The 57,671-nt window shown below is 56.7% G+C and carries 48 protein-coding genes (2 of these 48 cut by a window edge); 22 read left to right on the top strand and 26 right to left on the bottom strand.

What is annotated here, in order from left to right:
• On the bottom strand, window positions 1-1,203 hold the 5' portion of the coding sequence (locus tag HNQ59_RS12490; protein ID WP_184039809.1) for a protein adenylyltransferase SelO. Its footprint begins 264 nt before the window's first position; the window shows 1,203 of its 1,467 coding nt (coding positions 1-1,203); its start codon is at window positions 1,201-1,203; its stop codon lies beyond the left edge, outside the window.
• 83 nt (window positions 1,204-1,286) lie between these two features.
• Here HNQ59_RS12490 and HNQ59_RS12495 point away from each other — a divergent pair, with 83 nt between their 5' ends.
• The 3 genes from HNQ59_RS12495 (at window position 1,287) to HNQ59_RS12505 (ending at window position 4,192) form a co-directional block, all read left to right on the top strand.
• Window positions 1,287-2,135, top strand: coding sequence for a sulfurtransferase (locus HNQ59_RS12495; protein ID WP_184039811.1), 849 nt, complete (start codon window positions 1,287-1,289; stop codon window positions 2,133-2,135).
• Between the two features lie 109 nt (window positions 2,136-2,244).
• Window positions 2,245-3,828, top strand: a complete 1,584-nt coding sequence (locus HNQ59_RS12500) for an alpha-amylase family glycosyl hydrolase (RefSeq protein ID WP_184039813.1) — start codon at window positions 2,245-2,247, stop codon at window positions 3,826-3,828.
• A 52-nt stretch (window positions 3,829-3,880) separates the two neighbouring features.
• The gene (locus tag HNQ59_RS12505; protein ID WP_184039815.1) at window positions 3,881-4,192 is read left to right on the top strand and encodes a hypothetical protein; all 312 of its coding nucleotides are present in this window, start codon (window positions 3,881-3,883) and stop codon (window positions 4,190-4,192) included.
• A gap of 8 nt (window positions 4,193-4,200) precedes the next feature.
• On the opposite strand, the gene HNQ59_RS12510 is transcribed toward HNQ59_RS12505, so the two are convergent.
• Window positions 4,201-4,644, bottom strand: a complete 444-nt coding sequence (locus HNQ59_RS12510) for a c-type cytochrome (protein ID WP_184039817.1) — start codon at window positions 4,642-4,644, stop codon at window positions 4,201-4,203.
• Window positions 4,645-4,995: 351 nt separating this feature from the next.
• Here HNQ59_RS12510 and HNQ59_RS12515 point away from each other — a divergent pair, with 351 nt between their 5' ends.
• Window positions 4,996-5,898 carry a LysR family transcriptional regulator gene (locus tag HNQ59_RS12515; protein WP_184039820.1) on the top strand — a complete coding sequence of 301 codons (903 nt, stop codon included), beginning with the start codon at window positions 4,996-4,998 and terminating at the stop codon, window positions 5,896-5,898.
• A 5-nt stretch (window positions 5,899-5,903) separates the two neighbouring features.
• Here the strand turns inward: HNQ59_RS12515 and HNQ59_RS12520 are convergent, their stop codons facing one another.
• Both HNQ59_RS12520 and HNQ59_RS12525 read right to left on the bottom strand, forming a co-directional pair.
• Window positions 5,904-6,572, bottom strand: a complete 669-nt coding sequence (locus HNQ59_RS12520) for a CBS domain-containing protein (protein WP_184039833.1) — start codon at window positions 6,570-6,572, stop codon at window positions 5,904-5,906.
• 134 nt (window positions 6,573-6,706) lie between these two features.
• Entirely contained in the window at window positions 6,707-9,070 is a 2,364-nt protein-coding gene (locus HNQ59_RS12525; RefSeq protein WP_184039836.1) for a DNA translocase FtsK, read from the bottom strand.
• 254 nt (window positions 9,071-9,324) lie between these two features.
• On the opposite strand from HNQ59_RS12525, the gene HNQ59_RS12530 reads away from it, so the two are divergent.
• Complete coding sequence (locus HNQ59_RS12530) at window positions 9,325-10,227, top strand: acyltransferase (RefSeq protein ID WP_184039839.1); 903 nt, start codon at window positions 9,325-9,327, stop codon at window positions 10,225-10,227.
• A 29-nt stretch (window positions 10,228-10,256) separates the two neighbouring features.
• Here HNQ59_RS12530 and HNQ59_RS12535 read toward each other — a convergent pair whose 3' ends face one another.
• Window positions 10,257-10,523 carry a PhaM family polyhydroxyalkanoate granule multifunctional regulatory protein gene (locus HNQ59_RS12535; RefSeq protein ID WP_184039842.1) on the bottom strand — a complete coding sequence of 89 codons (267 nt, stop codon included), beginning with the start codon at window positions 10,521-10,523 and terminating at the stop codon, window positions 10,257-10,259.
• Window positions 10,524-10,805: 282 nt separating this feature from the next.
• Here HNQ59_RS12535 and HNQ59_RS12540 point away from each other — a divergent pair, with 282 nt between their 5' ends.
• Window positions 10,806-11,549 (top strand): substrate-binding periplasmic protein, encoded by a 744-nt coding sequence (locus HNQ59_RS12540; protein ID WP_184039844.1) that lies wholly within the window; start codon window positions 10,806-10,808, stop codon window positions 11,547-11,549.
• Window positions 11,550-11,864: 315 nt separating this feature from the next.
• Window positions 11,865-12,431 carry a hypothetical protein gene (locus HNQ59_RS12545; RefSeq protein ID WP_184039846.1) on the top strand — a complete coding sequence of 189 codons (567 nt, stop codon included), beginning with the start codon at window positions 11,865-11,867 and terminating at the stop codon, window positions 12,429-12,431.
• Window positions 12,432-12,609: 178 nt separating this feature from the next.
• Here HNQ59_RS12545 and HNQ59_RS12550 read toward each other — a convergent pair whose 3' ends face one another.
• The 5 genes from HNQ59_RS12550 to HNQ59_RS12570 all read right to left on the bottom strand — a co-directional run bounded on the left by HNQ59_RS12550 (window position 12,610) and on the right by HNQ59_RS12570 (window position 17,950).
• Window positions 12,610-12,981, bottom strand: a complete 372-nt coding sequence (locus HNQ59_RS12550; RefSeq protein ID WP_184039849.1) for a hypothetical protein — start codon at window positions 12,979-12,981, stop codon at window positions 12,610-12,612.
• Between the two features lie 190 nt (window positions 12,982-13,171).
• Entirely contained in the window at window positions 13,172-14,506 is a 1,335-nt protein-coding gene (aptA, locus tag HNQ59_RS12555) for an omega-aminotransferase AptA (protein ID WP_184039852.1), read from the bottom strand.
• 221 nt (window positions 14,507-14,727) lie between these two features.
• A complete protein-coding gene (locus tag HNQ59_RS12560) occupies window positions 14,728-15,096 on the bottom strand; it encodes a VOC family protein (protein ID WP_184039855.1) in 369 nt (122 codons plus the stop codon).
• Between the two features lie 125 nt (window positions 15,097-15,221).
• Window positions 15,222-16,841: a methyl-accepting chemotaxis protein gene (locus tag HNQ59_RS12565; protein ID WP_184039858.1), complete on the bottom strand. Its 1,620-nt coding sequence runs from the start codon at window positions 16,839-16,841 to the stop codon at window positions 15,222-15,224.
• Between the two features lie 395 nt (window positions 16,842-17,236).
• A complete protein-coding gene (locus tag HNQ59_RS12570; protein ID WP_184039861.1) occupies window positions 17,237-17,950 on the bottom strand; it encodes a type 1 glutamine amidotransferase in 714 nt (237 codons plus the stop codon).
• 194 nt (window positions 17,951-18,144) lie between these two features.
• On the opposite strand from HNQ59_RS12570, the gene HNQ59_RS12575 reads away from it, so the two are divergent.
• From HNQ59_RS12575 to gabT, 3 genes are all read left to right on the top strand, one after another.
• Window positions 18,145-19,533, top strand: a complete 1,389-nt coding sequence (locus tag HNQ59_RS12575; RefSeq protein WP_425491389.1) for an aspartate aminotransferase family protein — start codon at window positions 18,145-18,147, stop codon at window positions 19,531-19,533.
• A 22-nt stretch (window positions 19,534-19,555) separates the two neighbouring features.
• A complete protein-coding gene (gabD, locus tag HNQ59_RS12580) occupies window positions 19,556-21,013 on the top strand; it encodes an NADP-dependent succinate-semialdehyde dehydrogenase (RefSeq protein WP_184039864.1) in 1,458 nt (485 codons plus the stop codon).
• A gap of 173 nt (window positions 21,014-21,186) precedes the next feature.
• Entirely contained in the window at window positions 21,187-22,470 is a 1,284-nt protein-coding gene (gene gabT, locus HNQ59_RS12585; protein ID WP_184039867.1) for a 4-aminobutyrate--2-oxoglutarate transaminase, read from the top strand.
• A gap of 54 nt (window positions 22,471-22,524) precedes the next feature.
• Here gabT and HNQ59_RS12590 read toward each other — a convergent pair whose 3' ends face one another.
• Both HNQ59_RS12590 and HNQ59_RS19675 read right to left on the bottom strand, forming a co-directional pair.
• On the bottom strand, window positions 22,525-23,085 hold the full coding sequence (locus HNQ59_RS12590) for a hydrolase (protein WP_184039870.1): 561 nt from the start codon (window positions 23,083-23,085) through the stop codon (window positions 22,525-22,527).
• Window positions 23,086-23,154: 69 nt separating this feature from the next.
• Complete coding sequence (locus tag HNQ59_RS19675; protein ID WP_184039873.1) at window positions 23,155-24,297, bottom strand: HD domain-containing phosphohydrolase; 1,143 nt, start codon at window positions 24,295-24,297, stop codon at window positions 23,155-23,157.
• A gap of 231 nt (window positions 24,298-24,528) precedes the next feature.
• On the opposite strand from HNQ59_RS19675, the gene HNQ59_RS12600 reads away from it, so the two are divergent.
• From HNQ59_RS12600 to HNQ59_RS12610, 3 genes are read left to right on the top strand one after another with little or no spacing between them, the layout of a single operon-like run.
• The gene (locus HNQ59_RS12600) at window positions 24,529-26,547 is read left to right on the top strand and encodes a ribonucleoside triphosphate reductase (RefSeq protein ID WP_184039876.1); all 2,019 of its coding nucleotides are present in this window, start codon (window positions 24,529-24,531) and stop codon (window positions 26,545-26,547) included.
• 19 nt (window positions 26,548-26,566) lie between these two features.
• Complete coding sequence (gene nrdD, locus HNQ59_RS19845) at window positions 26,567-26,746, top strand: anaerobic ribonucleoside-triphosphate reductase (RefSeq protein WP_184039879.1); 180 nt, start codon at window positions 26,567-26,569, stop codon at window positions 26,744-26,746.
• Entirely contained in the window at window positions 26,743-27,390 is a 648-nt protein-coding gene (locus HNQ59_RS12610; RefSeq protein WP_184039882.1) for an anaerobic ribonucleoside-triphosphate reductase activating protein, read from the top strand. Before nrdD ends, HNQ59_RS12610 begins: the two co-directional genes overlap by 4 nt.
• Before the next feature lie 202 nt (window positions 27,391-27,592).
• Here HNQ59_RS12610 and HNQ59_RS12615 read toward each other — a convergent pair whose 3' ends face one another.
• Window positions 27,593-28,402 carry a hypothetical protein gene (locus tag HNQ59_RS12615; protein WP_184039885.1) on the bottom strand — a complete coding sequence of 270 codons (810 nt, stop codon included), beginning with the start codon at window positions 28,400-28,402 and terminating at the stop codon, window positions 27,593-27,595.
• A gap of 1,358 nt (window positions 28,403-29,760) precedes the next feature.
• Between HNQ59_RS12615 and HNQ59_RS12620 the strand changes: the two genes are divergently transcribed.
• Window positions 29,761-31,323 carry a DUF6345 domain-containing protein gene (locus HNQ59_RS12620; RefSeq protein ID WP_184039888.1) on the top strand — a complete coding sequence of 521 codons (1,563 nt, stop codon included), beginning with the start codon at window positions 29,761-29,763 and terminating at the stop codon, window positions 31,321-31,323.
• A gap of 410 nt (window positions 31,324-31,733) precedes the next feature.
• On the opposite strand, the gene HNQ59_RS12625 is transcribed toward HNQ59_RS12620, so the two are convergent.
• Genes HNQ59_RS12625 through HNQ59_RS12640 form a run of 4 tightly spaced genes read right to left on the bottom strand, consistent with a single transcriptional unit; the run spans window position 31,734 to window position 35,909 of the window.
• A complete protein-coding gene (locus HNQ59_RS12625; protein WP_343074264.1) occupies window positions 31,734-32,750 on the bottom strand; it encodes a CapA family protein in 1,017 nt (338 codons plus the stop codon).
• A gap of 5 nt (window positions 32,751-32,755) precedes the next feature.
• Window positions 32,756-33,169: a hypothetical protein gene (locus tag HNQ59_RS12630; protein ID WP_343074266.1), complete on the bottom strand. Its 414-nt coding sequence runs from the start codon at window positions 33,167-33,169 to the stop codon at window positions 32,756-32,758.
• Complete coding sequence (locus tag HNQ59_RS12635) at window positions 33,166-33,636, bottom strand: cyanophycin metabolism-associated DUF1854 family protein (RefSeq protein ID WP_184039891.1); 471 nt, start codon at window positions 33,634-33,636, stop codon at window positions 33,166-33,168. Before HNQ59_RS12635 ends, HNQ59_RS12630 begins: the two co-directional genes overlap by 4 nt.
• Before the next feature lie 2 nt (window positions 33,637-33,638).
• Window positions 33,639-35,909: a cyanophycin metabolism-associated ABC transporter gene (locus tag HNQ59_RS12640; protein WP_184039894.1), complete on the bottom strand. Its 2,271-nt coding sequence runs from the start codon at window positions 35,907-35,909 to the stop codon at window positions 33,639-33,641.
• A 351-nt stretch (window positions 35,910-36,260) separates the two neighbouring features.
• Here HNQ59_RS12640 and HNQ59_RS12645 point away from each other — a divergent pair, with 351 nt between their 5' ends.
• The 3 genes from HNQ59_RS12645 to HNQ59_RS19850 are packed head-to-tail and all read left to right on the top strand — an operon-like array spanning window position 36,261 to window position 41,509.
• On the top strand, window positions 36,261-38,459 hold the full coding sequence (locus tag HNQ59_RS12645; RefSeq protein ID WP_184039897.1) for a cyanophycin synthetase: 2,199 nt from the start codon (window positions 36,261-36,263) through the stop codon (window positions 38,457-38,459).
• Window positions 38,460-38,501: 42 nt separating this feature from the next.
• Window positions 38,502-41,072: a cyanophycin synthetase gene (gene cphA, locus HNQ59_RS12650; protein WP_184039900.1), complete on the top strand. Its 2,571-nt coding sequence runs from the start codon at window positions 38,502-38,504 to the stop codon at window positions 41,070-41,072.
• A 44-nt stretch (window positions 41,073-41,116) separates the two neighbouring features.
• Window positions 41,117-41,509 (top strand): Lar family restriction alleviation protein, encoded by a 393-nt coding sequence (locus tag HNQ59_RS19850; protein ID WP_184039903.1) that lies wholly within the window; start codon window positions 41,117-41,119, stop codon window positions 41,507-41,509.
• A 208-nt stretch (window positions 41,510-41,717) separates the two neighbouring features.
• Here HNQ59_RS19850 and HNQ59_RS12660 read toward each other — a convergent pair whose 3' ends face one another.
• Together HNQ59_RS12660 and HNQ59_RS12665 are read right to left on the bottom strand one after the other, a co-directional pair.
• Window positions 41,718-42,248, bottom strand: coding sequence for an ankyrin repeat domain-containing protein (locus HNQ59_RS12660; protein WP_184039906.1), 531 nt, complete (start codon window positions 42,246-42,248; stop codon window positions 41,718-41,720).
• A 4-nt stretch (window positions 42,249-42,252) separates the two neighbouring features.
• Window positions 42,253-42,651 (bottom strand): hypothetical protein, encoded by a 399-nt coding sequence (locus HNQ59_RS12665; protein ID WP_184039909.1) that lies wholly within the window; start codon window positions 42,649-42,651, stop codon window positions 42,253-42,255.
• Between the two features lie 655 nt (window positions 42,652-43,306).
• On the opposite strand from HNQ59_RS12665, the gene HNQ59_RS12670 reads away from it, so the two are divergent.
• Window positions 43,307-44,326 carry a magnesium transporter CorA family protein gene (locus tag HNQ59_RS12670; protein WP_184039912.1) on the top strand — a complete coding sequence of 340 codons (1,020 nt, stop codon included), beginning with the start codon at window positions 43,307-43,309 and terminating at the stop codon, window positions 44,324-44,326.
• Between the two features lie 61 nt (window positions 44,327-44,387).
• On the opposite strand, the gene HNQ59_RS12675 is transcribed toward HNQ59_RS12670, so the two are convergent.
• The 7 genes from HNQ59_RS12675 to HNQ59_RS12705 form a co-directional block, all read right to left on the bottom strand.
• Window positions 44,388-45,209 (bottom strand): hypothetical protein, encoded by an 822-nt coding sequence (locus HNQ59_RS12675; RefSeq protein WP_184039915.1) that lies wholly within the window; start codon window positions 45,207-45,209, stop codon window positions 44,388-44,390.
• Between the two features lie 99 nt (window positions 45,210-45,308).
• Window positions 45,309-46,409, bottom strand: coding sequence for an HBL/NHE enterotoxin family protein (locus tag HNQ59_RS12680; protein WP_184039918.1), 1,101 nt, complete (start codon window positions 46,407-46,409; stop codon window positions 45,309-45,311).
• Window positions 46,410-46,483: 74 nt separating this feature from the next.
• A complete protein-coding gene (locus HNQ59_RS12685) occupies window positions 46,484-47,602 on the bottom strand; it encodes a hypothetical protein (protein WP_184039921.1) in 1,119 nt (372 codons plus the stop codon).
• 556 nt (window positions 47,603-48,158) lie between these two features.
• Window positions 48,159-48,896, bottom strand: coding sequence for an SDR family NAD(P)-dependent oxidoreductase (locus HNQ59_RS12690; RefSeq protein WP_184039924.1), 738 nt, complete (start codon window positions 48,894-48,896; stop codon window positions 48,159-48,161).
• 286 nt (window positions 48,897-49,182) lie between these two features.
• Window positions 49,183-51,807 (bottom strand): PEP/pyruvate-binding domain-containing protein, encoded by a 2,625-nt coding sequence (locus tag HNQ59_RS12695; protein ID WP_184039927.1) that lies wholly within the window; start codon window positions 51,805-51,807, stop codon window positions 49,183-49,185.
• Between the two features lie 2 nt (window positions 51,808-51,809).
• Window positions 51,810-52,409: a TetR/AcrR family transcriptional regulator gene (locus HNQ59_RS12700; RefSeq protein WP_184039930.1), complete on the bottom strand. Its 600-nt coding sequence runs from the start codon at window positions 52,407-52,409 to the stop codon at window positions 51,810-51,812.
• A 122-nt stretch (window positions 52,410-52,531) separates the two neighbouring features.
• Window positions 52,532-53,485 carry an MBL fold metallo-hydrolase gene (locus HNQ59_RS12705; protein WP_184039933.1) on the bottom strand — a complete coding sequence of 318 codons (954 nt, stop codon included), beginning with the start codon at window positions 53,483-53,485 and terminating at the stop codon, window positions 52,532-52,534.
• Between the two features lie 372 nt (window positions 53,486-53,857).
• Here HNQ59_RS12705 and HNQ59_RS12710 point away from each other — a divergent pair, with 372 nt between their 5' ends.
• From HNQ59_RS12710 to HNQ59_RS12725, 4 genes are all read left to right on the top strand, one after another.
• Window positions 53,858-55,651: an acyl-CoA dehydrogenase C-terminal domain-containing protein gene (locus HNQ59_RS12710; protein ID WP_184039936.1), complete on the top strand. Its 1,794-nt coding sequence runs from the start codon at window positions 53,858-53,860 to the stop codon at window positions 55,649-55,651.
• A gap of 370 nt (window positions 55,652-56,021) precedes the next feature.
• On the top strand, window positions 56,022-56,951 hold the full coding sequence (locus HNQ59_RS12715; RefSeq protein ID WP_184039939.1) for an exopolyphosphatase: 930 nt from the start codon (window positions 56,022-56,024) through the stop codon (window positions 56,949-56,951).
• A 95-nt stretch (window positions 56,952-57,046) separates the two neighbouring features.
• Window positions 57,047-57,388: an FKBP-type peptidyl-prolyl cis-trans isomerase gene (locus HNQ59_RS12720; RefSeq protein ID WP_184039942.1), complete on the top strand. Its 342-nt coding sequence runs from the start codon at window positions 57,047-57,049 to the stop codon at window positions 57,386-57,388.
• A 219-nt stretch (window positions 57,389-57,607) separates the two neighbouring features.
• Window positions 57,608-57,671 carry the beginning of a hypothetical protein gene (locus tag HNQ59_RS12725; protein WP_184039947.1) on the top strand. 605 nt of this gene lie beyond the right edge of the window, so only the first 64 of its 669 coding nucleotides appear in the window; its start codon is at window positions 57,608-57,610; its stop codon lies off the right edge, out of view.

The following is a 57,671-nucleotide window of genomic DNA, read 5'->3' on the forward strand; positions in this document are numbered from 1 at the left end:
TGCCAGCCAGGCATCCATGGCGGGGCGATCCAGGCATTCATCACGCACAGCCTGTTGTGGCTGGGCCGTATCCACCTCACTCAACAGGCGGAAGCAGCGGGTGTAGTCTACTTGGTTGGTTTGCATGAGGGTCAGGAGCTCGACAAGCAATGCTTCATCCCCCGCCTGCCAATGGGCAAGGCCCAGTTTGCGTTGCATACGTGCGAGATAGGCTGCTTCATATTGTGGCTGGAAGCTTTGCAGCGCGGCAATGGCCTCGTCTTTGTCCAGTAAGGTGATCAGTGCCTGGGCAAGACAATGCAGGTTCCACAGGGCAACGGCGGGCTGCTGGTCATAGGCATAGCGGCCAGTGTGGTCAGAGTGATTGCAGACGTGGCCGGCATCAAATGCATCCAGAAACCCGAACGGCCCGTAATCCAATGTCAGGCCGAGAATCGACATATTGTCGGTATTCATGACCCCATGGCAGAAGCCGACCGCCTGCCAATCTGCCATCAAGGCGGCGGTGCGGGTGGTCACCGTGTCAAGCATGGCCTGATAAGGGTTGGTGGTATCACGGCAGTGGGGGTAGTAATGATCGATGACGAAATCCGCCAGCTGTTGGATGCGATCATGTTGATTGCGGTAGAAAAAGACTTCGAAATGGCCAAAACGGATGAAGCTGGGGCTCAGGCGCAGCACCACTGCAGCGGTCTCTGGTGTTTCGCGATAGACAGGCTCATTTGAGCCGATGATGCTCAATGCTCGCGTGGTGGGGATACCCAACCCATGCATGGCTTCCGAACACAGGAATTCGCGAATCGAGGACCGTAGCACGGCGCGGCCATCGCCCATGCGGGAGTAGGGTGTTTCGCCCGCACCCTTCAATTGCAGCTCCCAGAACTCACCCCGGCCATTCTGGATCTCACCCAGCCAGATCGCCCGACCATCACCCAATTGCGGCACGAATTGGCCGAACTGATGGCCCGCATACAGCGTGGCCAAGGTATCCTGACCAGGGATGGGACGATTGCCGATCAACATGTCGGTGGCGGCGGGATGTTGTAATGAGGCCAGTGTCAGATCCAAGAGGCTGGCCGCCTGTGGGCTGAAAGCGACCGCGTAGGGGGCTGGTAGCGGCGTGGGCGCAAGGCGTGTATAAAAGGCGTCGGGCAGGCTGCCAAACCGATTGGTGAACTGCAGCGTATCGAGGGTTCGAGTCATGAAACGTATCATCTGGCGTACTGGGCGGTCATTATAACCAGCGCTGATATTTGAAATAACAATGCTGAACAAAGGGTTATTGCATGGAAAAACAACTGTTGGTTTCCACCGAATGGCTTGGCTCACATCTGCATGCACCCGATCTGATTGTGCTTGATGTGCGACACAACTTGGCCGACCCGCAGGCTGGCAAGCGCGCCTACTCGTTTTCGCATATCCCCGAGGCGTATTTCCTGCATCTCGATCACGATCTGTCTGGCCCGGCAACTGGCCATAATGGTCGCCATCCGCTGCCGTCGGCGGCTGAGTTCGGCAAGTTGTTGCGCAAGCTGGGGGTGACGCCAGATAAGATACTGGTGGCCTATGATGATAGCGGGGGGGCGTATGCAGCCCGCCTGTGGTGGATGATGCGCTGGATCGGTTTGTACAACTGCGCGGTGCTGGATGGTGGCTGGCAGAAATGGGTGGCGGAGCACCGAACCGTGACGCAGGCGCTGCCGGTCATGCATGAGTCGGATCATCACGGCTTTGCACAAGAGGCGCTCAAGGTGTCCGCCGACCACATATTGACGCATTTACATGATCGGGATGCCATGCTGGTGGTGGATGCGCGCAGCCCGGATCGCTTCCGTGGCGAGAACGAAACCATCGATCCGGTGGCTGGCCATATCCCAGGGGCGGTCAATCGGTTCTTTCAACATAATTTGACTGCCAGTGGCACCTTCAAACCGCCAGCTGAGTTGTATCATGATTTCAAAGCTTTGCTCGGTGAGCGCTCCCCGAGCACCGTCGTATCGCAGTGTGGATCAGGTGTGACGGCCTGCCATAATCTGCTGGCGATGGAGCTGGCGGGCTTGCATGGGGCCAAACTCTATCCTGGCTCGTGGAGCGAGTGGTGCAGCGATACCACCCGCCCTGTCGCGATCGGGTGAGGGATGGCTTACTGCGCCAATGCGCCTGACAACCGCACAAAATGCCAAGTGGGGCAGGGGGGATTGGCGTAAAGTCTGCGCTGTTTTTCTTGCCCCGTTGGGATATGCCATGTTCAAACGCTGCCTAGCCGCCTTGCTGTGTACCTGTCTGATGGCCATGCCCGCCATGGCTGGACAGCCTGCTGATATCAGCCCGGTGCCCATGCGGGCCAAAGACAGCAACTTGCCCGCCCATTGGTATCAGCGTGGCGTGTTCATGGAGATCCTGGTCCGGTCTTACCAAGATACCAACGGGGATGGCATTGGCGATTTGAATGGCTTGATTTCACGATTGGACTATCTGCAATCGTTGGGTATCAAAGGCATCTGGCTGATGCCGATCTTTCAGTCTGCGGACCATGACCATGGCTACACCGTCGTCGATTATCGAGCCATCGAGCCAGCGTATGGCACCCTGGCCGATTTCGACAGGCTGCTGGCTGAGGCTCACCGGCGCGGCATCGGGGTGATCATCGATTATGTGATCAACCACAGCGCCGCCACGCATCCGTTGTTTCTGGATGCGCAGACAGGCGCACAGGCGCAATACCGCGACTGGTATGTCTGGCAGGCTGACAAGCCCGTGGGGTGGACTGCATTTGATGGCGACCCCTGGCATGCAGGGCAGGTTGGGTTCTACTATGGTGCGTTCGGTGGCGAGCTGCCGGATTTCAACCTGCGCAACCCGCTAGTGGTGGACTTCCATCTCGACAACCTGCGTTTCTGGTTGAATCGCGGTGTCGATGGGTTCCGTTTCGATGCAGTCGGCACCTTGGTCGAAAACAGCTCGGTTGCCTGGGAGAACCAGCCTGACAACCACCCGATCATGGGCCGTATCCAAGGCTTGCTGGCCGAGTATGGCAATCGTTTCATGATCTGTGAGGCGCCCAGCGACCCAGCGGCGTTTGCCGCCTCGTCGTCGTGTGGCCATGCGTTTGCCTTTGGCTTGCAAAAGCACCTGATCAAAAGCATCAAGATGGGCCGCCTGATGCCTGATGTGCCCTACCTGCTGGGTAAGCTGCCGATGCAATCGATGGGCACGCTGCTGTCCAACCATGACGCCTTTGCTGGTAACCGCTTGTCGCAGCAGTTTGCCGATGATGAAGCGAGCTATCGGCTGGCCGCCGCCGCGCTGATGAGCCTGCCGGGCATTCCCTTCATCTATTATGGAGAGGAGATCGGGCTGGGTGTCTCAACACCCGTCACCCATCAAGATCAGGAGCTGCGTGGCCCGATGAGCTGGAATGGCACGGCCAAGGCTGGTTTTACCAAAGGGAAGCCGTTCAGGCCGCTGGTGGGCAACCATCGCACCCATCATGTCGGCGCCCAGCTAAGGCGGGCAGATTCGCTGCTGAACACTTATAAGCAGCTGATCACATTGAGAAATGACACGCCTGCCTTGTCAGTGGGGGCATTCCGCCAATTGAGTCAGGCGCATGAGCCGGTGTTCATGTTCACGCGGAGTCATGAGCAATCCACCATGCTGGTGGTCCTCAACCTGGCAGCCCGACCGATGTCGGTCAAGCTACCGGTTGATCAATGCGATGCCTGGCAAATCAAGCTGGCTTTACCGGCCCTGAAGGCCTGGCAGCCAGATGCGCAGTGCCAGCTGGTGCTGCCCGCACAGCAAGCAGTCTTCCTGTCTGGGCCGTGACGTGCTGCCAACAAGCGCTGGCCCAACTGTATCGCACCACGGAGATGACCCGATGACGCACACGACATCTGCGGTGAAACCGCTGACCGAGGCCCAACAGGCGCTGATCTTTGAGGTGATGCAAGAGCACGAGACGATGATGGTCGAGCAGGTCGAGCGGGCTATCGAGCAATGCCTGGAGGGCGTCTATCGCGAGCTGGACAGCCATCAGCTGGTTGATAAGCTGTCTCAACTGCCGCCTCACGACTATTTTGCTGCCGTGGCATTACAGCATCTCTTCTACATCCTGTCTGCGGGCAAGCGCGAGGCGGCTTCAGCGATCATCAAAAACCTACAGGACATGGCCCGTACCAATATGGGATGACGCGGTGGTCACTCCAGCTTGAACTGCTTGTGGCAGCTGGTGCAGGCTTGTTCGACGGCCCCCAGCGCGGGTTTCAGCTGGGTGGGGTCGGTGGGTTTGGCTGCGGCGGCGGCGGTGAGCTGTTGTAACGAGCGGGTCAGATCATCCTGTGCTTGTTTGAAAGCATGGGCGTCGCGCCAGATGTCACCCTTCGCTTTGCTGTCCTCCGCGTTTGGTATTGGCTCAAACCACTGCCAGGGCTTGGCGGATTGATCCGCCAAGGCATGGGCGGCACTCAGAAAGGCCTCCGGCTCATACTTCAGCCGACCATTGAGCATCCCCTGTAATGACTCGCGGGTACGCATCATTTCCTTGAATTGTTGCTTACGCAGGTGAACCGGGCTGTTTTTATCGACGCCACAGGCGGTCAACAAGACTGAAGCCGACAGAATGAGTAGCAAAGGTGTTCGCATGATGATCCATCTACATCCAAAAATCCGCGCGGCACTATAAACCAAAATGGGACGAGTGCGCATGGCATCTGATACCAGAAAATGCAATGCGTTCAATCGAGGGCTGGAGCATCAGGCTGGCTGAGTCACTGTTCTGGCGCAAAGACGGCTGGGTGGATGTGTCGCACTGACATCCAATCGCATTAATTGATTCATCTGATCAATAAAGCTGATACAACGCACAGCGGATTTCGGGTAACGTGTCGCCAGGCCGCATGAAGCTTGAATCCCAACGCATCAACCGCTAATGGTGCCGGCTGTTATATGATCAACGGCAGAGACATGCCGAGTACAGAAGATGGAGTGGGCGGGATGGAAATCTATCAACTGCGAACCTTTGTGGCGGTGGCTCAGCAGGGGCATTTGACTCAGGCTGCGGAAATCCTGCACCTGTCACAACCAGCTGTCACGGCACAGATCAAGGCGCTGGAGGAAGAGATGGGGGTCAGCCTGTTCGAGCGCTCCGCCGGTGGCGTGACCTTGACCAAGGCGGGCCAACTGCTGCTGCCCGAGGCAGAGGCGATATTGGCGGGTGCCCGTGGGCTGATCACCATGGCGCGTGGCTTGCAAGGGCATTTGACTGGCAAGGTGCGCATCGGCACCATTGCCGACCCGGCCCTGTTGAGACTGGCTGACATTTTGGTCGAGATCCACCGGCGTTACCCTTTGTTGGATGCGCAGACCTCGCACAGCATCTCAGGTGTGGTGTTGAATGATGTTCGTAAAAAAGAGCTGGATTGCGGCTTTTTCATCGGCAAGAACCCCTATGTCAATGTCCATGCAATAGCGGTGCGCGAGCTGGTCTTCCGCGTAGTGGCGCCCGTGGCATGGCAGGACAAGCTGGCGAATGCTACCTGGAAAGATGTTGGCAGGTTGCCTTGGGTGTGGATCAACCAATTCAATTCCTACAACAAGCTCACCAACGAGTTGTTCCGTGAGCACAATATCTCCCCACAGAAGGTATTCGAGCTGGATCAGGAGCGCACCACCCTGGCCTTGGTCAAGGCCGGGGTCGGTATGTCCCTGATGCGGGAGGAGCTGGCACAGGAAGCGCTGGCACGGGGGGATGTGATCGAGTGGGGCAATGTGCGCAAGACGGCATCCCTCAATTTCATCTGGCCCGCTGAGCGCGATGGTGATCTGCTGATCACCGCCATGCTCGATATTGTCCGCTCTGTCTGGCAGCTGCCTGAGCAGGCGCCAGTGGCGAGCTGACCGGGTCAGGCTGCCTGTTTGACCGAGCCCAACAGCGTGCGACCCAGTTCTGCAAAGCTCTGGGCGCGCACCAGCGGGTCGAAATCCTGATGTAGGTGGCGTGCGATCTCAGCGGCAGAGAACAGCCCACGGATTTTCGGCTGTCCATTTTCGAGCGTGGTGACCAGCACATGCTGAAAGCCATAGCTGCGTAACGTTGCCAACAGGTCACCGACCGTCGCGTTCAGTATGTCGTTCATTCTGAAGGCATATAGCGCGTGGCTGGGGTGCATCACCTCTGCGACAGTCAATTCATCCCGTTTGACCCGTGTGCGTTCCAGTGCGGTCAGGGCACGCTCGCCCAGAATGTCATCTGCCGTCACGATGCCATGGATCAGCTGGTCGCTGTCTGTCACCATCAGCATGCGGACACCGACCGTCTTCATCTTTTCCAGCGCAGTGCCGACCGGCATGCCTTCACCGATGCCAAATGCGGGCGCATGGCGGAAATCCGTCATCACGGCCAGGGCCGGGTGATTGAGTGTGACATCGGTGTAACCGCGATCTGCCTTGACGCAGGTGGAGGCAGGATCGACAGGGGCGAATTTCAAGGTCTTGTAGTGATGCTGCATGATGTCCCCCAGGCAAGCGGATTGAATACGCACAAGTGCAAATGCTGCTTTCAGTGTAGGCATGCCTGGGGGAATTCTGAATCGAATAATTTCAATGATACAGATGGGGGTGATCGCCAGGGGGCGTCATACCGCCTGCGCCCAGAAAGAGCAGGCAGGCCACCCGACCTGTCCAAAGGCCGGGTGGTGGTGTGTGGTCATTCCTCGCGGTTGGGCGCGAGCACTGTTCGATTGCCGTTTGCTTCCATGGGTGAGACCAGACCTGCTGTCTCCATCTGTTCGATCAGGCGGGCAGCGCGGTTATAGCCGATGCGTAGGTGCCGTTGCACGGCGGAGATCGAAGCCCGGCGTGTTTTCAACACAATGGCCACGGCTTCATCGTAAAGTGGGTCGGCCTCGCCGTCCGCCTCGCCCCCCCCGCCTCCGGTGGCATCCCCGCCACTGCCAGTCAGCGCTTCGCCAGACAGGATGCCCTCCACATAGTTGGGTTCGCCGGTCTGTTTCAGGTGCTCCACGACTTTGTGGACTTCGTCATCCGCCACGAACGCGCCATGTACCCGCTGTGGGTAGCCGGTGCCAGGGGGCAGGAACAGCATGTCACCTTGGCCCAGCAGGGCTTCTGCCCCCATCTGGTCGAGGATGGTGCGGGAATCGACCTTGCTGGATACCTGGAAAGCCATCCGGGTCGGGATGTTGGCTTTGATCAAGCCGGTGATCACATCTACCGAAGGGCGCTGGGTAGCCAGGATCAGGTGGATGCCTGCTGCACGGGCTTTCTGTGCCAGGCGGGCGATCAATTCCTCGATTTTTTTACCCGCCACCATCATCAGATCAGCGAATTCATCCACCACTACCACGATGAAGGGTAGACATTCCAGCGGCTCCGGGTCGTCCGGTGTCAGGCTGAATGGGTTGGTGATCTTTTTGCCGGCTTTGTCTGCATCCTTGAGCTTCTGGTTGTAGCCCGCGATATTACGCACCCCCATGGCCGACATCAGGCGATAGCGCTTTTCCATCTCCGCCACGCACCAATTCAGGGCGTTGGCGGCTAGTTTCATGTCGGTGACCACGGGGGCCAGCAGATGTGGTATGCCCTCATACACCGACAGCTCCAGCATTTTCGGATCCACCATGATGAAACGGACATCGTGTGGAGCGGCCTTGTACAGCAGCGACAGAATCATCGCATTCACCCCGACTGACTTGCCGGAGCCGGTGGTGCCCGCAACCAGCAAATGCGGCATTTTGCCGAGGTCTGCCACCACGGGCTTACCGGCAATGTCCTTGCCCAGCACCATGGTCAGCAACGAGCTGCTCTGCGCATAGGGCTCGGAGGAGAGCAATTCAGACAGGCGGACGGTCTGCCGTTTTGGGTTGGGCAGCTCCAGGCCCATATAGGTCTTGCCAGGAATCGTCTCGACCACGCGGATGCTGACCAGGCCTAACGCACGGGCCAGATCCTTCATCAGGTTGACGATCTGTGCGCCTTTAACCCCCACGGCAGGCTCGATCTCGTAGCGGGTGATGACCGGGCCTGGATAGGCCGCCACTACTTTGACCTCTACGCCGAAATCTGCCAGCTTGCGTTCGATCAGACGTGATGTGAATTCCAGCACATCGTGCGCTACGCTCTCCTGCACTGGTGGTGGCGGGGCCAGCAAGGTGACTGGCGGCAGCTCGCCTGACGCATCGGGTGAGGGCAGATCCTCGAACAACACAGGCTGGATTTCCTTTTTCTTCTCCTTCTCGATCTCCCTTTCCACCTTTTTGGCGACCGGGATCTCCAGAACCGGCTCCTCGATGTGGATGGGCGCTGCCTCATCCAGCTTCTTCTTCTCTGTCTTGACTTTGACTTCGCGCTCCACCTGCGCTGCTTTGCCGATCTTCCGATCCTGCCAGGCCTCCAGGTTGTCGCGGGCTTTAAATAGGCTGTCCTCAATCCAGCCGCCCAGTCTTTCCATGACAGTCAACCAGGACATGCCGCTATATAGGGAGAACCCAATGGCCATGGTCGCCAACATCACCAGCGTAGCGCCAGTGAAGCCGAATACCTGATGCAGCTTGTTGCCGATCACCTCGCCCAGCAGCCCGCCCGGCGCCATTGGGAGCGAAATGTGGATGGAGTGCAGCCGTAGCGATTCGATCCCGCACGAAGAAATCAGCAACATCAGAAAACCCATCATGCCGATGATCAACACTGGCTTGGGCGAGCTCATGACCCGATCGATGCGTTTATAGCCCCACCAGATGGCTGATACGCAGAACACGACCCACCACCAGGCGGATACGCCGAACAAGGAAAGCAGCACATCGGCCACCCAGGCGCCGACCTGTCCGCCACGATTATGCAGCCCTGGGCGCGTTGCGCTATGCGACCAGCCCGGATCACCCGGGTGATAGGAAAGCAGCACCAGGACCAGATAGATGGCTGCCACTACCATGACCAACCACCACGACTCACGCAGCAGCCCCGCCAGTTGTGGCGGCAGCGGCGAGTGGGTATTCGGTACGGCCTGGGCCTTTTTTTTCCGGAAATTTTTCAGGTTTTTTAAGAAATTCATATAGCTAACGCAACTACTTTAAGCTGTTTATAAAGTACATGATATTCGATTATGGTGCAAATTTACACAGTAATTCCGTCACCGCCAATGGTGCCCGCCCACCCTTGACCAGCGTGGATCACCCTGGTTGTGTCCGGCCTAGGCCCCAGGGCTGGGTGTTTCCTGCCGGTCATGGGATAATTGCCAGGTTCTGTCGGCGTGTAACCGTGTCGGCAGAGCCTCAGTACAATCCACATTGGAGAATCCGGGGAATCATGCTTTCTTTCCTGCCTGCTCCCGTCATCGGGGTTTTGGCTTCACTGCTGCTGTTTCTCAATATCCTGTTCTGTGCCTCGCTGCTGCTGGGTTTCGCGGTGATCAAGCTGGTGCTGCCTTTCAAGCCGGTTCGTATCGTGATTGATCGATTGTTGAATTTTTTTGCCGAGAACTGGGTATCCGGCAATAGCGGCTGGATGCGCCTGACCCAGCCGATGAACTGGACAGTACGTGGCGCTGATCAGCTGCAGTATCACGGTTGGTATCTGGTCAACAGCAATCACCAGAGCTGGGTTGATATCTTTGTCCTGCAACATATATTCGGGCGTCGTATCCCTTTATTGAAGTTTTTCCTGAAACGAGAGCTGATCTGGGTGCCGATCATGGGGCTGGCGTGGTGGGCTCTGGATTTCCCATTCATGCGCCGTCACAGCGAGGCCTATTTGCAAAAGCACCCCGATCAGCGCGGCAAGGATCTGGAAACCACGCGCAAGGCTTGTGAGAAATTTGCGTTGATTCCCACAAGTGTCATGAATTTTCTGGAAGGCACGCGCTACACGTCCGCCAAGCACCAGCGTCAGCAGTCCCCTTACCAGCACCTGCTCAAACCCAAGGCAGGGGGGATCGCCCTGGCGCTGAATGCGATGGGTGACAAGTTCCAGTCGTTCCTCAATGTCACCATCGTCTATCCAGACGGCATCCCGACCTTCTGGGGTTTTCTCTGCGGCAAGATGGGGCGTGTGGTGGTGGAGGTGGAAACCCTGCCGATCCCTATGCATTTCGTCGGCAAGGATTATCAAAACGACCCGACCTTCAAAACCGACATCCAACAATGGGTGCATGAGCTTTGGCTGGAAAAAGACGCCTTGATCGGCAGGCTGCTGGCTGAATCCCGCAGCTAGGCCCATCCTGGCTGCTGCGGCATCCAGGGTCAGGGTCTGCCTGGATCGGCTTTCGGTTTGTCAGCAGGCTTCATGGCCGCGAAAGCGGCCTTCTGCAGCTCCAAGGTTTTGATGGTCATCTGCAGCATGTTGACATTGGCGACCAGCCAGCTTTCCACCACTTTCAATTCCTGGATCTTCCGATCCAGCTCCTCTTCGCTCACTGGCGGAAACATTGCCTGCATCGGGGCTTCTAGTGGCTTCCACAAATTGCGGAAGAAGTTGAACGCATCATTGGGGTTGAACGGATCGGCCATGGTGTCGGTTCCCTGGTTGGTGGTAAGGCGGGGCCACAAATGGTGGTTGAGTGTACTTTACACCACTGGCGCCACCCTATCGCGTTCCATTCATTGAGATGCCTATCAGCGTCGTGCCACAGACAGCATATGCGACACATCGGGCAGCCCGCTTGCTGGCCAATTTACATCCAGCAGCTACACTCAAATCTGACGCAACAGAGGGTGGCGAGGCAGTCGCCGCAACGGGCCTATCGGATGGGTGGCAGTGTGATGGTGGCAATCAGAAAAGGGGTGGCGTAAATGAAAGGTGCAGCATATTGGTCGGCCTTATTGTATATGGCGGCTTTCTCCAGTGGGTGGGCTGACGATAAAACCATCACCTTGACCTCGTTGGAATGGCCTCCTTACACCGGGCAGGCATTGCAAAACCAAGGCGCGTCCGCTGCGGTGGCCAAGGCGGCTTTCGAGGCCATGGGCTATAAGCTCAAGATCGAATTCTACCCCTGGTCACGCGCAGTTGGTCTGGTCAAGACCAGCAAGACCCATATGGGGTACTTCCCTGAATATCACTCCACCGACAATGCCAAGACTTTTCATTATTCCGATCCAATCGGCAAGGGCCCGTTAGGGTTTGCCGAGCGTGCCGATGCCCCGATCAGCTGGAGCAGATTGAGCGACCTGGCCAGCAAGAAGATCGGCGTGGTTCAAGACTATGTGAATACCGATGAATTTGACGGCATGGTGGCGGCCAAGCAGCTGAAGGTCGATGTGGCAACCGACGACAGCAAGAATCTGCTCAAGTTGGGGGGAGGGCGTATCGACCTGGCGGTGGTTGATCAAAATGTCATGAATTACCTGTTGAGCAATGATAAGGATCTGAAATCACTCAAAGGTAAGCTCAAATTCAACGGCAAACTGCTGGAGGATAAAAATCTATTCATTTGTTTCAAGAAAGGCCCGGAAGGGGAAAAACTCGCCAAGCTTTTCAATGATGGGCTGAAGAAGATCAATGTTGATCAGATCATGGGCCAGCATCTGAAGTGATGGGAAAATGACAGCGGATTGTTTCTTCATGGAAGCCTCGATGAATCAAGCCCGATACCCCTTTCCAGCTTGATGTTGCGAGGCAACAGTGCTTTTTGCGCCAGACTGTTAAATATTTCAAGATTCCAAGATGGAAAATCATCACGTTTGCATTGGAACTCTTCTGGGTGCTATGCACTCTGAATAGCAGTTTCTCGGCGTAGCAGCAGATGCCGGAAATGGCAGTCAAGGAATGACCCTGGCCTTAGGGCTGCATCCATCCGTCAATACCGAAGCTGCCGGTACAATGATGAATACGTTCATGGAGCTGGAAAAATGCAAATTGTATACAGGGGCTGCCGACAGCGTGATCTGGTTGGTGGCGTATGGAGCTTGTTCAATTACGGCTTAGCCAATTATCGCGGCACTAGTAATGTCAATGCCATATTTGATAACGATGGTTATCGCACACAGGGCATTTCCTGCTCGGAAGACCCGGTGGTGGCGTTTGCCTATGCTTGCTCGAATCAGAACACTGCTATGGAAATGGCCATTTTTGCGATCTTGATCGATGACAATGTCGCCAATGCGGGCTCCATACAACGTCAGGCATCCGAGCAGAACATTGTGGCCGGGTCGGTTGTCGGAAAGTCGGTCGCTGCGATGCGCGAAGTCGTGCTATCGAAAGTCAAACGGTCCGCGGTGCTGGGTTATTACTCGATCCGCGTGAATGGCCAATTCTATGATCTGGGGCAATGGACCCCGGTTGAAGGTAAGGTCGATGTGCAGGATGTGTCACGCCGGACGATCGAGTATGAGGTGGCAGAATTCAAACGGCGCAACGGTGGGCAGGTGGGCAGCCAAGCCATCCTGAACGAGGTGAGTCGATTGATGGGGCACTGATTGATAGACCTCATCCAGGCCAGGGCGGATCACCGTGCTGGCCTGAGTCGTCGTGGGTGGGTTTGGCGGCAGCGTGCCACCCGCCTTGCAGCCCGCTGTTACAGCGGGCTCTGGTGGGGGCGTCAGCTATGTGACGAAGCCATCGGGCATCCAGTGAGTGCAAGATGATTGTGCAGATTCACGATGTAGCCTTGCCGCGATTGGTGAGCGTGCCGATGCCGCCAAATGCGAACCCGACCACCAATACATACCAAAGAGTCAGTGTGGGCTCATCCGGGGGAAGGATGGCCATGGTGATCATCACCAGTGCGGTGACAGCGAGCAGGCCCAGAATCATCAACAACGTAGAGACCGTCCGTGAGATCAGTATGATCTGAGGTGTGGGCGCAGACATGACCATCAGCACATACCCCACCAGCAGCAGGCCGGGGAATAGCAGAAACAGCGTCAAACCGGGCGTGGTGGGCAGCAGGCCAAAGGGCGCCACCAACAACCCTGTACCGCAAAGCAGGCCCAAACCCATCAAGACAACCCCAGCAAGTTGCAGCATATGTGTGAATCCTATCGCCGAAAACAATGATAATCGGAGCCTGATGCGCCGATTTCTACAGTATAGAGCGGAATCGACCGCAGTGGCAGAGCCCATGCGTGTTCAGGTGGCCAATCCTCGCGCTTTTTTGCACGGCTGGCTTTGGTGCGCCATGTCTACCAAACCTGGCGATGAATCGGCTCGGCTGACTTTAACGGCTGTCGCGGATTGCGTCGCGAAGCACGGATGCCATGTCATGCAATTGTTGGGCTGTTGAGACAAAAGGCGGGCCCATTGCAATCATGTCGCCACTGAAGCGGAACAGCATGCCTCGTTTGAGCCCTGCTTCAAACACTTGCAAGGCCCTGAGCCCCGGTTTGCCAGGGATGGGTGCCAGCTCGACCGCAGCGGCCAGACCGCAGTTGCGGATATCGACGATGTCCGCTTCACCTTTGAGGCTGTGTACGGCACTTTCCAAGACTGGCACGAGCTGGTTGACCTGTTCAAAGATGCCTTCCTCACTCAGCACGTCCAGCGTGGCGTGCGCAGCGGCCACCGCCAGTGGGTGGCCGGAATAGGTGTAGCCATGGAAGAACTCGACCATGTGGTCTGGCCCGGCCATGCAAGCCTCGTAGATCGCATGCTTGGTCAGCACGCCCCCCAGTGGCACGCTGCCATTGTTGATCCCTTTGGCAAAGGTGATCATATCGGGGGTGACCGCGAAATATTGTGCGCCAAAAGCGGCGCCCATGCGGCCAAACCCGGTGATCACCTCATCGAAAATCAGCAGGATGCCATACTTGTCACAAATCTCGCGCAGTCGTTGTAGATAGCCGACTGGCGGCACGATGACGCCAGCAGAGCCTTGCATGGGCTCGACGATCACTGCCGCCACGGTCGAAGCATCATGCAGTGCAACCAGCCGCTCCAACTCATCGGCCAGATGCGCCCCCCAGGTCGGTTGGCCTTTGGAGAACGCCATTTCCTGCAGGTTGTGGGTATGGGGCAGGTGATCCACACCGGGTATCATGCCAGCGGCAAACATTTTACGATTCGCCACCATCCCCCCCACCGACATGCCGCCGAACCCTACCCCGTGATATCCCTTTTCGCGCCCGATGAAGCGGGTGCGGTGGGCCTCGCCGCGTGCGCGGTGATAGGCCAGCGCCATTTTCAGGGCGGTATCGACCGCCTCTGAGCCGGAATTCACGAAAAATACCTGCCCGAACCCTGGCGGTGCCATGTCCACAATACGTTGCGCCAATCGGAAGGTCGGCTCATAGCCCATCTGAAAAGCCGTACCATAGTCGAGCACGTCCAGCTGCTGGCGAATGGCATCCATGATACGTGGGTGCCGATGCCCCAGCCCACAACACCACAGGCCCGAGAGGCAGTCAAACAGCCGTTGGCCTTCACGGGTGGTGTAGTAGACGCCATCGGCGCGATCCAGCATGCGCAGGGTGTGATGCTGCTTGAAGTAGCGGTTGTGCGAAAACGGCATCCAGTACGGCGACAAGGTGCTGGGGTCAAGCGGGGCGGCATCCATCCGAATCTCCTTACGAGTAGGCGTCGATGACCGACGAGGCACCTGTTGGCCACAGGGGGGCAGGGCAGGAAGGCGTCGTCGGGCCTTTGATCAGCTTGGCGATTTGTCTGGGAATGTAGCGCAGCGCGTCGGTTTTGACTACCGATGGCGATGTGATGGGTGGCTGGGACGGCCATCACCGACCCGGTGGCGGGGCGGGATGACGGGATCGGTTTCTGTGATCAAGCCTCCCGGTTTTCGAACAGCTCGATCGGGTTGCCAGATGGATCATCGACCAATACCTGCCTGCCGCCGGGCCCGCTGACAGGCGCCCCGCGTAATTCTGCGCCCATTGCCCGCAGTGCCTGTAGCGCTTCATCGAGATCGTCGACTTCAATGACCAGTCGGTTCCACCCACCTGGCGCCGGGATGGCACCGTTGTCGAGCGGGCGCTGGGCTGAAGTGCCTGGGCCGCTCAGCCAGAGTGTCAAACCATCACGTTCCAACATGACAAATGGTGGCCCCCATCGCTCCAGCTCGGTGAAGCCAAGCGCCAGATAGAAAGGCAAAGACTGATCGACATCGTGAACCAGGTAACGCACCGTAGCCATTTGGGTTCTCCTTTTGTCTGGTGCAGTTGAAAAGCGTAGAAAGCATAAGGGTCAGATACAGGGCCTGGGCCAGCAAACAGAAAAGGGCCAACTGAATTGGCCCTTGTTGGCGGCGATGACCGTGTTCACAAGCGGAATTGCGAAACCGATGCGCGGAGATCCACTGACAATTGCTCCAGAGAGCGTACCGTCTGATTGGCCTGTCGCACCGACTCAGCAGCGGAATCCACCATGGCGGCGATACGATCGATATTGCTGGCGATGCTGTTGCTGGCCGTGCTTTGCTCAGAGGTGGCATGGGCGACACTGCGTATTTTGCCGAGTGTATCGCGTGCACCTTCGCTGATTTCCCGTAGCGACTCGGCAGCCTGTTCTGCCATGGAAACGCCCTTGGCCACCTGCGGGGTGACCGCCTGCATGCTGGATACCACGGATTGGGTGTCGTGCTGTATGCCTTGGATCATGCCGGTGATTTGTTCGGTTGCGCCGCTGGTGCGCTCTGCCAGCTTGCGGACTTCATCCGCGACCACTGCAAAGCCCCGCCCTTGCTCGCCCGCCCGGGCCGCTTCAATGGCTGCGTTCAGCGCCAGCAGGTTGGTCTGGTCTGCAATCTCCTTGATCACTGCGGCAATGCCACCGATTTCACGCGAGCGCTCCATCAAGCCATGAATCTGCTGTGACGCCGAGTCGATCTGATCCGACACGCGTTGAATTTCGTGGGCTGCCTGGCTGACCAGCTTTTCACCATTGGCTGCCAGCACCGTTGAGCGTTCCGAGTTGAGCTCGGTTTCCCGTGCGCTTTGCGAGATCTGCTCCACACTGGAGGTCATTTGCTGGACTGCCGCTGCTGTGGCAGTGGTGGCGTCGGATGAGCTACGGGCGGCATCGTTGATATGGACCATCTGCGCTGTCAAATTGGCCGCCGAGCCACCCAGGGCATTGGACCCTTGCTGAATGCCATCGATCATGCCGCGCAGGCTGGTCTGCATGCGGGCAATCGACGACAGCAGGCTATCGTGTCGCTGGTTGGTGCTGACCTGTTGGCTGAGATTGCCATTGGCGATCTCGACGGCCACTGCCGCTGCATATGCTGGCTCGCCACCTAGCACCGCGTAGATGCGTCGCGACATGCCAAAGGCCAACAGCACCACCACGACCACCACGATGCTGCCCGCCAGGATGAAGCTGGTCGCGTAGCTCCAGTAGGTTGACTCGATGTCGTCGGTAAAGAACCCGATACCGATGATCCAACCCCAGGGCTCAAATTTGATGACCCCATTGAGTTTGGGGTATTTGACTTCCTTATCAGTCGATCGTGGCCGTGCGACATAGGTTTGGGCAAAGCCGATCGGCTTGTTGGCCACGGCATCTCGGTATACCTGCGCGGAGTAACGCCCGTCTGGCAGTTTTGTCCCTGGGTCGTGCTTGCCCTCCCGCTTCGGGTCTGGGTGGATCAGCATTGTGTCGTTCATGTCGCGCATGAAAAAGTAATCATCTTCGAAGCGCATGCTTTTGACCGCCGCCTTGGCCTGGCTTTGTGCGGCTTCCTTGGTCAGTTTGCCGCTCTGTTCCTGTTCCTGATAGTGGCTCACCATCTTGTGCGTCAGCCGCAGCAGCGTGGTGATCTGCATTTCACGCTCTTTCTGCATGGTGTGCTTGATGGTGGTCAGGGCAATCATCGTGATGGTGATCAGACCAATGATGGTACTGACGACAATGATGGCCAGTCGGGTTGAGAGCTTCATGAACGACCTCTGCTTATCGTTATTGCCAGCTTACGTGTCCGGAACGCAGGCTGGCGGTTCACAAGGAAAACCACTTCAAGAACTACGAAACCGTGTCAACAAGACCTGGTCTGGCGATTGTCATCTCAATGTCAGGTCTGGCGTCCGTTGCTGAGCTACCCGCTTCTGTATAGTACGAAATGCATTGCTTTGGTATCTGTGCAGGGCGTCGATCATATTCGTTATAGACTATATTTGATGCGTCTTATGCGAGCAGGCTGCGCTGCTGGCAATTGATCCCACTGCATTCAGGTTGTATTCCGTCTGTACTGCCAAACGGTAGCCACCGCCCTTCGACCCGAGTCTACGGTAACCGAGGGCCCGTGATCGATAGGTCGGATGGGCTAGGCTAGGGATCAAGGGCGTCTGATACCCTGCAGCCAGCGGTCATAGATCGCCTCGGCCAGTCGGTTGCTGATCGGCAGGAGGCGGGCCAATGAGGCTTTGATGCCGGCGGCTGATTGGACGCCTGGCGAGTGGGCCGCTGCCGCGATGTCCGCCTGACAGGTATCCACCCAGCCCATCACCTTTGCGGCATCCACCTCGCAATGAAACTGCATGCCCAGGTGCAGGCCATCCACCAGATAAGCCTGGTTGGGGCAGTGACGACCAATCGCCAGCAGCTCGGCTCCGGTGGGCAGGCTGAAGGTTTCGTTGTGCCATTGGAACAGAAGGGCGGGGTTGGCGCCGCCAAACCAGTCGCGGCAGACGGCGGGGTTGGCTGGTTGGATGTCCGACCAGCCGATTTCAACATGTGGGGAAGCGGTCACCACACCGCCCAGTGCTTTCGACAGCAATTGACCGCCCAGGCAGTGGCCGATCACAGGGACGCGCTGGCTGACAGCGTGGCCAATCAGCGCCAACTCCTGCGCGATCCAGGGCAGCTTGTCATTGACGCTCATCGGCCCACCCAGAATGGCCAGGCCGGAGAAGGCCGTTGCATCCGTGGGCAGCACATCGCCCGCAAACAATCGGCAGATTTGATAGGGCAGCTGGTGGCGTGACAGATGCACGGCGAGATGGCCCGGCCCATCGGCTGCGATGTGTTGTGTGATCAGGATCGGTTTCATATAACCCCCGGCGTGGTGTCGGTGTGTATTTTGGGTGTTGAAAATATTCACCGTTGTTGGCAGTATTATGCGCATATTTTGAACACTTGCATCAACCCGCTGATTTGGCAAGTGGGATATTGACAGCCGGAAGCAGATGGCGCCGCCATGGACTGTAACCCGTCGGTGGCGTTGCCAGCTGGAGCTGGACGACAATGACCTTGCCCATGGAGATCACCATGCCGCAGTCCACCCGACAGGGCCTCGATTGGCCGCGTGCGCAAGCATTGATGCAACGTGAGCGTGAGCATTTCGCGGCTCACCATCCCCAGTCGCTGGCGTTGTCAAAACGGGCGGATCGGCATTTGCTGTATGGAGTGCCGCTACATTGGATGATCGACTGGTCAACGCCTTTTTCGTTGTTTGTCGCATCGGCCCAAGGGGCGGGTTTTTGCGATGTGGATGGCCACGAATATGTCGATTTCTGCCTGGGAGACACCGGCGCCATGTTCGGCCATGCACCCGGCCCGGTTGCAGCGGCGGTGGCCGCTCAGACCGCCAAGGGCTTCACCACCATGCTGCCCTCTGAGGATGCGGCCATTGTCGGTGAGCTGTTGGCGGCACGCTTTGGTCTGCCTTTCTGGCAATTTGCGATGACCGCCACCGACGCCAATCGCTTTGTGATCCGCTGGGCACGCGCGGTGACTGGGCGTAGCAAGATCCTGGTGTTCAATGGTTGTTACCACGGCACGGCTGATGATGTATTCGTTGACCTGGTGGCTGGGCAGCCGGTGCAGCGCGCCAGCCTGCTGGGGCAAGTGTATGACCTGACCCGCCATACCGTTGTGGTGGAATTCAATGATCTGGATGCGCTGGAAGCCGCGCTGCAACAAGGCGATATTGCCTGTGTGCTGGCGGAGCCGGCCATGACCAATATCGGCATGGTGCTGCCGCAACCAGGCTTCTGGGCTGCGGCCCAGCAGTTGATACAACGTCACGGCGCCTTGCTGGTGATCGATGAAACGCACACCATCTCGACCGGGCCGGGTGGCTATTGCCGGGCTCATGATTTACGACCTGATCTGTTCGTGCTGGGTAAGCCGATCGGCGGAGGGGTGCCCTGCGCGGTGTATGGTTTCACCGAATCGGTTGCCGCCCGCATGCGTAAAGCGAAGAGTGAAGCCCCGCCTGGGCATTCCGGCATCGGCACGACCTTGACGGCCAATATGCTGGCCATGGCGGCGATCCGTGCCAATCTGGAGTCCGTGATGACCAACGCGGCTTATCAACACATGTTTTCGCTGGCCGAGCACTTGGCAACGGGGCTGCGCGGAGCAATCCAGCAAGCTGGGCTGCCCTGGTGCGTGACCCAGGTCGGCGCCCGTACGGAGTTCCAGTTCACGCCAACCCCGCCACGGAATGGTACCGAGGCGGATGCCACATTGGATGACGAGCTGGAACACATCCTTCACTTGTATCTGCTCAACCGGGGGGTGTTGATCACGCCTTTCCATAACATGATGCTGGTATGTCCTGATACCACCATGGCTGACGTCGATCGATTGGTCGGCCAATTTTCCAGTTGTCTTGAAACACTGACTTAACCGACTGATCAAGGAATGTCCCATGCAACTCAAAGACCCGACGCTGCTGCGCCAGCAGTGCTATATCGATGGCGAATGGTGTGATGCAGCAGATGGCCGCACCATCGCAGTCACCAACCCGGCCACCGCCGATCAATTGGGTACCATCCCCAGCGTGACCGCAGCCGATACCCAGCGTGCCATTGCCGCTGCGCAGGCGGCGCAGACAGGCTGGCGCGCGAAAACCGCCAAGGAACGTGCGACCATCCTGCGCCGTTGGTATGAGCTGATGATGGCCAACCAGGAAGACCTGGCCCAGCTGCTGACTGCCGAACAGGGTAAGTCGTTGACTGAAAGCCGGGGTGAAATCGCCTATGGTGCCAGTTTCATCGAATGGTTCGCCGAAGAGGCCAAGCGGCTGTATGGCGATACGATTCCCACGCCCACACCTGGGCGCCGATTGCTGGTGAGCAAAGAGCCCATCGGGGTCTGCGCGGCCATCACCCCATGGAATTTTCCCAATGCCATGATTACCCGCAAGGCGGGCCCAGCCTTGGCCGCAGGTTGCACCATTGTCGTCAAGCCTGCCACGCAGACGCCTTATTCTGCGCTGGCACTGGCTGAACTGGCACACCGCGCGGGCATCCCCAAAGGGGTGTTCAATGTGGTGACGGGTTCTTCGACGGTTATCGGTGCGGAGCTGACCAACAGCCCGATTGTGCGCAAGCTGAGCTTTACCGGCTCGACCGAGGTCGGCAAGAAGCTGATGGCGCAGTGTGCGGGCACCATCAAGAAGCTCTCGCTGGAGCTGGGCGGCAACGCGCCGTTCATCGTCTTTGACGACGCAGACTTGGATGCCGCAGTGGCGGGGGCCATGGCCTCCAAGTACCGCAACAGCGGCCAGACCTGCGTCTGTGTCAACCGGCTGCTGGTGCAGGAGGGCGTCTACGAGGCCTTTGTCGCCAAGCTGGCCGAGGCCGTCGCCAAGCTCAAGGTGGGTAATGGGGCGGACGACGGCGTCAACCAGGGCCCGCTGATCGACATGAATGCCGTCAGCAAGGTGGAGGAACACATTGCCGATGCCTTGGCCAAAGGTGGGCGTCTGATCGCCGGTGGCAAGCGCCACACCTTGGGCGGCAGCTTTTTCGAGCCCACGCTGATTGCCGATGTGACCACCGCCATGTTGGTGGCCAAAGAGGAAACCTTCGGCCCGCTGGCGCCCGTGTTCCGCTTCAAGACCGAGGCAGAGGCGGTACAGATGGCCAACGATACTGAATTCGGTTTGGCCAGTTATTTCTATACTCGGGATGTAGGGCGTGTGTTCCGTGTGGCCGAGGCCCTGGAATATGGCATGGTCGGAGTCAATAGCGGCCTGATCTCCACCGAGGTCGCACCATTTGGCGGGGTCAAAGAGTCTGGCATCGGGCGCGAGGGCTCCAAATATGGTATCGATGAATATGTCGAGGTGAAATACATCTGTATCGATGGTATTGGCGCCTGATTGTGCCGATGGCAACGGTGTGCCGGAAATGGTATGCCGTTGACACTACTGTCGATCGGTGTGGCTGCGATAGGCTTGCACCCGGCTGAGATGACCGGCCCCTTGTCTCGGCCATGTTTTAGGGCTTGGTGGCAGCCCGCATCGTTCAACTTCACTGGGTAGGGATTCAGCAAATGGCAAGCAATACAGAACTACATCAACGGCGCAACGCGGTCTTTCCGCGGGGCATGGGCGCACTCCATCCCATCTACATCGAACGTGCACGCAATGCTGAGATGTGGGATGTCGAAGGCAAGCGATACATCGATTTCGCCGGTGGCATCGCAGTGTTGAATACCGGCCACAGCCACCCAGTGATCAACCTGGCTGTGCAACAGCAGGTCGAGCGATTCAGCCACACCTGTTTGATGGTCAATCCTTACGAATCTGCCATCGAGCTGGCCGAAAAGCTATGTACCCTGGCGCCGATCAGTGGCGAGAAGAAGGCATTTTTTGTCTCGACTGGCGCAGAGGCCGTCGAGAATGCCATCAAGATCGCTCGTGCGGCAACAGGCCGCTCCGGCGTGATCGCTTTCACCGGTGGGTTTCATGGTCGCACCCATTATGCGATGGGGCTGACCGGCAAAGTGGTGCCTTATAAGGCGGGGTTCGGGCCATTTCCGGCAGAGATCCATCATGTGCCGTTTCCCATCGAATACCACGGCGTGACGGTGGAGGACTCCATCGCTGCGATCCACAGCCTATTCAAATGCAGCATCGAGCCCAGCCGGGTGGCGGCGATCATTCTGGAGCCGGTACAGGGCGAGGGTGGTTTCTATGCGGCGCCACCTGAGCTGATGCGAGCATTGCGGCAAATTTGCGACCAGCACGGCATCCTGTTGATTGCAGATGAGATTCAAACGGGCTTTGCCCGCACCGGCACGATGTTTGCCATGCAGCAATATGATGTGGAGGCCGATTTGATGACCATGGCCAAATCACTGGCAGGTGGCTACCCACTGGCAGCGGTGGTGGGGCGGGCCGCCGTGATGGATGCGCCTGCGCCAGGCGGTCTCGGTGGCACCTACGCGGGCTCGCCTGTGGCCATCGCGGCAGCATTGGCGGTGTTGAAGGTGATTGAAGATGAGCAGCTGGTGCAGCGCTCGCAGACCCTTGGCGAGCTGCTGCTCGCACGCCTGAAGGCATTGCAGGCCCGTTACCCGCAGCGGATCGGTGAGGTACGTGGCAAAGGTGCCATGGTGGCCATGGAATTCGTCAAACAAGGCGATGCACATCAGCCCGATGCCGATGTGACCAAGGCTGTGGTGCTGGCCGCAGCGCAAGCGGGGTTGATTTTGTTGTCCTGCGGCACCTATGCAAATGTGATCCGCTTCCTGATGCCGCTCACGGCACCTGACGCCTTGGTGGAAGAAGGTTTGGCCATCCTGGCAACAGTATTGGAGCAGACGCTGGTTTGAGTTTGCCAACACAGCTGGCGGGGCCAATCGGCCCCGTCTTCACGGTTGCAGGGGTTAGACAGCAGGGCGCGTGGCCTGCAGGAAACGTGCGCTGACTGCTTTGAATTGAGGTGTGCCAGCTTGGCGCAGCCATTCGAACAGCACCATTTCACGGCTGACGATCACTGCGCCGGCCTGTTGCATGCGGGCCAGTGCCAGCTGGATATCGTGCGTGGTGCGCGATGAGACGACGTCCGCTACTACGTAGACTTCCTTGCCTTCATTGATCAGCCCCAGCGTGGTTTGCAGCACGCAGACGTGGCTTTCCATGCCGCAGATGATCACCTGTTTGCGCTGAGACAGCAGCTCGCTGGGCAGGCAATTTGCGGACAGGCAGGAGAAATGGACTTTTTCGACCACCTGGGCTGCGGGCGCCAGGTCTGTCAGGCGTGGCAGCGTGTGGCCAAGCCCCTTGGGGTATTGCTCGGAAAAGACAATGGGCACGCCGACCATGGCGGCCAACTCGACCAGCCAAGCGCAGTTCTCGACGAACTGATCGGCCTGGTGGACGGCGGCGACCAGTTTTTCCTGTATATCCACAACCAGCAACCACGAGCGGTTGGCGTCAATCATCATGGTGTTGTTCCAGTCAGAAGAATCGGGCTAGCTTAGCACAGGACGTGGCCTGTGGCCGCATCAGGCTGATCAGCCACCGGCGGCTTCCTTGCCCCAGACCGGGTACATGCGGAATGGCATCCGATATTTGCGGCTGTCAACGGCCTCTCGGATGGTGTACAGCGCCTCGCTGGTTTTACGGCGGATCGGGAATTCCAGATCGACGCCGAAAGGGCCGATCACTGAATGCACCCAAGGTGTCGCTGTATTGTCTGAGCGCTTGCTGACCACGCCGATCTCACCATTGGCAAGGCGAACCATGGTGCCAGGCGGGTAGATGCCGATGATCTTGATGAAATGGGCAGCGATTTCCGGGGCGATGGCATGACCGCTCTCCAGCAAGATATCCCGCAGCACGGCATTGGGCAGAGCGACGGCGCGTTCGCCGCGCACCGAGATGCGGGCGCAATAGCGGTCAGCGATATTCAACAGTTTGGCGCATAAAGTGATCTGATCCCCTTTCAACCCGACTGGATACCCCGAGCCATCTTCCGCCTCATGATGCTGCATGACGATCTCCAGCCACAGATCATCGGCTACGGTGGCCAAATGCAGGATGTCTCGCCCCTTTCTGGGGTGGCCGCGAATGGCTGTTTTCACCGCAGGGGCCAGCTCGCCGGTGATGGTGTTCAGTTTGTCCTGCACCTCGATCATGCCTAGATTCATGGTCAGCGCCGCGCACAGCAAGGAGTGCAGATCTGGTTCGGCCAGTTTCATGCTGCGCCCCAGAACACAGGCCAGGATGGCGCAGTCGGCATGGTGCCGCACGGCATAGCTGCCTTTCTGCCGTTGTTGGATGAAGGCCAGGGCGATATCGGTGTTGATCTGGCACGCACGTTGGATCAGTTTGGCAATGTCGCCAATCGTTTCATTCAGCTGTGGCGTGGGGGATTTCAAGAGCTGTGGCATGGTCTCCAGCTTTTCGCGTGCCTGTAGCAACGGCATCACGGCAGATTGGGCGCCTTCGCCTTCCGACGCCGCTTTTTCCGTCGCGGCCAGCTCGTCGCGATCCACGTACAAGCCGGTGTCGATCAGTCGCTCGATCTGGGCGTCTGACTCCAGTACAAAACCTTTTCGCAACAGCAGATGCCCTTGCTGGTCGTACACATCCCACGGTAACGGCTCACCAACAACCAAGTGAGCTTCAGCAATGCGCTGGTGATTGGCAGGCACGTCACTTCCTCCTTGCGGCCATCAGATGGACTGGCGCTGCTTTTCAGTATAGTTGCAAATACGGATATATCGGAATTCTATTGATCGATGTCAGCAAAACCGGATAGCACCAGAAAAGCCATGGTCAGGTCGGGCTTGATGTGTGTCAAGAGAATCAATGTTTGATGTGAAAATACACAATATATTGGTCTACTATTTGGTCAGTGATCAATTGATAGTGGTGAGGTGAAGATGAGCCCTGTTGTGAGCCTGCCCAGTGAAGTCATCAAACGGGATGGCCGCCATGTCCCGTTCGATGCCGGTAAAATCCGTCAGGCCTTGGCCAAAGCCAGCCAGGCCAGTGGTGAATTCGGCGTGGCGGAGTGCGAGCGGCTGACCAGCCAGGTGGTCATTGCATTGACACGGCATTTCCGTCGTGACCCGATGCAGATCGAGGCCATACAAGACAGGGTGGAGCAGGCATTGCTGGCAGCTGGCTATGTTGCCACGGCCAGGGCTTACATCGTCTACCGCGAGCAGCATGCAGCGCTGCGGCAGGATCACCGGACGTTGGTCGATGTCGCGCGCAGTATCAATGAATACCTGGATCAGCAGGACTGGCGTGTGAACGCCAATGCCAATCAGGGCTATAGCCTGGGTGGCCTGATCCTGAACGTATCGGGCAAGGTGGTGGCCAACTATTGGTTGTCGCATGTCTATCCGCCAGCGGTGGGCCAGGCACATCGCGAGGCAGATCTGCATATCCATGATCTGGACATGCTGTCTGGCTATTGTGCGGGCTGGAGCCTGCGCACCTTGCTGCACGAGGGCTTGAATGGTGTGCCCGGCAAGGTGGAGGCGACCCCGCCCAAGCATCTGTCGAGTGCGATTGGTCAGATCGTCAATTTCCTCGGTACGTTGCAAAACGAATGGGCTGGCGCCCAGGCGTTCTCGTCCTTTGATACCTATATGGCGCCTTTCATTCGCAAGGATGGCCTGGGTCATGCCGAGGTCAAGCAGGCGATGCAGGAGCTGATCTACAACCTCAATGTGCCTAGCCGGTGGGGCACCCAGACGCCTTTCACCAACCTGACCTTCGACTGGGTATGCCCCGCCGATCTGCGTGAGCAGGTGCCTTATGTCGGCGGTGAGGAGATGCCTTTCACCTATGGCGAGCTGCAGGCCGAGATGGACCTGATCAATCAAACCTATATCGAGGTGATGATGGAAGGTGATGCCAAGGGCCGGGTATTCACCTTTCCGATCCCGACCTACAACATCACGCCGGATTTTGATTGGGACAGCCCCAATGCGCAGCGGTTGTTCGAAATGACTGCTAAATATGGTTTGCCTTATTTTCAGAACTTCCTCAATTCCGAGCTGCAACCACATATGATCCGCTCGATGTGCTGCCGCCTGCAGTTGGATCTGCGCGAGCTGTTGAAGCGGGGGAATGGTCTGTTCGGCTCTGCAGAGCAGACTGGCTCGCTAGGGGTGGTGACGCTGAACTGTGCACGGATCGGCTACCAATATCGAGGCGATGAACAAGGCTTGTTCCAGCAGATCGACCACCTGCTGGTGCTGGGCAAACAAAGCCTGGAGATCAAGCGTAAGGTCATCCAGCGGCATATCGACAATGGGCTGTTTCCGTACACCAAACGCTATCTGGGTACCCTACGTAACCATTTCTCGACGCTGGGCGTGAATGGCATCAACGAAATGATCCGTAATTTCACACAAGATGCCCACGATATCACCACCGATTGGGGGCATGCCTTTGCCTGCCGGGTACTTGACCATATCCGTGACCGGATCGTGGCATTTCAGGAGGAAACCGGCCACCTCTACAACCTGGAGGCCACACCAGCTGAGGGCACGACCTACCGCTTTGCAAAAGAAGACAAAAAGCGCTTCCCGGACATCCTGCAGGCAGGCACCCCGGCCCAGCCCTATTACACCAATTCCAGCCAGTTGCCGGTTGGCTTCACTGACGATCCATTCGAGGCCTTAGCCCGGCAGGATGCGCTGCAGCGCAAATACACCGGTGGCACGGTGCTGCATCTGTATATGAATGAGCGGGTGTCATCGGCAGAGGCCTGCAAACAACTGGTGAAGCGTGCATTGTCGCGGTTTCGGCTGCCATACCTGACCATCACCCCGACATTCTCGATCTGCCCCAGGCATGGCTATCTGGCTGGGGAACACGAATTCTGCCCGATCTGCGATGCCACCTTGCTGGCAGAGCAGCAGGCTAAATCTTGTCAATGTTGAATCAGGAAAGGAAGGACAGATGAACACACCACGCAACCAAGTCCACCAACTACCCACAGGCCAGCGCACCCGCTGTGAAGTCTGGACGCGTGTCATGGGCTATCACCGGCCAGTGGCTTCATTCAACATCGGCAAACAAGGTGAGCACCGGGAGCGTTGCTTCTTCAACGAGCCTGAGCAAGGTCAGCCCACCCCATGAGGACAACCCATATACCACCTGCTGACGCATTGCAGGTGGCGGGTCTCACCCCATTTTCCACGCTAGACTACCCGGGCCAACTGTCGGCTGTCGTCTGGGTGCAAGGCTGCCCGTGGCGTTGTGGCTACTGTCACAACCCACATCTGCAAGCACGGGGCCAAGGTGGTCAGCTGGCGTGGTCGGCGGTGCAGCAGTTCCTGCAACAGCGCGTGGGCCTGCTGGACGCCGTAGTGTTCTCCGGGGGGGAGGCAACGGTTGACAAGGCGCTGCCTGCCGCCATGGCGGCGGTCAAAGCGATGGGGTTCCGCGTGGGCTTGCATACCGCTGGGTGCTACCCAGCCAGGCTGGACAAGGTGCTGCCACTGTGCGACTGGGTCGGTTTGGACGTGAAAACCCTGTGGGCGGACTATGATCAGCTGACCGCCACACCTGGCAGTGGCCGGGCAGCAGAAGCATCGTTGAATCAGCTGCTGCTATCTGGTGTGCCACATCAGATCCGCACCACGGTGCATGAGGCATGGCTGCCGGCAGGAAAGTTGCTTGCGTTGCAATCCATGCTATCGAGCTATCCCGTAGCCAGTCATGTATTGCAACCCTTTCGGAAAGAAGGATGCCGCGAGGAATTCATAGCAAGATTGCTATGAATTCAGGTCTTCTCAGGGTGATTCGGGGGCATGCAGACAAGGCAGCATGGTGATGATGCCCCTTTGTCCTCAAAGTGTGTCATGTTGTGCAGAGATTTCGGACATCCACTTAACTAGCAGACGCCCTTAAACATTCTGACACTGTACACCCAAGCTAACAATCCCAAAGCATTAAATGCTTTGGGATTGTTGTGGCGAAATCCTAACTCTTTGGTGAGAAATATTTTTTTGTTAAGGAGAAGACGCCATCAGGCAGTCTAACCCAAACTCTTCCATTGGAATCATTAATTAATTTTCCGCTCAGTTCAAACTCAAGCCTTGGTGTTATAAATTTAGAATCAAATTTAATTTCCGCATTGTCGGAATCACTCTCTGACTTGATGAATGAAATAAGATGACTGTATGATTTTTTAAAATCACTCTGCAGCTTGATAACCTCGGTCTCGGAAAGGGAGGCTAGTTGCTCTAATGTAAACTCGCGATCTAGCTGGTAAACGTAGCGATTTCTTCTTGTCCTCTCTGCATCACTCATTTCAATATAAATAGCAGCTGCCGGAACGATTTTCAATTCTCCTTCATTGCTTTCTGTTTTTTGCAGGTAAATATAAGGCGAGACATTTAGACCGCTATTCTTCAAATCTAATTTGTTTTCAACGGCAGATTCGCTAAACAATGCCTCGGATTTGATTTTTTTGAATGTGGTGAGTTTTTCGACATCTTGATCCGTTTGTGATTTTATCATTGCGATGTTCGCAGCCACTCCTATGGGGCCAAGCAATAGGCCTAACCCCACGCCGCCGCCTCCGAAGTTCTGAGCATACAATACATCTTTTGACTCATTTAATGGCCTTAAGGTATGAGTCTCGAGGTCAAGGGCTGTAGAGTGCTTGACGGTGTAGCCTTTATTCCGATCCAAGTCGGTTAGACTTTTTTGAGGGGTAGGAGGGACTGTCGTGCATGCAGCTAACATTGCAACGGAGATGAGTAGGGATATATTCTTAAGTGCAATCATGATCTATTTAAATTGTAATGCGTGGTTAAGGAAGGTAGGGTTGGGCAATATATTTTTATTAAAAGGTGATAAAGTTTAATTGTAAGACGGCGGATGTGAACTCGGATATGGCATTGACGTAAGGCGAGGCAGCACATTTTTCCATTGAGTTAGATGGGTATGTAAATTTCGTCACACATTGTAATCTCGTCGAAGCGGCAACATGTAACAAATACTTTGAAATATGTACAACACAATTTCCAGCGGGTGTAGCCGGCTAAGTTTCATGCTCAATTTTTGCTTTGCCTGAAAGCTAGTGCGGATCATTCCTTCACTTAGCTGCTATTCCGAAGTTGGCTATATGTTGAAAATGTTAATTATACATTAAAAAATGCAGCAGTCTATATGGTTTGAGCTATCAATGCCGGTCTTCTCCAGAAGATACTGCAAAAGTGACTTGGATCGAATATGCGCATGTTGGCGGAATTGGGCCGTACAGGATTAGCGCGTTAACTGCGCCTAACAGCTGACCGCTTGGCTAAGCTCAGATCAAGTTGGCATATCCCACAATAATAGAATCTGGTGGTGTCGGTGCTTTTTACATTAGATAACAAACCTACCTAAACCAATGCTATTAAGTGATGGAATTCGAAATTATTCATATTGGCTATTGGCAATGGCAAGTGAACATACACGCTACCAATTCAGCTAAATTTTTCGCGGAGCGTATGTCAGGTTTTCTTACACTTGATTGAAATAAAATTCCACGTCAATCACTAGATTATTATTTGTTAATAATCTTAAATTATTGCGATCCAATATGTAAAACATTCATGCTGTATGTGATATGTGAAATGCAATTTATTTTAAATGAATTGGAACGCAATTTGCATGTGTTTCAATGTACGCCTGCTTGTATCAGTACAGTTTGCGTTGTAAGCAAGATTTATTCGTTTTTTACAATCCGGTACCTTTATTTAAACTGTCGCTGATAGTCGCCGCCTGCTTTGATATGAATTCGTCGCGTTGTTCCCATCCAATCAACACTTAGGCATCAAAGTATTCTGCACCTTTTATTGTGCTCAGCATTGTTTCTTCCATTTCCTCCCCTTTGAACATAACAAATGTGTGTAATCGGTTGTGCGAACGCGCTACGTGAGTAGCACCACTGTCTTTCAGTTTAGGAGCCAATCATGAGTACTGAAACGAAACGACGTAAGCAATCGATGTGGTATAGGCCGTGTTGCATTCTGGCGATCTGCATTGGCTTTGCACCATCCATGCTCCCAGCAGAGCAACTTCCCGTTTTCAAATTGACCGATCCAGAAGTGAATTACAACAAAGCCAATGCGGTGTTGACCAGCCTGTATGGTGGCAGCTTGCCTTTTGCCGCAGATATTCAAGACAAACGGGATGTTGTTATTCACCGGGTTGAAAACAAAGAGGTCGAATTGAACAAAGCCAGCGGCGGAATCTTTGCCAGGGACGTCACGCAACTTTGGAATACCAATCTCAAGCCTCTGCTGCCTGATCAGACCAAAACAAGGAAGCTCGCTGATCAGTTCTTGTCCCAGCTGAAGCTGTTACCCAACAACCAGCCCTACACCCGGGTCTCGTTTGCTGGATATAGTGAAACAGGCATGGCGACTGATACGACATCTGCTGCTTCCGCTAAAACTATTCTCGATAGACAGGTCAATTACCAGGTTGAGGTTGTCGTGAAGTCTGGCCAAGGCAGGGAGCGCGCTCTGCCTGTAGTCGGAGGGGGTGGTAAGTTTAAAGTGGCGGTGGGTGATCAAGGCGCAATCATTGGTTACCACGGTGTGTGGCGACCAATTACAGGGGTAAGCAGTAATGAAGAGATCATGTCGCGGGCTGAGGCTGAATCTCAATTCAAGCAATCCGTTGGCAAATTGCACCTGACGCGTGTTGAGTCGTTCCTGGCCTATTACGCGGCACCTGCATTTGAAAAGCAGGAACATCTTGCCCCAGTCTGGGTGATCAAAGCGGAAGCCAATGTTGCCGGAAAGCGGCTGCCACTGCGGTATACCATGATAGCGGCAACCAAGTACGGCCCCAACTTCAACCAACACGACCTGGTTCCGCAAATGTCTCGTCAAGTGGCAATGTTACCGCCATTGGGCGCAGTCAACTTCGGTGAAGTCGTAGGCGGTATACAACTCAATCCGTCTGCTGTCTATCCACTCACTGCAGACGATGCGGTAAACGAAGCTGGCACCTCATGGATTGGCGCGAGTCAGGGATTGCCAGGTAGCCAAGCCAATGCGCAGGGCTTCGTGGATCGGCTATCTGCTGCGGGCTGGACAATACGGTTCAACTGGGGTGAGGGCAATGCCTGGGAATCAGACTGGAATGCTAATGATGATCTATGGGTCGATGCCGTCGACTTTGCGTTCTATACGGGACATGCCAATTCCGACGGTTGGGTATTTAATGCACCTAACGATACCTTCCTGCATTTCAGTGAAGTCGGGGCCAGCCCTGGTAGTCCGGATGATCTATATGGTCAGCAGGATTTGGAATGGATTGCGATTGCTGCCTGCGGTCCGCATCAAAGCAATCACTTTACTACCGGAATCGGCAATGCCTTTGACCGCTGGCGTGGAATCTTTGATGGCCTGCATGTATTCCTCGGCTATGGTGCGATTACCTATGACAACACCAGCGAAGGCTCACGCCTTGCGGAGCTCACATTGGCTGGTTGGACTGTTATCGATGCTTGGTTCCGGACGGCCTGGGAAATTCAACCTGCCACGAACACTTTTGGTGCACCGAATGGCCCAACCATATATGCGACTGCCATGTATGCGCACATGGGTGATAACGCCACACGTAACGATCACATCTGGGGAAGGGGCGCAACCGTTGCTGACCCAATCGGTCCGAATCAGATGCGAGTACTGCTGTGGTCTGGAACATAACACAATGCTCTAACCAGTACCCGGTCGGCAGGTGGCATGATAGCCGCCTGTCGACCGGTCGCGGCGATGCTCCTCATCAGCAGGGCGCCTCATAAAGCCTGAGTCAGGTCATGAAACAATGTGCCCAAGGCAACATACAACCAGATATCGTTGCGACTTTATGAGCATGGTTGGCGTGGTGCACGATACTGAGTCGTATCCCCGGATACATGTGCGATGACCAATGGCCGAATTCAGCGAGCCAATGATCGACCAAACCGCCCGCACTGCTACGATATCTTCAACCTCAAGCCCATTTCGTTACACACAACCCCATTGGCATGATGCAATCGGTAATAGGTGGGTGCCGGGCTCCGGGACAAATCACTCTCGAATGGATAGCCAATGGATAGTACGCTTGCCTAGGGCTGTCAAGACGGGCTGCGGGGCATCCCGCAGGATTGGATGGCAGTGATGCCCCTTTGTCCACAAGGTGTGTCGCCATCGTTGATGGGGTGGGGTGTGCCCGCTTCATCAGCCATCACGGCTTGTGTTGTCCAACTCACCACGCCTTGCTTATCCAACTTCATCCGTAAGATCCAGCCGGTACGGGTGGCGGGCGTGGTGAAGCTGTCGAACACGAAATTGCCCAGGCTGTAGATGATGGGCTTGCCTCGATAAAGCTCCGCGCCTTGTGTGATGTGTGGGTGCGCACCGACCACGGCGTCGGCACCGGCATCGATCATCAGCCGGGCCAGCTGGCGTTGCCGCTCGGTGGGCGTCGGCTCTCGCTCCCAGCCCCAGTGCATGAAGGGGATGATGATATCGGCCCCGGCCTGCCGTGCTGCGCGGATATCCGCTACCACATGACTGTCTTCGCTCCAGGCGACGCCAGGCCAATTGCTGCCCGCTTCGAATGAGCGAGGTTTGAATTCGTTGTAACCCAGCACCGCAATGCGCAAGCCATGGCGGTGTAGCCATAGCGGGATGTGTGCTTCTGTCAGATTCACCCCACCGCCGAAGGCCTGAATGCCAGTTTTCTTCAACCAATCCAGTGTCTCTACGAATGCTGGCTTGCCATAGTCACCTGCGTGGTTGTTGGCGACGGACAAGGCATCGAATCGCCCTTTCAGCAGGGGTAGGACACTGGGTTTGGCGCGAAAGGTGAAGATCTTGTTGTCCAGTGGCTGGCCCGTTGTGGCAATCGGACATTCCAGATTGCCAATACGGAAGTCGGCAGCTTTCAGCAGCGCATCCACATGCCGAAACGGATCTTGCCCTTGGGCAATGGTCTGGCCAGGTCCGTCATCCAGCATGATGTCACCGACGAATACCAAAGACACAGTGGATTGCTCGGCGGCTTGGCCAGCCTGGGCGGCGAATCCTGTGCAGACTGCAGCAGCCATCAGCATGGCAGGTAGGCAGGCAAGCGAGGGTCGATGGGGCATAGGGGTCAGTCCGCTGGGTTGGTCGGTAGCCATTCACACCAGTACTGCAATTCGCCATCACGCACTGGTTCATAGATGAACTGCAGCCCCGTGAAGCCATAGCGAGGGTGACGGGCAGGTGGGTAGTGATAACTGGCCTGCTGAATCGGCGTGGGGCCGTGTTCGCGATCAGCGAATACATACAGCTTGATGCTGGCTAGGTCAGCGGGTGTGCGTTGGAACACGATCCGCAGCTGAAAATAAGACCCGATTTGTAGATTATCCACCGAGTAGGGCTGGGTGGTGGCCCGGGCGGTTACCACATGTTGCTCCCCACCATATTGATAGTGGCAACGTATGGATTCGCCCAGGGTGGGGGCGTTGATCAGCGCATACGCCACGCCTGCCAGCAATACGAGGTTGTGCTGGCGGCGGCTCACAGAAAACGATCCAGCAGTTTTCTGCTGTGACGATCCATGGCGAACAGGTCACGGATCATGAATTGCACACCGTGGCTGTCCGCTATCAACAAGGTTCCGCCAGGTAGCCGCCGGATATCTTCCTCGCCCTTGAGAATGAAGCTGGTTGTGCCGCGCGTGGTGTCGACCTCCCAGGTGCTGGGGGTGGCAAAAGTCGAAACCTGCTTGAGCTTCACAATCTCTGGCATGAATTCGCGACTGGCCAGTTCGCTCTCCATCATCGATCGCGTATCGGCAGGCAGGTCATGCAGGTGGTCTATCCAGGCCACCTCATGGCCATCGATGTCCACCAACGCAATGCCTTGCTCAGGAGCCGCTATGGGAAAGGCTCGCACCGGCAGTACCCCCTCATGGCGGCTGCCGTCTGGTAGGGTCAGGATCAGGCGACCGAATGGATTGCGGCTTAATTGAAATGGCGATGTGTTCATGCTCAGTCCTCATCCTGCTCGTCGTTGTCGGCCTCGCTATCGACATTGCGGGCTTGTGCCTCGTACAAGCGATAGTAATGGCCTTCCTGCGCCATCAGCTCATCATGGTTGCCAACCTCCACCACCACACCGCGATCCATCACCACCAGTCGGTCGGCTTTACGCAGCGTGGACAAGCGGTGCGCGATGGCAATCGTGGTGCGGCCCTGTACCAGATTGTCCAGGGCTTTTTGGATCTCTTTCTCGGTTTCGGTATCGACCGATGATGTCGCCTCATCCAGTATCAGAATACGCGGGTTGATCAGCAAAGCGCGTGCAATCGAGATCCGCTGTCGCTCGCCGCCCGACAGGCCTTGGCCGCGCTCACCCACCAGCGAATCGTAACCTTGCGGCAGGCGCAGGATGAATTCATGGGCGTGAGCCGCCCGCGCTGCGGCAATGATCTCCTCGCGGGTTGCATCGGGTTTGCCATAGGCAATGTTCTCGGCAATGGTGCCGAAGAACAGGAAGGGCTCCTGTAACACCAGCCCGATATTGCGTCGGTAATCCGCCAGGCTGAGCGAGCGGATGTCCGTGCCATCCAGCCGGATCGAGCCTTCTGTGATGTCATAGAACCGGCAGATCAAGTTGACCAAGGTGCTTTTGCCAGAGCCGCTGTGCCCGACCAGGCCGATCATCTCGCCAGGGTGGATGGTGAGATCCACCCCCTTGATCACCGCACGGTTGCCATAGCGGAAACGCGCATCGCGGATGTCGATCTGGCCTTTGACTGCAGGCAGCTTGACCGGGTTGGTGGGCTCGGGCACGCTGGAGACATGATCCAGAATATCGAAGATACGTTTGGCGCCAGCAGCGGCCTTCTGGGTGACCGATACAATGCGGCTCATTGAATCCAGCCGACCATAGAAGCGACCGATATAGGCCAGGAAGGCTGTCAACACACCCACCGTGACATGGCCATTGGCGACCTGCCAGATACCGAATGCCCATACCACCAACAGACCGATTTCAGTCAGCAGCGATACCGTGGGTGAGAACAGCGACCACACCTTGTTCAGCCGGTCATTCACCAGCAGGTTGTGCTTGTTGGCCTCGCGAAAGCGTTGTGCTTCACGCTGTTCCTGCGCAAAAGCCTTTACCACGCGAATGCCGGGAATGGTATCGGCCAGTACATTGGTGACCTCGCCCCACACCCGGTCGATCTTTTCAAAGCCTGTCCGCAGACGGTCGCGCACGAAATGGATCATCCAGCCGATGAAGGGCAGTGGCAGTAGTGTCACCAGGGCCAGCCAGGGGTCGATCGACAGCAGAATCACTGCTGTCATCACAATCATCAGCACATCCGAGATGAAATCGAGCAGGTGCAATGACAAAAAGACGCTGATGCGGTCGGACTCGGAACCGATCCGCGACATCAAATCCCCTGTGCGCTTGCCGCCGAAATATTCCAACGACAGCTGCAACAGGTGCTCATAGGTCGTGGTGCGCAAGTCGGCGCTGATGCGTTCGCTGACCAAGGCCAGGATATAGGTTTTGCCCCAGCCCAGCCCCCATTGCAGCAGCGCGGCTACCAGCAGCCCCATCAGGTACAGTCCGACATTCATCGGATCGATGTGCGCCCCGTTTTGGAAGGGGATCAGCACATTGTCCATCAGCGGCATGGTCAGATAGGGCGGCACCATAGCGGCAGCGGTGGCACCCAGCATCAACAGAAAACCAGCCAGCAGTTGGCCTTGATAGGGTTTGGCAAAACGCCACAGCCGCAGCAGTGTCCAGGTGGAAGGCGGGGTGTGCAGCTCGCGTGCGCAGATCGCGCATTCGTCCTGGTCAGGCTCCATTGGCGCCTTGCACTGCGGGCAGGTCAATTCCTCCGGCGCGGGCACGGGCTGGCCCGACACAATGCTTTCCAGCTGCAATTTGAACTTGTCCAGCAAGCGCAAAGCCACCACATTCTGGCCCAGCGTATAACGCCAGATGGCAAGCCGCTGTTGGCTGTCACACAGCTCCAGCGCACCGACACCTGCATGATCGTGATGTTTGAGGGATAATCCTGCCTGTAAGGCCCAGTTCTGCCAGTGGGTCTCGCCAGGAGCTAGTGCCAGCAACCGCTGATTGGTCAGTACCAGCACCCCTTGCGAGAAGTGCAGGTGTGTGTCGAGATCCAGCAGCAACCAGGCGAGAATCTCCTCGCCGGCCACCAGCTGTGGTGCCAGGCTTGCCTGCCAAGGCTGCGGCAGTACTAGGTGAGAAGGTGAAGCAGTGTGTATCATCATCGGATTAATCGCTTATTCAGGCAGGGCAGGTTAGGCTGATCGCACGATCCACAAGATCGCGCAGCCATCCCTGTTTTGGCCTGTAAGCCGCATCTGGAGTGGCTTGCAGGCGATTCCTGGCTGAGGAGTAAAGAGTCGTCTCCGTGTCAACGGCACGGGGACAGCATCGTCAACTGAACGGGGTGTTTCCCATTATCGGGCGCTTTACGGTATTCTCGCATATTCTAAAATGGCTTATGACGCCAAAGTCGAGAAGTATACTTCACTCTGCTGCGTGGCACGGCAACGCTGCCGATCTGTGCACAGTTTGATCTGGTCTTTACGATCAGATTGCATGCCCTAAACTGGATCATGAAGAAAAAAGACATTCAATTTCTCCGCGTGACCTACCTGCGCGGCCCCAATATCTGGACATATCGCCCGGTACTGGAAGCCTGGGTGGATATCGGTGAGCTGGAGGAATCGCCCTCCAATACCATCCCTGGTTTTTATGAGCGCCTGTCCAGCTGGCTGCCCACGTTGATCGAGCATCGTTGTGGCGTCGGTGTGCGTGGCGGATTTCTGCAGCGTGTGCAAGAAGGCACCTGGCCTGCCCATATCATGGAACATGTGGTGTTGGAATTGCAAAATCTGGCCGGCATGCAGGTGGGATTCGGCAAGGCGCGCTCGACCAGCGAATATGGCGTCTACAAGGTCGCGGTGCGGGCCCGCAACGAACAGGTCAGCCGTGCGGCCATGGAGGCAGGTCGTGATTTGGTCATGGCCGCCATCGAAGACCGCCCGTTTGATGTGAAGGGCACGGTAGAGCGCCTGAAGGCGATGGTGGATGATTATCACCTCGGCCCCAGCACGGCCTGTATCGTCGATGCGGCCACCGAGCGGCGGATTCCGCACATTCGCCTGACGGATGGCAACTTGGTGCAATTGGGGCAGGGGGCGCTACAGCGGCGGATCTGGACGGCTGAAACCGATCGCACCAGTGCGATTGCCGAGAGCATCGCCAGCGACAAGGATCTGACCAAGCGTCTACTGCAGTCATGCGGCGTGCCAGTGCCCGAAGGGCAAATTGTCGCCAGCCCGGAAGCTGCCTGGGAGGCAGCGCAGGACATCGGCTTGCCGGTGGTGGTGAAGCCGACCGATGCCAATCATGGGCGCGGCGTGTCGTTGGATCTGAGCTGCGAAGCCGATGTGCAGGCCGCATTCAAGCTGGCTGACCGGCATGGCAGTGACGTCATCGTCGAGCGCTTTGTGCGGGGGGATGAGCATCGACTGCTGGTGGTGGGCAATCGCGTGGTGGCTGTGGCCAAGGGCGAGGCGGCCTGGGTGACGGGTGATGGCAGCGCCACCGTGGCACAGTTGATCGATACTCAACTGAATACCGACCCACGCCGGGGTTTGACGGAAGACTTCCCGCTGAATCGAATCATGGTCGATCAAGACGCGGTCATCCTGCGTGATCTGGAGCGCCAGGGATTGAAAGCTGATTCCGTACCGGCAGAGGGGCGTCGCGTATTGATTCAGCGCAATGGTAATGTCGCCAACGACGTGACCGACAATCTGCACCCTGATGTCGAAGCCATGGCGACATTGGCCGCCCGCGTGGTCGGGCTGGATATTGCAGGGGTGGATGTGGTGGCGGAAGACATAGGCCAGCCGTTGCACAAGCAAGGCGGCGCCATTGTGGAAGTCAACGCCGGGCCGGGTTTGCTGATGCATCTGAAACCTGCTCAGGGGGCGCCGCGCCCGGTGGGGCGTGCCATCGTTGATCACCTGTTCCCAGAAGGTGACAGTGGTCGCATCCCGACCGTCGGCATCTCCGGTAGCAAAGGCACCACGCTGATCGCCCGACTGGTGGCGCATCTGCAGCATCTGGCGGGGCGCCACGTTGGTTTGGCTTGTCGCGATGGCTTGTTCCTGGATCGCCGCCAGGTCGAATCCCGCGATTGTACGCACTGGGAGGCGGGCCAACGCCTGCTGATCAACCGGGTCGTCGAGGCGGCGGTGTTCGAGCACACGCCGGTAGGCATCCTGACGGAAGGCCTGCCCTATGATCGTTGTCAGGTAGGCATCGTGACTGACGTGACCGAGGATGGCTCATTGACCGGGTTCTATATCCACGAGCCAGAACAGGTCTACAACGTGCTGCGTACCCAGATCGATGTGGTCATGTCCGAGGGCGCGTCGGTATTGAATGCCAACGATGCCCTGGTGGCTGAAATGGCAGACCTGTCCGATGGCGAAGTGATCTTCTATGCCGAAGACCCAACCTTATTGCCAATCGTCGAGCATCTGGCCAATGGAGGGCGTGCGGTATTCCTGCGCGATCAGACCGTGATGCTGGCCAGTGGCAGCACCGAACAGGCGCTGGCGACACTCGATCTGTTCCCGCTGACCCGAGATGGCGCCACCACGCATATCGAAAGCGTGCTGGCCGCCGTGGCAGCGGCATGGGCCTTGGGGATCTCGCCAGACCTGATCTGCGCAGGGATCGAGAATTTTGAAGCGGGTACTGCTGATGCGGCAGTACGGGCACGTATCACGGCCAAATAAAATCGGCGGGCAGGTCAGCCCGCCACGACAGGAAGATTTTGCATGGAAGTTTCACGAATCCGCGCGCTGCGTGGCCCCAATTTGTGGAGCCGGCATACGGCGATCGAAGTCATTGTGACGTGTAACGAACAGGAACGCGATCTGGCCAGGGTGCCTGCATTCGAGCCCAGGCTACGCACCCGCTTTCCCGATATCGGCATTTTGCACCCGAGCAGTCATGACGAGCCGGTCTCCATGGCTCATGCGCTGGAGGCCTGCGTGCTGGGCCTGCAGGCTCAGGCCGGCTGCCCGGTGACATTCAGCCGCACAGCCCAGACGCTGGAAGCGGGCGTCTATCAAGTGGTGGTGGAATACACGGAAGAGGCGGTCGGGCGTTTGGCGTTGGAATGCGCTGAGGCGCTATGCCAGGCGGCAATCGACGACACCCCCTTCGATCTGGCGGAAGTGCTGGCACGCCTGCGAGAGCTTGATGAGGACATTCGTTTGGGGCCGAGTACCGGCTCCATCGTCAATGCCGCCGTGGCGCGGGGCATCCCTTTCCGGCGCCTCACTGAGGGTAGCCTGGTGCAGTTTGGTTGGGGCAGCCGTCAGCGCCGTATCCAGGCTGCCGAATTGGATGCCACCAGCGCCATTGCTGAATCAATTGCGCAGGACAAGGATCTCACCAAAAAGCTGTTGCGCGCCGCCGGTGTGCCCGTGCCCTCTGGCCGCCCCGCCAGCAGCGTGGAAGACGCCTTGGCAGCCATGGAGGAGATCAATGGCCCCGTGGTGGTCAAACCTCAGGATGGCAACCAGGGCAAGGGCGTGACGGTCAATGTCACTGATCAGGAGCAGTTGTTGAAGGCGTACGCTGCTGCCGCTGAAATCAGCGACGACGTGCTGGTCGAGAGCTATTTACCCGGCAGCGATTTCCGCCTGCTGGTGGTCGGCAAGCAGTTGGTGGCGGCGGCTCGTCGCGACCCGCCCCAGGTGACAGGCGATGGCACACACACGATCCGTGAGCTGGTCGATCAGGTCAACCGTGACCCACGGCGCGGCGATGGCCATGCGACCTCGCTCACCAAGATGCGCTTGGATGACATCGCGCTCAACCGGTTGGCGATGCAGGGTTTGACACCAGAATCGGTACCTGAAAAGGGCCAGCGGGTCGTGCTTCGGAACAATGCCAATCTCAGTACCGGTGGCTCGGCCACCGATGTGACCGACGATGTGCACCCGGAGGTGGCCGCACGGGCCATTGCCGCTGCACAGATGGTGGGGCTGGATATCTGTGGCGTCGATGTGGTCTGCGACACCATGCTGAAGCCACTGGAGGAGCAAGGTGGCGGCATCGTCGAGGTCAATGCCGCGCCGGGCTTGCGCATGCATATCAGCCCGTCATTTGGCAAAGGCCGCCAGGTGGGTGAGGCCATCATCGATAACCTGTTTGCCACAGGCGACGATGGACGGATTCCAGTCGTGGCCGTGACCGGCACCAATGGCAAGACCACCACTGTCCGCCTGATTGCACATTTGATTGCCACCAGCGGCCTGCGGGTGGGCATGACCAACACCGATGGCGTGTATGTCAATGGCCGACAGATCGACAGCGGTGACTGCAGCGGCCCGCGTAGTGCCCGCAATGTGTTGATGCACCCCGATGTGGATGCGGCAGTGTTTGAAACTGCGCGTGGCGGCATGCTGCGCGAGGGTTTGGCCTTTGATCGCAGCAAGGTGTCGGTGGTGACCAATATCGGTATGGGCGACCACCTGGGGCTCAATTACATCACCACTGTCGAAGACTTGGCCGTGCTGAAGCGTGTGATCGTGCAAAACGTGGCCAAGGATGGCATGGCGGTGTTGAATGCCGCTGATCCGATGGTGGTGCGTATGGCTGAAAACTGCCCTGGTGGCATCACCTTCTTCGCGGCAGACAAGCACAACCCCGTCATGGCAACGCATCGAGCCCAGGGCCACCGCGTGGTATATGTCGAGGACAACGCTGTGGTGGCGGCACAGGGCGAGCGCAAGTATCGAGTGGCATTGGATGAAATCCCAGTCACCCGGGGTGGCGTCATCACCTTCCAGGTCGAGAATGCCATGGCATCCGTTGCCGCTGCCTGGGCATTGAATCTGGATTGGGAGGTCATCCGCAAGGGTCTGGCCAGTTTCAACAACGATGCTGACAATGCCCCTGGTCGGTTCAATGTGTTTGACTACCGTGGTGCCACGGTGATCGCTGACTATGGCCACAATCCAGATGCCATGGAGGCCCTGGTCAAGGCTGTGGACGCGATGCCCGCCAAACGCCGCTCCGTTGTCATCAGTGGCGCGGGGGACCGGCGTGACGAAGACATTCGCCAGCAAACCCAGATCCTGGGCGCGGCATTTGACGACGTGATCCTGTATCAGGACGCCTGTCAGCGTGGGCGGGCGGATGGCGAAGTGCTGGCCTTGCTGCGCGAGGGTTTGGTCGGTGCTCAGCGCACTCAGCAGGTGGATGAGATCCGAGGGGAGTTTGTCGCCATCGATAGTGCGCTGGCACGCCTCCAGCCTGGCGATCTATGCCTGATCCTGGTCGATCAGGTGGAGGAAGCCTTGGCTCACATCGCACAGCGGGTGGCTGAGGGCTGACTCCAGCCTCGACCCATAACGGGCTTGGCGAAAAGGGAAGCATCATGCTTCCCTTTTTGTATAGGGCGACTCGGCTGACACGGCTTGCGGCTTCTCATAGCAGGTTGTGGGCAGAGTACACCGGCTTTGCATGGGCTGACGGTGGTGATCAAGCGCCATTCAACCCAGGAAGGCCACCACACTCGTTCAATTGCGCCTGCGCTTCGGCGTATACTGCGCGCGATTCATTTGATACACACGAAGGATGCATTGTGACCCAACCCTCAACTGTCAACCCGTGCCCCCGTTGCGGCCAACCTGGAGAGATGAAGAAATCAGGCTCGAACCGGTTCTGGGTGCAGTGTTCCAAATTTGGCAAGGATGGCAATTGCAAAGCCATCGCCACCATCTGCCCCAATAAAGCCGAGGCGGTGGCTGCCTGGAATAAGATGCGCTAGGCGCAGTTGCTACGTTGCCGACGGCGAGTCAGATATCGGGGTGAGCAGGGCGTGATGAACACTGTGTCGTGAGCTGACCAGTAGCTGATAACAAATCACGCTGGTGCTCGCTTCTATGCAGGTCTCATGGCATTGCGTCCAGAGATCGGTTCCAAGTTCGAGAGCTGATCTGCATGATGTGATATGCGACGAAGCCTGGGCAAAAAAGCTATTGTAAAAGGCGGATCACTTCATCGTATTTTGGGTCCCCTGTTTTACGTTTCATGCTGATTGCATAATCAACTGGAAGTCGTCCTATCGCGGAGCGGTGCCGCTTGTCCGCACCGAGCGCCAGCAACAGTTTGACACCTTCGACATCGCCATCCGATGCAGCTGAGAACAGCACTGTTTTACCTTCAACGCCCATCAGTGTGCTATCAGCTGGGCTTGGCACATTCAGATTGAGTCCTTTGGCGATGAACCGTTCAAATAGCTGCTGGCGCAAATGCGGGTCGCGAATGGCAAGCAGTTGATATGGCCAGCCATGATCATTTTTCAGTGACGCAGTGTCTGTTGTTGTCGGGCGGAAATAGGTGACCGTTGCCCGACAAAAGGGCTTGGCCCAGCTGCGGCCATCTGTTGCACATGATATGACCGACCAGACATCTGTACTCGATAGCCACCACCCGAATGTGCTGGCAAAAAGCACCAGCATGCCACCGATTGACCAACCATATATACGCCATCGTCTCGACCACATGAACTCAGCTCCACATCACCGGCACCACGGTATTCTTCGCGATGTGGAAAGGCGGCAGCTTGATGGCGGCCAACGACCCTTCCAGATATTCTCCCATTGTACTGGCATATAACTGGGCGATGCGACTGCGAACCGATTCATATATCGGTGTATCCTCCAAATCCTGCCCCTTAGTGTGCTTCCACCAATGCTTGCCAGCATTTTTGGCTAATTTCAAGCACAAGTCTTTGACATTTTTTGGAAGTTTTCGGCTGGTCAGGCTTTGGAATACGGCTTCAATATAACCCATTGCATACGTTGCATCGATGGCGGTGATCAGTAATTGCTGCGCAAAGCGACGCACATTGACGCTGATGGTCAGGCTTTGGATGCGAAGTGAAAGATTTGGCCAAAAGAAAGCCAAGATTTTTTTTTGTTTCTTGTTCGTTAAAGATTAATTCATTTTCTGGAATGTCAGGAAAAGTGATGGCAGAGTTCATGTAACATCGGCCTTTTTGGATTTATGTTGAATGGATATGTTATGTGGTGTGGTTTTATTGAGTCAACCAATTACGATGTGGGATATGTGTTGCTACATTTAACGATACCCAGAGCAAATGGGTGCCGTGCGAGCGTGCCGCATTCGCCCTCGCCAAGGCACCGCCATACCACAGCAGACCACTTTTGCTGAACTGGAATATCACGCAAGGAGCGCCAGACCCGGCGCGAGGGGCTCCTGGCGGAACGTCGAGCACCTAGGCCAGGCTGGTCATGTGATCCGGGCGATCAAGCAGTAGCTCGTGTATGCAAAGGTACGCTACCGCAGTTTGGTAATGCATGTGGTGCAGGTGGATATGTTGGCGGGCTGCAAACAACATACAGGTAGCAGTGATTTGATAATTCAAATGAAGCCTCTCTTTGCCAGGGTGTAGGCAGATAGCCCAGTCACGACTGGTTGAACAGGTTTTTCCGATTGTTTTGCCCAATGTTTCTGACCGTGGGTTTCTATAATCCAGACAGTTTCTACTTGATTTGATTTGGCGTGTTTGAAAAGGTTGTCTCTTCGAAGGGGCTGTCTCATGCGAATCAGAGAAGTGGTTTTTCTGGATGGATACTGTAGCCATCCGCCTGTCAGGCAGGATGCGAGCACAGCGGATCTGGAAGCGTTGTTGGCATCACCCATCCATGGCCAGGATTGCCAATGGATCGATTTGGAGGAGGCGGGAGAGGCCACCTTGCAGATTCTGGATATTCTGCTTGGTATGCCCGAGGGCAGCATGATGGCTTTTCATGGCGGGGAGGGCGGCGCATGCCGTTTTTTGCCCCATGCCGCGTTATTCCATACTAAACGGATGTTCTACCATTTCGAGACGGAGCGCTGCACGGGGCGGCCTTTGACAATCGTTTTTCTCGGGAATCGGTTGGTGAGTATTCATCCGATTACCCTGGCACGAACTGTCAATCATGTCTTCAATGCCAGCCAGGCAAGGGGCGATGAGATCTTTCAGCATGGCGTGGCGGCGCTGTTCAGCATTTTTCTGGATGAGCTGCTGGAAGACTACAAACCTGTTTTGGAAGATTGGCGCAATGAGTTGGATGCCTATGAGCGGGACTGCCTGAATGCAGTGAATGAATCGACCTTGGTGCAGATCCTACGTTTCAAGACCCTGGTGACGCAGTTGAGGCAGGCTATGAATGTGGTGTTCCGAGATCAGCGCCGCTTCTTGAATCATTGCCCGGAGCGCATCCTGTCAGGTATTAGCCGCGACAGGGCTTGTGAAGCCAATCAACGCTTCGAGCTGTTGTTGGATGAGATCGAATCGATCCGCCTGCATACTGCCTCCGCCTATCAGGTCTATGCTGCCGCGCAGAGTCTGGACATGACACGCGCTTCCAATCATTTGAACAAGGTGATGGAGCGCTTGGCGGTGGTGACCTCGATATTCATGCCGCTGACTTTCATTGTCGGGGTGTATGGCATGAATATTCCAGATATGCCCGAGGTGCATTTTCAAGGGTTTTATTATGTGATCTGGGCGGTGATGCTGGGCATCGCGGCAGGCCTGCTATGGTTCTTCCGCCGCAAGGGCTGGTTCTGACCACCGGACAGCCCGCGAGGCGGGCTGTCTGTGTCCTGGTTGAGCGCTATCGGGTGGGGCCTCAAGAGGCGTCATTGGCCAATACCTGCAGCTCGGTCAGCGCGGTATTCAGGAAGAGCATCGTGGCTGCGGTATTGGCGTGCTGCAGATCATTCAGGATTTCAGTAATATCGCTGCTGACGATATTCACCGCATTGCGTACAGGTAAGGTGGCATTGACGAGCACCTGGGTGTTCTGGGTCAGCTGCGACACTTGGTTGATGCTGTTGTTGAGCTGGTTGAGCTGTTGATTCAGGTCGTTCACCTTGCCCGAGTAATCATTCACATTGCTCTGTGCCTTGCCCAGCAGCACGCCCATGGCGATCAGGCCGGGGATGCCAGCCAGGCCCAGCAAGCCGAAATACTTCATCTTGGATTGGATCGACTGCAGCTCTGACTGGTAGGAGTCCAGTTGGGATTGCACTTGCACCTTTTGCGCGTTCAGATTGGCAGATTGCACGGCCAGCTGGCGATCTGCCTCCAACATTTGGTTGTAGAACGCTGTATTGGCCTGAGTGGTGGCCTCTACGGTTGGCAGCAGTTGTTGGAAGTTGGTCTGCACGCTGCTGATCAGTTGGCTGACTTGCTGTATCTGCTCGGGTGTGGGGTTGCCCTGCGCACTGGAAAGGATCTGTCTGGCCTTATTCAGTGTTGGGGTGGCTACCTCGATGGTGCCCAGCACATCTTGCTGCATGCGGATGATCTGCGGGCGGGTCTGGTCGAGAAACTGTTTGGCGGCAGTCTGTACGGATGCCACCTCCGGCGGTAGATTTTGATACGTGAGAATGGCCTGTGCCGCAATGGTGGTGGCATTCAGGCTTTGTGACATCGGGCCGTTCGGCATGATGGGCCTCCTGCTGGGCAATGGATGGTGACTGAACGGAAAGAATCTGGCTACCGCACCCCGCCTTATCGGTTGGGGTGCTGGGTCAGATCAGCGGAATCAAGCTGCTTGTTTGGTAGCCAGTGCAACCATGTAGTCGCCGATGTTGGTGCCCTGAGGTGCAACCAGGCTTTGTACGCCAGTCATCTGAGTCTTGATGATGGTGGTGTCTTGCAACACCTGCTGGATGGCCGAATTGGCTGCAGTCAGGAACAGGGTGCGCAGTGTGCCGGTGCTGATGATGCCCTTGTTGAGATCGTCCGCCAACGTACCCAGGTCGCCAGTCAGGAAGTTCCAGGCGTCGGTCATCTGCGAGGCGGCGGTGACGGCAGCGGCGGCTTGGCTTTGCAGGCTGCCGATGGCCCCGCTGATGCCGGTGACCAGGTTCACCTCGGCGGTCAAGGTGCTCTTTTGCTTGAGCAGCGTGGCTTTGGTGTCGTTGAGGTTTTTCAGGGTGATGGCAGAAGCCACCTCACCACCGATACCCGCCGCCACAATACCGATGCCGGCAATCACCAAGGGGGTGGAGGTACCGGCAGTGACGAAATCCGCCACGCCACCAACCGCAGTGAGGAAGACGCCACCGACGATCGCCAGCCCGCTCAATACAATCCCTGCAATGGCGCCATCGATTTTGGATTGGATGGTGCCCAGCTGATCGTCAATCGAGGCCAGCACGCCTTTGTCCCCGCCGACCACCGCATTCAGTGAGCTGACATAGGCGGCGAAAGAGCCGGCATCTTCTGTCAGGCGTTTGTGGAACATATTCAGATTGTTCACGACTGATTGTGATTGAACCTGATAGTTCTGTGATTGCTCTTTCAGCGCGGACAGGGTATCCAGCCACTGCTTCTCGGTCGCCCCGGGGGGCAAGACGGTTGCCACGGCCTGATGCAGGTTGAAGTAGTTCTGGATGTTGGTGATATTGGTGATGATCTGCGGTTGTACGGTGTCCAGATAGAAATTGGCGTGATCACGTGCGATATGCAGGCCCTGATTGATCTGCTGCTGGTTTTCCTTCAAATCGGGGAAGCCGCTGAAATCCACCTCTGGCTGTTGCAGCACACTATTACAATAGTTCTGCAGCACGATGCCTTGTGAAGTCTGGCCCTTATTGGCGCTGCTCATCTGCTGTGCGGCAAGGATGGTATTGTTAGCCATGGTTCAAATCTCCAAAGTGATGACAACGATCAAATGTGTGGCTGTATCAGCCTGTTTACAAACCAGTGGTGGGCTTACTGATTGATCATCATGAGCTTCATGGACTGCAGCTCACTGGCCAGAGCCGTCCAGGCGGGCACGGCAGCTTGCGCCTGGGCGCCGATCTCAGGTGCGCCTTGACGCACATCGTTGGCGTACTGAGCCAGGCCCGTCTGCACTTGCAGCAGCTCGATGCTGAGCCCATGGGCGCTGTTGGCAGCCAGCGGCAACATGCCGCCGAACAGTTCGGTCTGCACCGCAATGGCCTTGGCGATGGCCGTCAATTGGTTCACCTCCGCCAGTTGCTGATAGGCGCGGGCCAGCTTGGCATTGTTGGCATTCAGATCTTGCTCGGCTTGCGACAGCTGGCTGGCACCCTGGGTCGCCGCGCTGATGGCTTGTACCGCAAAAGCGTTGTCTGGCTTGGCAGCTGGCGCCGTGGGGGCGGGAGGTTTGGATGCGTCGGGCTTCACCCCGGCCTTGTCGGTCGGCAGCTGGGTGATCACGCCTACGATCAGGTTGGAAACGGCGCCACCGATTTGTTCGGCACCGGCAACGATATCGGCAATGTTCTTATTGATCGTGACTTTCAGCGCATCAATGGTGCCGACCAGTGCCTGCTCAGAGCCCGACAGGATTTTTTCCAGCTCAGTCAGTGTGGCTTGGTAGTCCTGAATGTATTGGGTGTAAGACTGATTGGCGACATAGGCCTTGGTTGCCAGCGTTTCGGCAATCACCTGCACATTCTGTGTCTCCTGAGACAGCCGGTTGAACACATCCCCTGCGGCATTCAACGCCAGTGGCGAAGCATTGGGCTGCGTCAAGGTCGGCATTTCCAGGCTGAACCCGGCATTGGCCAGGGCGCAAAGGTTGTAGCCGTTCGATAGCAGAAAGATGAAACCGTAATTGCCCTGGATCAGCTGCTGATAGAAATAAGTGGCCTGCGTCTGCGTGCGTCGCTGGTATTCGGCCACCTTGACAGCCAAGCCCGCATCGACGTTGACGACAGTCAACAATTGCTGTGTGCTGACTGCCTGGGCCAGCAATTGGCCTCTGACAAATTGATCGGTGGCAGTCAGGTAGTTAGCGAGCAGATTCCTTGGTCCGGCTGGGTTGCTAGGATTGTCAGATGGATTTGTGGGTGTGACGGGCATGTCAAACCTCCTTCAATGGGGTGTTGAATATGAGCCGTAATCCTCCCTGTTACTGTCTTGGCGTCATGGTCAAATAGTTCACGCTGTTTTTTAAAAGCGTTGCCTAATTTGTACTGATGCCATATATTTTCGATTTGTTTTTTATTCTTGAATTCGAATGTAATTGAATGTTGACTTGCTTTGATCAAGGTTGATTGAGTATTGGTCGAGATGGGTGACCAAGTTGATCTAGTGAATAGTGCAATGGTTTATGGGTTTTAGATGGTTGAGAGGCGGGCGTCAAATATTAATTTTGGATGAATTGATGATTTGATCCGTATTTCATTTTTTAATGAAATACGTGATTTTCTGTAAGCGGCATCGGAATTGATGATTTACTTAATTCGAATTAATGGTTGGTCGTGAAGGCGTATGACAGTCGATGATTGCCATCGGCAGCCTGCTCATACACGCCTACATCACATCCAAGCTGTAACCCCTGCTGGTGCAGTGGATGACCTTCGCCACGCTGTCCAGAGCTATGGCACAGTCTTATGTAGGGTTGGCACAAGGCCCCTCAAATCAGAGAGAGCCCGCCATCGACCACCAGCGTGTGGCCGATCACGTATTTGGCTTCGTCGGAGGATAGCCAGAATACGGCGTTGGCAATGTCCTGCGACGTTCCGAATCGACGAACGGGGATCGCCTGCTCGACCTCGCCTTTGGTGACCAGCCCGCCAGCCACCCTGGTCTCCCATCGAGGTGTCCAGATCACCCCTGGTGCGACTGAATTGACGCGGACTCCTTTCTCGATCGCCTCCAATGCGACTGATCGGGTCAGGCCCTCTATGCCATGCTTGGCAGCACTGTAAACAGCTGCACGGGGCGTGGGGCGTAAGCCGTTGACGGAGCTGATGTTGACGATTGCCCCTGCGCCATGCATCAGATTCAATTCATGCCGCATACACACCGCAGGTGCCCATAAATCGCTGAGCAGGGTGCTCAGTATGTTGTCGCTGGATAATGTCTCAAACGGCCCTTGTGAGGCGATTGGGGGTGAGGCATTGTTGACGGCAACATCCAGATGTCCATATGTGTCGGCAATGTATGCAAAAAGTGACGGAAGCGATTCCTGTTGGGCGAGGTCAATGCGCCGAAAGTCAACTGATGCGAGTGCGGGGTGATCCGCTATCAGTTGATGCCAATAGACATCATCTCTTGCGCAGGTGATGACCTTGTCGCCAGCATCGAGGAACCGCCTGACAATCGCCAATCCGATACCTTTACTACCGCCTGTGACCAATATTGTCCGCATGATTGGGCCTGGTGAGTGTTGATGAAAATATGGGTGGTTTCCCCGTTTTGATACCGTGCCATTGCCATGTTTGCATGGATACCACATTATGGATTTTGCAGCATTGTATGTTGCGACGTGGCCCTCTCCGCATGTTCGACCCAATGTCTGTTCGGGCGGGTCGATATTCGATCAGGCATCGATCAGAATGTAGGGGCATTCAACAGCGGCTGAGCCATTGCCATTGGCTTAAAAAAAAGCCTGCTTGACGCAGGCTGTATTCGGTGTAAAAGGGATGGCGGGTTGATCAGTCCGGACAGATGACCAATCCACTGTCGCCATCCACCTCGACTTCGGCACCGTCTTTCAGCAATTGCATGATGCCTGGAATATTGACCACCGCTGGGATGCCATATTCCCGCGCCACAATTGCACCGTGCGATACCATGCCCCCCGTTTCGGTGATCAGGGCGCTGGCACGTAGAAACAAGGGTGTCCAGGCGGGATCGGTGGATGGCGCGACCAGCACGTCACCTTGGGCCAGTCGATGGCCGTCGTCGGGGCTGTGCAGCAGCCTGACTTTGCCACCGGCGCGGCCCGCTGCAACGGCCAAACCTTGGTAGACAGTGCCATTGTTGGCTCGTCGCGATTGGGGTTGGGCATGGCGAGGGCGATCTTGCTCCAGGCAATCCGGCGCTGGCTGCATGTATTGCCATTGCTGTCGTTCAGCCCGATCTTGCACCAGGTTGGTCAACCCTTGGCCAGACCAAATGCCCTGCATCAGATGACCAAGGTCTTCCAGGCTGCAATGCAACACGTCCTCTGCCTGATGGATCAAGCCTCGCCGTTGCAGCCGCTTGCCTGCCTCCAGGGCGATGGTACGGGTGAGGCTCAGTATCCGGACCAATGTCGATTTGGATGCCTCGCGCTGCCTTGCCTCGATACCTGATTTGACCACCAGCCTCTTGATCATCGGATGTAGCCAGCGTGGCACCTGTTGTCGAATTGCCTGCCAGGCCAGTTCGCGCGCTTCATGTCGTCTGCCTGTCGGCAGGGGCGGGTGCTCGACCATGCCGAGTATGGTGATCAGCAGCCAGCTGGGGTCTTCCCGCCACCGAGGACGTTGGATATCCAGCTCATAGACGGCACGATGGCCAAACTCAGCGAGAAAATCTGTCAGTGCTTGTTTGAATGGTGAATTGTCAGGTAGCTGCCGCCAGGCGAAGGGGGCGGATTCCGCCTGCTTCAGACATCCGATCGCTTCGGGCTCCTGGCGGGCCAGCTCCGCCAGTCTGGCCAATTGGCGGCCATGTTCGGCACTGGTGATGTTGTCGTTGTCGATCAATAACGATTGGGCCAGCCTGGTGCCGTGGCCAGGCACTCGCCACTCCAGCAACCAATTCAACATCGTGTAGCTGCCCAGGCTGACGGCCAGCATCAGGTGTAGCGGATGCCAATGCAGATAGTCTCGGCAGATGCGCTGCAGCGCCTGGATCAGCGCCACATCGGAAACGGTCGCCCAGTCTGTTGCCTGGATACTGTCACAATAGGCGATGTATCCTCGATCAGCCTCATCACCACGGGTATGCAGCCGGGTACGCTGTTTGTTGAGCTTCAGGTTGTACCAGATCTGTCTGAGGCGCTGCTGCCAGCTGATGGGTGGGGGGGTGATTTCCGGTGCATGGCCACCGATGGCCTGATTGATCAGGCTGGGTTTAAAGGCGAAGTAGTGGAAGTATTCCCACTGCGTCAACGACAGGTTGAAATAGCCGCGCCCGTGATACCGTCGAACCCGACTGACCCCTTGCTGAAATGGCACCCCAGTTCGGCGTAGTGGGGTTTCCAGAATGACATGGATCGGGAATTGACTGATCGTCCAGGTCAGCATTGATTGTGGCATCGGCAGCACATCACGATAGTTACCATTCGACCAGCAGATCGGTTGATCGGCAATGGCCACGGCCTGGCATATGCGCTGGGTGGTCACGGGCCGGGCCTGGACGAAATGCAGCTGCTGGCCATCGTATACCCACTCGATATCCTGATGCTGGGCGCTGTCACCCAAGGCGTCGTAGATGCGCATGACAAACTGGGCCAGCTGGATGACCATGGTGTCGGGCAGACTGGCTTGATCGGCCTGGGCCGGGGCTGTGGTGGCGAGATGCGTTCCACCGCCCACCTGCGCTTGGGTGTGGGTGGTTTTATGCGCGATCCGGCGTTCGCTGATGACCCAATCCGGCCCACGTCGCTGGTGGTTGACGACGAATTCATCCGGTGGGGTCTGGCCATTCACCACGGATTCGCCCAAGCCAAAGTTGGCATTGATATAGATCTGGTCTTCTCGCCCGTTGCGTGGGTCGCAGGAAAATGCCACCCCAGCGGAGACAGCATCGACCATGCGCATGATCACCACCGCCAGCTTGGCTTCAGCCGCTGATTTACCCATCCGGTGCCGGTAGCTGATGGCCTGCTTCGTCCAGGCCGAGGCCCAGCACGTGCGGATGGCTTGCAAGACTGCTGCCACACCGGTCACATTCAGCGACGAGTGATGCACCCCCGCAAATGAGGCCAGCTCTGAATCTTCCGCCACCGCAGAGGAGCGCACTGCGCAGGCATGCGCCAGTAGATCGTGAGTGTGCAGAAAAGCATGGATGTCATCAGCCAATGCAGTGGGCAGCGGCAACGACATGAAGGCTTGATGGAGCGCCTCCAACAATGGATCGGGCGGGGTGGGGCCAGCCTGCTCTGCCTGGCTGAGCAGCGCGGCCAACGCCGGTGTTGCGATGAATGTCGCGTAAGCACCGGTCGTCAACACACCGCCGGGCGGCACATTGAAGCCATATCGAGCCAATCGTGACAGGTTCCAACCCTTTCCTCCAACGACCCCCACCCCAGCGGAAAAGCTGTCAGCCCAATTCAAAACAGTATGCATGATCATCCTTTGATGTTGGCCGCACCATCCAGAAACAGGTCGATGTGAGCCATCAACAACTGCCGGAGGTCGGCATCCTCGGTGTTCAGCCAGAACAGAATCGGGCTCAGCATCATCAGCTCCAGGCTGGCAACCAGCTGGGGCAGCGGCAGGGCATCAGTGATATCACCCTGCTGTTGGCCCTTTTCCAGCAGCAACCGGAGGTGTGCATCAAAGCCAGATCGTTGCGCGTGGCTGCCTTGCGGCTGGGGGGTAGACAGACGGAAGGCGATATAGCGGGCCACATAGGTGCGGTGGGCCGAGAACCAGTCCGCCAGATGGCTATACAGCTCACACAGCCGGCTGCGGCTGTCGGGCAGCGCGTCCAGCATCTGGCTGATCGGCTCGACCATGGCGGTATTTTCACGTCGGATGTAGCCCGCCAGAATCGCTTCCTTGACTGGGAAATACTTATATAGCGTGGCTTTGGCGACATCTGCCTCCGCTGCGATCCGCTCCATGGTGATTTCGTCGAATCCCTCTCGATCGAATAAGGCCATGGCGATGTCGATGATCAGGTCATGGGTTGCGACCTTCTTGCGTTCTCTGCGTCCCGGTTCCATCAGAAATAAGCTCGATAAAAACATACGTCGTATAATAATGAACGTCGTATTGTTTTTCAATAAGGAGCGAAAAAAAAGCCACGACAAGATGTCGTGGCGTAGCTCTGGTGAAGGTTGGCAGGCTATTTAGGCAGGCTGTTGAGCCACACATCCAGACCCAGGGCGTTCAGCTTGCAATCCATCATCAACCAATCATGCGCTTGTTGTTCACTGCCGGTAAAACCTTGCTGTTGCAGCCGATGCCATAACCACTGAAACAGCTTGCGGGTCAAGGTCTGTGGGCGGCTCGGCCCCTCTGCTTGAAAGGACAAGGCCAGATTGGTAAATGCATCCAGGCACTCGTGCAGCTCGCATTCCAGCGAGGCAACGTCCATCACCCGTCCGAAATGGCTCAAATAGACGGCATCGGGCCGCAAGGCAGCCAAACGCTCGATCGAGGCGTGCGCGGCCTCTGGGTCGAATTGCGGGGGCGTGGTGGTTGGGAAGATGAAGGCGCGTCCGCCACAATCCAGCGCGCGATAACTCAAGCCGAATGTGTCGCCGGTAAAGATCCCATTGCTACCCGTGTCGTGAATACAGTGGTGGTGGCGTGCGTGGCCGGGCGTATCCATGAAGGTCAAAGTGCGGCTGCCCAATTGCACGGTGTCGCCATCGTTCATGACCACCACCCGCTCGGCGGGAATCGGGCGCAGCTGGCCATAGCTGCGGGCCATCTCGGCCTCGCCATACACCTGGGTGGCGCTGGCGGTCAGAATCCGTGGGTCGATCATATGCCGCGCACCGCGCGGGTGAATCAAGACCTGAGCATTCGGCAGCTGTTGGATCAGGCTGCCCGCCCCGCCAGCATGGTCGAGGTGCACATGAGTCAGGATCAGGTATTGCACCGCATCGGGGGAAAGCTGATGCGCAGCCAATGCGGCCAGCAAGGCGGGCACCGAGTGGTTGGTGCCACAATCCACAAATGCGGCAGTCTTGCCTTCCACGATCAAATGCGAGGCGGCCAGACCGGTTCGCTGGTACTCGACATCGATGGCGCTGATGCCATGCTCGTAACGATAAATCTGATGATTCTGCATCCGCGCATTCTATCCAAGTTGCGGTATGTCAGGCGGAAAAATGTGGTTGAATCAAGACGATTTATGGTGCAGTGCAAAATGTAAAAATGAATTACCTTTTATAGCTCAGTGGCATTGTTGCATGGCAGCATACGTGATTGAATTGATGTATCTTATTGATATTGAATGATTGTTCTTGGTGTTTGGTCAGTCTATCAAACGATTGTTTGAAAAATACTTGCGGAAAGGCAAACTAACGCGTACTGTTAAATCAGCGCCCAGATCGGGCTGCAGGCTTGCACTTGCACAAACGTGGCAATGGTCGATGGCAAGCGCTGCGCTGGCTAGATTCCCTGTTTTGAACCGCACCGAATTTGATGGAGAGTGACTGAAATGGCTACCTACAAGGCGCCGTTGCGCGATATGCAGTTCGTTTTGCATGAATTGCTGGATGCTGAAAAGGTGTTGTCAACCCTTTCTGGCTATGAAGAAGTCTCAAAGGACGTGTTGGATCAATATCTGGAAGCCAGTGCTCAATTCTGTGAAAACGAAATTGCACCATTGAACCGGGCAGCGGACGAAGAAGGCTGCCATTGGGACAACGGCGTCGTCACGACGCCTAAAGGGTTCAAGGAAGCATACAAGCAATTCTGCGAGCTGGGCTTCCCCAGCCTCGACTGTGATCCGGCCTATGGTGGCCAAGGCATGCCCAAGACTTTGGGCTTCCCATCCATGGAAATGCTGGTTTCCGCCAATGTGGCCTGGTCGATGTATCCAGGCCTCTCACACGGTGCCTACAGCGCAATTCACGCACACGGCGAGCAGTGGATGAAGGACCTGTATCTACCGAAGATCGTGGATGGGACATGGTCTGGCACCATGTGTTTGACCGAACCCCACTGTGGTACTGACCTGGGCCTGTTGAAGAGCAAGGCAGAGGCGAATGGCGACGGCACTTTCAACATCACCGGCACCAAAATCTTCATCTCGGCGGGCGAGCATGATCTGACTGACAACATCGTGCACCTGGTGCTGGCCCGTCTGCCGGATTCCCCTAAGGACATCAAGGGCATTTCTCTGTTCCTGGTGCCGAAATTCATTCCAGATGCCAGTGGCAAGCCAGGCGTGCGTAATGGTGTGAGCTGTGGCTCGATCGAACATAAGATGGGTATCAAAGCCAATGCCACTGCGGTATTGAATTTCGATGGCGCCAAGGGATGGCTGGTGGGTGAGGTGAACAAGGGTATGGCCTGCATGTTCACCATGATGAATGCGGCCCGCCTGGGTTGCGGCATGCAAGGCCTGGGTCTGGGCGAATCCGCTTACCAGAACGCCGTGGCCTATGCCAAGGATCGCGTCCAGATGCGCTCGCTGTCTGGCACCAAGCGTGCTGATCTGCCGGCAGACCCGATCATTGTCCACCCGGATGTACGTCGTATGCTGTTGACAGGAAAGGCGTATACCGAAGCCGGTCGGGCATTCTCGACCTGGCTGGCCATGCAGCTCGACATTGAGGAGCGCTCGACCGACGAGGCAATCCGTCAGGATGCAGCCGATCTGGTCGCGCTGCTGACACCGATCGCCAAGGCATTCATGACCGACAATGGTTTCGTGGTAACCAACCAGGCGATGCAGGTATATGGCGGCCATGGTTTCATCCGCGAGTGGGGCATGGAGCAATACGTGCGTGACTGCCGTATCTCGCAAATTTATGAAGGCACCAACACCATTCAGGCGCTGGATCTGATCGGTCGCAAGGTGCTGCTGGATCAAGGTCAGAAGCTGCGTAAGTTCACCAAGATCGTGCATAAATTCTGCGAAGCCCAAGCGCAGGATGCGCAGATGAAGGAATTCGTCGAACCGCTGCAAAAGCTGATGAAAGATGTCGGCGATGTGACCATGCACATCGGCATGCAAGCCATGATGAACAAGGACGAGGCGGGTGCAGCTGCGGTTGATTACCTACGGCTGGTGGGTCATCTGGTGTTCGGCTATTTCTGGGCTTGGATGGTCAGTGTGGCATTGGGCAAGATGGAGAGTGGTGACAAGAAGTTCTATCAAGCCAAGGTTCATACCGCACGTTTCTATTTCCAGCGCCTGATGCCAGAAACCGCTGCGCTGCTGCAGACCTTGCGTTCGGGCAGCAAAAATCTGATGGATCTGGAAGAGGACAGCTTCATTTTCTGATCCGTTGCGCAGGTGATGTCCACCTGCATTGAAAGTGAATTACCTTCGATTGAGCCCGGCTTTGCGCCGGGCTTTTTTTATGCCTTCCTGGCACCTGGCCGCCTGGTCTGTCGGTGACACCATCTGGCATGGGGCCGCCCTGCTGCTGGATGCTCACATGGTGAAGGTAGCCATGTGCGGGAGCGGTCAACAGGGGGCTTCGACGTGGAATTTGAGGTAGAAAAGCGTCTATGCACGGTTTAACCTGAATAGATGCCCACCCTGTCACGTCTATCCTGCTTGTTCCTGTTATTCAACGGGCAATGCGCTGGGCTGGATTGCCGGCGGCGGTTTCGCGGTCTTTCGTCAATGTGTCCGGAGCAAATCTGTCATGGCTCATAGTAAATATCGGCTGGTTACCCGTAGCGACTTTGATGGCTTGGTTTGTGCGGTGTTGTTGAACGAGTTGGATATGATCGACGACATCTTGTTCGTGCACCCGAAAGACATGCAAGATGGCAAGGTCGATGTCACTGATCGGGATATCGTTACCAACTTGCCTTATGTTCCGCGTGCGCATCTGGTGTTCGATCATCACCACTCTGAGACCATCCGTAATACGGGGGAGCGGCCCAATCACATCATCGACGCCCATGCGCCCTCCGCTGCCCGCGTGGTTTACGAGCACTTTGGCGGCAAGGCGCGATTCCCCTCGGTGGGCGAGGACATGATGCTGGCTGTGGACAAGGCGGATTCGGCCCAATTTACACAAGATGAGATCCTGCACCCGAAAGACTGGGTGCTGCTGAATTATCTGATGGATGCGCGTACCGGCCTGGGGCGGTTTCGTGAGTTTCGAATCTCCAACTATGCGCTGATGATGGATCTGATCCAATACTGCCGTACTCACACCATCGAACAGATCTTGGCGCTGCCAGATGTGAAAGAACGCAGCCAGCTCTATTTCGACCACGAGCCGAAAGCCCGTGACCAGATCAGCCGTTGCAGCACCGTGTATCAAAACCTGGTGGTGTTGGATCTGCGTGACGAAGAAACCATCTATGCCACCAATCGTTTCCTGATCTATGCCATGTATCCTGCCTGCAATGTCTCGATCCACGTCATGTGGGGGCGTGAGAAGCAGAATACGGTTTTCGCGACAGGTGCCTCGATTGTCAATCGCAGCCCACATGTCAATATCGGTGAGTTGATGCTGGCCCATGGCGGGGGCGGGCATGCCAATGCCGGGACATGTCAGGTTGCCAATGATCAGGCAGAGGTCGTGCTGAAACAGTTGATCGAACACATCACCCGTGGTTGATCCAGTCGCCCGCAAGGTAGATGCCAAGCAGACTTACTTGCCGCCCTGTGCCGCATGACTCGGGTAGAATCGCGCCTTTTACCTGAAAGCACCGCATGAGTTTGGAACTGCAGATCACCGATCTGGTGGTGGGCGAGGGCAAGGAAGCCGTCAAAGGCGCGCTCATCACCACCCAGTATGTCGGCACGCTGGTGGATGGCACGGAATTCGATTCTTCCTACCGCCGAGGCAAACCTTTTCAATGTGTGATTGGCACGGGCCGTGTCATCAAGGGCTGGGATCAAGGGCTGATGGGTATGCGCGTAGGTGGCAAACGCAAGCTGTTCGTACCGGCTCACCTGGCCTATGGCGATCGTCAGGTTGGCGCACATATCCAGCCGAATTCGGACTTGATTTTCGAGATTGAATTGCTGGAGGTGTTGACACGGGATGAGTGAGCCATCGGCAGCGGCTTCAGCCGTCCTGCCACATCGAATCGACCTGTCGCACCTGTGGCGCTGTCCTGCGCCCCAGCTGCCGGGACAGGGTCGGGCGGGCTGTCCGCCATCCATCCTGCCCCCAGGTGTGGAGCCATGCGAGCCCAATCGGGGCTTCGGTAGAGCCGATGTAACCTGGGCACCATTTGGTGCCTAGGGTGCGACCAGGAGAACTGACTGATGACCGATCAGAAATCCAGCTGGGTCGAGCTGGCCAAATACCCGATTGCCGTGCTGTCGGTTT

Origin of the sequence: Chitinivorax tropicus, assembly GCF_014202905.1 — a bacterium.
Lineage (GTDB): Bacteria > Pseudomonadota > Gammaproteobacteria > Burkholderiales > SCOH01 > Chitinivorax > Chitinivorax tropicus.

What these genes read in the sequence shown, in the direction of transcription:
- HNQ59_RS12495 (WP_184039811.1), top strand. Translation starts at nt 1,287, where the DNA reads ATGGAAAAACAACTGTTGGTTTCCACCGAATGGCTTGGCTCACATCTG.
- HNQ59_RS12500 (WP_184039813.1), top strand. Translation starts at nt 2,245, where the DNA reads ATGTTCAAACGCTGCCTAGCCGCCTTGCTGTGTACCTGTCTGATGGCC.
- HNQ59_RS12505 (WP_184039815.1), top strand. Translation starts at nt 3,881, where the DNA reads ATGACGCACACGACATCTGCGGTGAAACCGCTGACCGAGGCCCAACAG.
- HNQ59_RS12510 (WP_184039817.1), bottom strand. Translation starts at nt 4,644, where the DNA reads ATGCGAACACCTTTGCTACTCATTCTGTCGGCTTCAGTCTTGTTGACC.
- HNQ59_RS12515 (WP_184039820.1), top strand. Translation starts at nt 4,996, where the DNA reads ATGGAAATCTATCAACTGCGAACCTTTGTGGCGGTGGCTCAGCAGGGG.
- HNQ59_RS12520 (WP_184039833.1), bottom strand. Translation starts at nt 6,572, where the DNA reads ATGCCTACACTGAAAGCAGCATTTGCACTTGTGCGTATTCAATCCGCT.
- HNQ59_RS12525 (WP_184039836.1), bottom strand. Translation starts at nt 9,070, where the DNA reads ATGAATTTCTTAAAAAACCTGAAAAATTTCCGGAAAAAAAAGGCCCAG.
- HNQ59_RS12530 (WP_184039839.1), top strand. Translation starts at nt 9,325, where the DNA reads ATGCTTTCTTTCCTGCCTGCTCCCGTCATCGGGGTTTTGGCTTCACTG.
- HNQ59_RS12535 (WP_184039842.1), bottom strand. Translation starts at nt 10,523, where the DNA reads ATGGCCGATCCGTTCAACCCCAATGATGCGTTCAACTTCTTCCGCAAT.
- HNQ59_RS12540 (WP_184039844.1), top strand. Translation starts at nt 10,806, where the DNA reads ATGAAAGGTGCAGCATATTGGTCGGCCTTATTGTATATGGCGGCTTTC.
- HNQ59_RS12545 (WP_184039846.1), top strand. Translation starts at nt 11,865, where the DNA reads ATGCAAATTGTATACAGGGGCTGCCGACAGCGTGATCTGGTTGGTGGC.
- HNQ59_RS12550 (WP_184039849.1), bottom strand. Translation starts at nt 12,981, where the DNA reads ATGCTGCAACTTGCTGGGGTTGTCTTGATGGGTTTGGGCCTGCTTTGC.
- aptA (WP_184039852.1), bottom strand. Translation starts at nt 14,506, where the DNA reads ATGGATGCCGCCCCGCTTGACCCCAGCACCTTGTCGCCGTACTGGATG.
- HNQ59_RS12560 (WP_184039855.1), bottom strand. Translation starts at nt 15,096, where the DNA reads ATGGCTACGGTGCGTTACCTGGTTCACGATGTCGATCAGTCTTTGCCT.
- HNQ59_RS12565 (WP_184039858.1), bottom strand. Translation starts at nt 16,841, where the DNA reads ATGAAGCTCTCAACCCGACTGGCCATCATTGTCGTCAGTACCATCATT.
- HNQ59_RS12570 (WP_184039861.1), bottom strand. Translation starts at nt 17,950, where the DNA reads ATGAAACCGATCCTGATCACACAACACATCGCAGCCGATGGGCCGGGC.
- HNQ59_RS12575 (WP_425491389.1), top strand. Translation starts at nt 18,145, where the DNA reads ATGACCTTGCCCATGGAGATCACCATGCCGCAGTCCACCCGACAGGGC.
- gabD (WP_184039864.1), top strand. Translation starts at nt 19,556, where the DNA reads ATGCAACTCAAAGACCCGACGCTGCTGCGCCAGCAGTGCTATATCGAT.
- gabT (WP_184039867.1), top strand. Translation starts at nt 21,187, where the DNA reads ATGGCAAGCAATACAGAACTACATCAACGGCGCAACGCGGTCTTTCCG.
- HNQ59_RS12590 (WP_184039870.1), bottom strand. Translation starts at nt 23,085, where the DNA reads ATGATGATTGACGCCAACCGCTCGTGGTTGCTGGTTGTGGATATACAG.
- HNQ59_RS12600 (WP_184039876.1), top strand. Translation starts at nt 24,529, where the DNA reads ATGAGCCCTGTTGTGAGCCTGCCCAGTGAAGTCATCAAACGGGATGGC.
- nrdD (WP_184039879.1), top strand. Translation starts at nt 26,567, where the DNA reads ATGAACACACCACGCAACCAAGTCCACCAACTACCCACAGGCCAGCGC.
- HNQ59_RS12610 (WP_184039882.1), top strand. Translation starts at nt 26,743, where the DNA reads ATGAGGACAACCCATATACCACCTGCTGACGCATTGCAGGTGGCGGGT.
- HNQ59_RS12615 (WP_184039885.1), bottom strand. Translation starts at nt 28,402, where the DNA reads ATGATTGCACTTAAGAATATATCCCTACTCATCTCCGTTGCAATGTTA.
- HNQ59_RS12625 (WP_343074264.1), bottom strand. Translation starts at nt 32,750, where the DNA reads ATGCCCCATCGACCCTCGCTTGCCTGCCTACCTGCCATGCTGATGGCT.
- HNQ59_RS12635 (WP_184039891.1), bottom strand. Translation starts at nt 33,636, where the DNA reads ATGAACACATCGCCATTTCAATTAAGCCGCAATCCATTCGGTCGCCTG.
- HNQ59_RS12640 (WP_184039894.1), bottom strand. Translation starts at nt 35,909, where the DNA reads ATGATGATACACACTGCTTCACCTTCTCACCTAGTACTGCCGCAGCCT.
- HNQ59_RS12645 (WP_184039897.1), top strand. Translation starts at nt 36,261, where the DNA reads ATGAAGAAAAAAGACATTCAATTTCTCCGCGTGACCTACCTGCGCGGC.
- cphA (WP_184039900.1), top strand. Translation starts at nt 38,502, where the DNA reads ATGGAAGTTTCACGAATCCGCGCGCTGCGTGGCCCCAATTTGTGGAGC.
- HNQ59_RS19850 (WP_184039903.1), top strand. Translation starts at nt 41,117, where the DNA reads ATGCTTCCCTTTTTGTATAGGGCGACTCGGCTGACACGGCTTGCGGCT.
- HNQ59_RS12660 (WP_184039906.1), bottom strand. Translation starts at nt 42,248, where the DNA reads ATGTGGTCGAGACGATGGCGTATATATGGTTGGTCAATCGGTGGCATG.
- HNQ59_RS12670 (WP_184039912.1), top strand. Translation starts at nt 43,307, where the DNA reads ATGCGAATCAGAGAAGTGGTTTTTCTGGATGGATACTGTAGCCATCCG.
- HNQ59_RS12675 (WP_184039915.1), bottom strand. Translation starts at nt 45,209, where the DNA reads ATGCCGAACGGCCCGATGTCACAAAGCCTGAATGCCACCACCATTGCG.
- HNQ59_RS12680 (WP_184039918.1), bottom strand. Translation starts at nt 46,409, where the DNA reads ATGGCTAACAATACCATCCTTGCCGCACAGCAGATGAGCAGCGCCAAT.
- HNQ59_RS12685 (WP_184039921.1), bottom strand. Translation starts at nt 47,602, where the DNA reads ATGCCCGTCACACCCACAAATCCATCTGACAATCCTAGCAACCCAGCC.
- HNQ59_RS12690 (WP_184039924.1), bottom strand. Translation starts at nt 48,896, where the DNA reads ATGCGGACAATATTGGTCACAGGCGGTAGTAAAGGTATCGGATTGGCG.
- HNQ59_RS12695 (WP_184039927.1), bottom strand. Translation starts at nt 51,807, where the DNA reads ATGCATACTGTTTTGAATTGGGCTGACAGCTTTTCCGCTGGGGTGGGG.
- HNQ59_RS12700 (WP_184039930.1), bottom strand. Translation starts at nt 52,409, where the DNA reads ATGGAACCGGGACGCAGAGAACGCAAGAAGGTCGCAACCCATGACCTG.
- HNQ59_RS12705 (WP_184039933.1), bottom strand. Translation starts at nt 53,485, where the DNA reads ATGCAGAATCATCAGATTTATCGTTACGAGCATGGCATCAGCGCCATC.
- HNQ59_RS12710 (WP_184039936.1), top strand. Translation starts at nt 53,858, where the DNA reads ATGGCTACCTACAAGGCGCCGTTGCGCGATATGCAGTTCGTTTTGCAT.
- HNQ59_RS12715 (WP_184039939.1), top strand. Translation starts at nt 56,022, where the DNA reads ATGGCTCATAGTAAATATCGGCTGGTTACCCGTAGCGACTTTGATGGC.
- HNQ59_RS12720 (WP_184039942.1), top strand. Translation starts at nt 57,047, where the DNA reads ATGAGTTTGGAACTGCAGATCACCGATCTGGTGGTGGGCGAGGGCAAG.